Here is a 57,671-nt window from a genome sequence, read left to right on the forward strand (position 1 = left end):
TTAATATTGAACGGAAAGCCAGCATTAAGATAAAGAATGTCGACACAATGATAATGGACACTGCGATTAAGATTTTGCTGGCAATTTCATCGAAAATTTCTTGGTTGAATTTCGCTTGCCCACCGAGAGCAAAATCAACGCCTAAATCTTTGTTCATCCATGTTCTGGCAAATTCTTGTGCTTCTGTTGAAGAACCTGATGTATTCAATGTAATTGGAATAAATAACTGCTCATCCTTTGAAAAAGCTGCAAGAATGGGCTTTAGCTGCTCTGCTACTTGCGGAGTGGCGAGAGAAGCTGTTAAGTCCTCAGGTGATTTAATATCGGCAGCCGAATAAATAGTGGATACTTCGTCTACAAGTGGGTCATCTAGTAGCTGTTGTTGGAGGCCATAAATGAGCTTAAGTGCCTCATCATCCTCCCAACCATCTGGACGTTCCGCGAGCAAATATAAGGTCGATGTTTTACCAAGATCAAATGTTTCATCCAGTTTATCATATGCTGAACGTGCATCGTAATTGGTCGGGAGCGCATCAACCTCTGGAATTGTTAGCTGAATATCCTTAAGTGGAATCATGCCAACCCCAAGTAGTAATAATGCCGCAATGACAATCATTACGGGGTGTTTCATCACAAAGCCAGCAAAACCACGCCAACGATCGGCGCCACCTGGCTTCACACGCAGTATGCGCCACTTATTTAACCGATCACCAAGCAACATCATTGTAGCTGGGAGTAGGGTTAAACCGGCTAGTACTGCCAGTAATACGACGATCGTGCCGCCGAGTGCAATGTTGTGGAAAATCTCCACGTTAATGACAATCATTGCACCTAACCCAATCATTACACAAACAGCAGAAAAAATAATCGAACGACCTGCTGTTTGAATAGCTGTTTGAATAGCCTGTGCAATCGTAGTACGTCCACGCTCTTCACGGTAGCGATTAATGAGCAGAAGCGCAAAATCAATACTTAGCGCAAGTCCGAGCATGGGTACGATATTCAGTACAAAAATCGATAAATTAAACGTACTACTTAGCAATGTCATAATACCAAACGCTGAAACAACGGTGATTACACCAATTAAAATCGGTAATAGCGCTGCCACGACAGTGCCAAAAGCGAGCAGTAACACAACAAGCGCAATAGGAAGCCCAATTGCTTCTGCAGATGCTAGATCTTTTTGGCTTGCCGTATTTATATCCTCAGAAATAACTGGACCACCTGTAAGATGGACTCCATCATCCTCGATTAGTGAACGTATTTCTGAGACGATTTCAGGGAGATTATCGACGTCATTGCCGAAATGGAGCATTGCATACGCGATTCCATCCTTCTGCAAGTCTGGGTCTTCTAATGGTGACTGAATAGACTGAATGGCATCTACTGTCTTTAAAGTTTCTAACGTATTTTGGATTTTCGTAGTTTCCGCAGGATCAAAAACAACGAGAATTGTTTCAGCAGGCAAATCGAATGTTTCTGATAACTCATTAGTTACGTAAGTATGATCTCCTTCCACGAAAAAACCGTCACCTTGCAGTTTACTTGGAAGTTGTATGGCAAAGACAGTCATTGCGATAAAAACAATGACCCAAATAGCGACAATTGCTTTCGCATGTGCTGTGACAAATGCTGAGAAAGCTTTCATATGTAAATGCACTCCTTTTAAACTAAGTCTTTCTTAGTGTAAAGGATGTGGTTCATTTTGTCGTGTGACAATGTAAAGACTCCTGCTCATAGATGAGCAGGAGTCTTTATATTAGAAGAATAGCGATAGTACGAAATAAATGATAGAAGCCATTACAGCAGAGATTGGCATTGTAATGATCCATGTTGTCACGATTTTACGTGCCATGCCCCAGTTAACTCCACGTACACGTTGTGCTGAACCTACACCCATGATAGATGAAGAAATAACATGCGTTGTTGATACTGGTAAGTGAATTAATGTTGCACTGAAAATAACAGAAGCAGAAGCTAAATCAGCTGCAACTCCGTTTACAGGACGGATTTTCATAATCTTACCGCCGACGGTTTTGATGATTTTATAGCCCCCGATAGACGTACCAAGACCCATCGCTGCTGCGGCAGATGCTCGTACCCAGAATGGAATATCATCCCCTGTGTGTAACCCTGCAGCAATTAATGCCATTGTCATAATACCCATCGCTTTTTGTGCATCGTTCGTACCGTGCGTAAATGATTGGATAGCAGCCGTTAAAATTTGTACCTTACGGAAGCCTTTGTTCGTACGGTAAAGGTTTAAATCTTTGAACCAAATTTTAAACAGTGACATCATGAGAAAACCCGCACAAATTGCAAGTATTGGTGAAATTATTAAGGCCAAAATAATTTTTGTGAAGCCATCGTAGTTTAAAACGGCAAAGCCTGATGAAGCAATTGCTGCTCCGGCAATAGAACCGATTAAAGTATGAGAAGAACTCGATGGGATACCGAAATACCAAGTTAACAGATTCCATATGATTGCTGAGATTAACGCAGCTAAAATCACGACAGAACCAGTTGTATCTCCTTCAAAGGTATTTAATGAAAATGGATCTACAATGTCTTTTGTTAATGCTTTTGCTACACCTACAAATGTAATAGCTCCGACGAAGTTCATCGTAGCTGCCATTAAAATAGCAACACGTGGAGGCAATGCTCTAGTTGAAACCGACGTTGCGATAGCATTTGCAGTATCATGGAATCCATTGATAAAGTCAAATGTTAGGGCAAAGATGACTACCAATACGGTTAGGATAATAATTGTGTTCATTGTAAATGTACATCTCCTAATTAAGCGTTACGCATGATAATTGTTTCCATTGTGTTTGCAACGTTTTGACAATAATCAGCAATATCTTCTAGTTGTTCATAAATATCTTTGAACTTAATAATTCGGATTGGATCTTTTTCGTTTAGGAATAGTTGCTTGATAGACGTACGTTGCACCTCGTCACATTCGCGTTCATAGTCTTTAATTAAAATTGCGTGTGGACGCATTCCAATGAGGTTCTTTTTCTTTAACTCTTCTGTTGCCTTTACAATTTCATCTGCACTTTTTGAAATATAGCCTAAGAAAATACGCATTGACTCATCAACTTCTGTTAATGAAAACATTTCGAAGTGGGCGATACAATGTTCAGTACCATCTAAGACATCATCCATACGAATCGCTAGTTCTAAAATATCCTCGCGTTCGATAGGTGTCATAAACGATTTGTTTAGCATCACGATTAGTTCATGAATCAGTTTGTCACCTGCTGTTTCGTAGTTTTTCATCGTAATACTAATCTCTTTCAAGTCAGCGACACTTTGGATACGAAAATCATTTGCATAATGTACGGCCTCTCTCATATTTTCAGCAATTTTATGCAGTGCTACGAAGAAAGGGTCTTGTTTTTTTGAGCTAAGCATGCGAATCGAATCCTCCTGGATATATATGAATTAAATTAATTTATCTTTAAACTTTATTATCATAACAAACTCTTAAGGATTTCTATATAAATTTTATCTGCCGAACATAAATCTTTACATTCCTGTAACATAAAATCACTTGAAATTGTAAATTTTGTTGGTTATTTCATGAAAATAAATACTGAAGAGTACCTAATTGCTAATGTCATTGGGTAAAGAAGAGAGAAGATTTAGGAAATGTTCCCCAGATAAATGTGTCTCTTTCATGATTTCTTAAGAATATCTTCACTTTTATCCTCCAATATTATTAAGAATTTTTTTCTACAATGGGGTAAGTAATAGAAAGGGGCGTCAATAAACTAATGATTCAAGTCGATAATTTACAACATACATTTTTAATAGGTAAAAAAGGTAAGGAAAAACGTGTGCCTGTATTAAAGGGAGTTAATTTTGAGGTGAAACGAGGAGAAATTGTCGCGATTGTCGGCAAAAGTGGCTCAGGGAAGTCAACGCTACTCCAAATTTTGGCCGGTTTTATGAAGCCAGAACAAGGTTCCATCAAAATAAATAAACAAGAAACAGCTAAACTTAATGAAACGGAAAGTGCTGCATTTCGTCTGCGACAATTCGGTTTCATCTTTCAGAATTTCCAACTCATGCCGGGCTTAACTGCTTTTGAAAACATCGAATTACCGCTAAAACTACAAGGTATTAGTAAAGCTATACGTAAAGAAAAAGTGAAAAAACTAATGGATAAAGTAGGTTTAACAGCTGTAGCAGATCATTATCCAAACGAATTATCCGGAGGACAGCAACAACGAGTGAGTATTGCGAGAGCGTTAATCACAAATCCACCTATTTTGCTAGCTGATGAGCCGACAGGAAGTCTCGATTCTGAAACAGAGCAAGATATTTTAATGCTAATTCAAAGTTTAAATCGTGAGCTTGGCTTAACATTTGTCATTATTACACACGACGATGAGGTTGCAACTATTGCACACCGACGTTTCCGTATGTATGACGGTGATCTAGTAAAGGAGGAAGCTTAAGATGTTATTTAAAGATCAACTAGATTTTGTTGCACAGCATATTAAGAAAAATAAGATGCGTGTATTTATGACAGTACTCGCAGCGACAATGGGTTGCGCATTTTTGATTGTTCTTGCCTCAGTAGGATTTGGCTTACAAGATTCGATTCGCAACGATATACTTTCAAATGAAACAGTAACAAAAATTCAAGTATTTGGTGAATCAACGTTTACTGATGAGCAAGTAGATGAAATTAAAAAGATGGAGCATGTGGAAACCGTACTTGAAACGATTTCTGTGAATGCAGCTGCACAATCTTATTTTGAAGACAGAGAGACATCTTCGGAATTATTTGTAACGAATATGCAAGATTTTGAACAAGTTACGGGTAAGTTATTTGAAGGAAAGTATCCGACACAACCTACTGAAATAATCGTTGGCTATCACTTTGCACAAACATTGCTAAATGAAGCTGACCGTAATGCCATTGAAGAGAAAAATAAAAAGGCTGAGGCAGAAGGTACGTATTATGATGGGAATGAGGAAGGGTATAAGAAATCCTTAGTTGGTAAAGAGATTGAATTATCTTTAATGCCGTACACATCAAATGAAACAGAGTCCAAAAAAATGACGTATACAATTGTTGGTGTGACAAAGGAACCGTCGTATGATTGGATGATCGATAACAAGGTTTATATGAGTGTTGAGCAGAAGGATGCATTAGCATCGAACTTTGCAGCGATAAATGATGAAAGTATGGAAGACCAGCTTTTTTATTCGGAGTTTAACATTTTTGCAGACAGTATGGAAAATGTAAAACCAATTTTAGAGAAGTTGAAGGATAAAGGGTATAGTGTTTATTCGGTCACAGAGCAATTAGAGCAAATGGATGTATTTTTCTTAGTCTTGAAAATTGGTTTAATTTTTGTTGGTACAATTGCAGTTTTAATTGCATCGATTGGTATTTTTAACACGATGACCATGGCTGTTACAGAGCGCACACGTGAAATTGGAGTATTAAAAGCAATAGGTGCTAGCCCTAAGCTGATTCAGCGCTTATTTTTAATGGAAAGTACGTTTATTGGTATTTTAGGAACTGTTATTGCTGTAGCTATTTCGTATGCGATTAGTTTTACGGCGAATGCATTACTACCAGTTGTTTTAAAAGCAGCAACAGGAGAAGATGCTTTTGTTGCTACGGACATTACATTCTCGTTTATTCCGTGGCAACTAGTTGTCATTGCATCAGCGATTAGTATTGGTGTAGCAATGATTTCAGGTTATCGACCAGCGCGTAAAGCTACGAAAATAGATGTTATTCAAGCGTTAAGACAAGAATTGTAACGTTGTTCAATCAACGTTCAACTATAGAACGAAAAAGCCGAGGCTCATAGGATGCCTCGGCTTTTCATATTTTATAGATAAGCCTTCAATTCATTTGCTAAAAAAGGTTTTGCATTCAATAGCGTTATGAAAGCATCGTATTTGGCACGTTGTTCAATACTCGGCTTTTTACCTGTATGATATGCACGAATTAAAATGTTCTTTGGTGTATTTTCCATGTCGATAAATTCAAGTAGCTGAGCTTCATAACCGACGAGTGATAATATTTCTGCACGAATGGAATCTGTTGCAAGGGCCGCAAAGCGTTCACGTACGAGGCCGTGCTGAAGCATGATATCCAACGACGGCGTATTAAGTTGACGATTGAGTTCATGCTGACAGCAAGGAACACTTAAAATAACACGAGCGCCCCATTTTACTGCACGTGCTAACGCCATGTCGGTTGCTACGTCACATGCATGTAAAGTGACGACCATATCCACGGCAGATTCATCGTTGTAATCATTAATATCGCCAACTAAAAACTCAAGCTGATCATAGCCTAAATCCTCTGCGATACGAGAACAATCTTCAATTACTTCCTTTTTTAAATCTAAACCCGTAACACGAATATCTAAGCCCTTTTCTACTTTTAAATAATGATATAGGGCAAATGTTAAATACGATTTACCTGAACCAAAGTCTAAAATACGCACTTGGCGGTCTTTTGGTAAATAGGCAAGTGCATCGTCAATAAATTCGATGAAGCGGTTAATTTGCTTAAACTTATCATATTTTTGTTTTTTTACTTTACCATCCTCAGTTTGTACCCCGAGGCGAATTAAAAATGGATAAGGTGTCGCATCATCGAGTAAATAGTTTTTCTTTCTATTATGCGATAAGTTAATTTGTTTTGGAGCTGCCGTTTTGTCAGATTTCCATAATACTTTATTTTTCTTTGATAATTGAACTTGTACTTTTTCTTCTACAAAGTCGATATGTACTTGACGGAAGTCTTCAAAAAAAACTTCGAGCTTCTCTGGGAACTCCATTAATAGCACATTCTCATGTTTTAGTATGCGTTCATATTGGTATTCAATTTGGATATGGTAAGCGTCTTTTAGCATAAGTGGTTTTAATTTAATGCGTTTTACTTCATTCGATTTCATACGGGGCTGGCTAATTGTAGCAGCAACAAGTTGTTTGTTTAAAATCTGCTCTTGTAAACGAGCTTTCATTTCTTCAAATGTCATAGGTTTCGCCTTCTTTATTGAGTTATAGATGGCATTAGTGTAACACAATTCTTTCTATGGTCTACTTTTTTAGATTTCCATGTGAATTTGTGAAAATTCTTGGTAAAATGAATCGTTATTTACGGTATGATTGATGTAATGAGATCTTTAAGAGATTATTATTAAAAAGAATAGGGGGAAGATCATATGTCGGAAAACATGTTTCAATTATTGGCGATTATTATTTATATGGTCGTAATGCTTGGAATAGGTTGGTACTCATTTGTAAAAACTTCAAATTTAACAGACTACATGCTTGGAGGACGTTCATTGGGTCCGGCGGTAACGGCTCTTAGTGCAGGAGCCGCAGATATGTCTGGATGGCTGTTAATGGGTTTGCCGGGAGCAATTTATGCTTCGGGACTTGTTGAAATGTGGATTGCGATTGGGTTAACAGTGGGAGCATATTTGAACTGGTTATTTGTGGCGCCGAGATTACGGGTTTACACGCAAGTTTCAAATGATTCTATTACAATCCCAAGTTATTTAGATAATCGTTTGCGTGACAATACGAAGTTAATAAGAATTGCTTCTGGCATCATTATTTTAGTTTTCTTCACGTTTTACGTATCTTCAGGTATGGTAGCAGGTGGAAAGTTTTTTGATAGCTCATTCGGCTATGACTATCATACAGGGTTGCTAATCGTATCAGGTGTTGTCGTAGCTTATACGTTATTTGGAGGTTTTTTAGCAGTAAGTTATACTGACTTTATCCAAGGTTTAATTATGTTTTTGGCGCTTGTGACAGTACCAATAGTCGGTCTGTTTTTAACAGGTGGCATTGGCGATACAGTTGCATCCATCAAGGCTGTAAATCCTGAGCATTTTAGCTTGTTACCAGCTTCAGCAACTGCAGCTGCAGTTATTTCGTCTGTTGCATGGGGGTTAGGTTATTTCGGACAGCCACATATTATCGTGCGTTTTATGGCGATTAGCTCTGTCAAAGAAACGAAGCAAGCACGTCGTATCGGTATTGGTTGGATGATATTAAGTCTTGTTGGTGCTATGGGGACAGCGTTAGTCGGTGTGGCATATTACCAACAAAATGGCGGTGAAATAAAGGACGCAGAAACAGTTTTCATTGTGTTAGGTCAAATTTTATTCCATCCATTTATAGCGGGCATTATGTTAGCGGCTATTTTAGCTGCAATTATGAGTACGATTGCTTCACAGTTAATCGTAACATCCTCAGCACTGGTAGAAGATATTTACAAGGCGCTATTCAATAAAACAGCCGATGATAAGCACTATGTTTTTGTTGGTCGTATGGCGGTATTACTGGTGTCAATTATTGCAGGGATTTTAGCTTGGAATCCAGGAAGCTCTATTTTAAGCTTAGTAGGATTTGCATGGGCAGGATTCGGTGCAGCATTTGGACCAATTATTTTATTATCATTATATTGGAAGAAACTAACTAATTACGGAGCCCTTCTAGGAATGGTGACAGGAGCGGCAACTGCGTTTGTTTGGGGAAAAGTTCCAACACTCGCAGATACGTTATATGAAATTGTGCCAGGCTTCTTAGTGTGTTTAATCGTCGCTATCTTTGTAAGTATGATGACATACAAGCAAAATGACGAAATCGAAGAGGAATTTAATCGTACATTAGCATTATTAGAAAAAGAAAAATAACATTAAAAGCCCATGATACTTTGTCATGGGCTTTATTCATAGCATAGTAATCGCTGAATTGGGAAAATATATGTTAAGATGGAGAAAATTTTGCACAGTAACACCAAGGATATTGGTGGGAGGTATGATGATGGATAAAATTAAAGAAGTAGATGTTTTGCTGGAAAAAGCAATTCTTGTAGGTGTGAATTTACGTCATGATACTCATTTTGACTATTCAATGGAAGAACTAGAAAATTTAGCGGAAGCTTTGAACGTTGAGGTAGTAGGAACAGTGACGCAAAACTTAGATCGTGTTACGTCTTCACATTATGTTGGAACGGGCAAAATCCTAGAAATTAAAAACTTTTATGATGAAGCTCAGGCAAATCTCGTGATTTTCAACGATGAATTGTCACCTTCACAAATTCGTAACTTAGAGCGAGACCTTGAAACAAAGGTAATTGATCGAACAATGCTCATTTTAGATATATTTGGTCGTCGTGCAAAAACGCGTGAGGCACAGCTACAGGTAGAGCTTGCACAGCTTCAATATATGTTGCCACGTTTAGTGGGCTTACATGCATCACTAAGTCGACAAGGTGGTGGCACGGGTGGTGGGTTTAAAAACCGTGGTGCTGGAGAGACGAAGTTAGAGCTTGACCGTCGGAAAATTGAGGATCAAATTTCAAAAATCAAAAAAGATCTAGAGCAAGTGAAGGAGCAACGCGAGACACAGCGTAAGCAACGTCGTAAAAACGCTTTACCAGTCGTATCGATTGTCGGTTATACGAATGCAGGAAAGTCGACGATCATGAATCAGTTGTTGACGAGAATTGGACAAGAGGAACATAAACAAGTTTTTGAAAAAGATATGCTTTTTGCCACACTAGAAACTTCTGTGCGTCAGATTGAATTACCGGACAAAAAATCATTCTTATTAACAGATACCGTCGGCTTTGTTAGTAAGTTACCCCATCATTTAGTAAAAGCATTCCGCTCGACATTGGAGGAAGCGCGTGATGCTGACTTATTGCTACATGTTGTAGATGTATCGAATCCAGAATATCGTTTTATGATGGACGTAACAAATGAAACGTTAAAAGCGGTTGAGGTAGAAGGCATTCCAACGATTTACGTTTATAACAAAGCAGATTTAGCAAACGTTCCTTATCCAGTTAATAGTGGTGATAATATTTGGATTTCAGCGAAGCAGGGTGTTGGTCTAACGGAGTTAATACAAATAATTCGCCAATACATTTTTTCGGATTATGTAACTTGTAAAATGCTAATACCATACGAGCAAGGAAATATAGTCTCCTATTTAAATGAAAATGCTTCTATTCATACTACAGAATACGAAGAAGGGGGTACACTACTTGCTCTTGAAGTCAAAGAAGCGGATTATACAAAGTACCAAAAATATGTAATCAAATAGAGAATATGAAAAATCAATGGCTAAAATGGCTGTTGATTTTTTTTATTTATTTAAAAGAGTGAATAAATATTTTTAAAAAATTAAAAAGATATGCTAAAATAATTTATCTAAAGAACTCAGTTAGTCATACGTAGAAGTGTGTGAATAATTAGTTATATTACGTATTTTTGTGAAAAAAAGCTGGAATAAATAATTTTTTTATAAAAATACCTAATATATAACATTTTAAAAGTGTCTTCCTAAAATATTTCAAACAATTCTGTATGATGAACTGTAGTTTTTATTCTTCGTAATGGGGAATAATATTTTTGTCATAATAGTAAAAATGAAAGAGGGTATTGATATGTTAAGCAAAGATGAAATTGTAAAATCCGTCCCTCAAAAAGGATTTGTGGGACAGCCAAAAGGGCTTTTTACATTATTCTTCACTGAATTTTGGGAACGTTTCTCATATTACGGTATGCGCGCGATTCTTATTTTCTTCATGTATTATGAATTGAATGAAGGTGGCCTAGGTTTAGATCGTGGTACTGCGAACTCCATTATGGCCATGTATGGTTCGCTTGTGTATATGTCTGGTATTATTGGTGGATGGATTGCTGACCGACTTTTAGGAACACGTAAAACCATCTTTTATGGTGGTATTTTAATTATGATTGGTCACGTGGTGCTCGCACTTCCAGGTGGCGTGACAATGTTATTTGCTTCGATGGCATTTATCGTTATTGGTACAGGTTTATTAAAACCGAACGTATCAAGTCTTGTTGGTGATATTTATGCAGAAACAGATAACCGCCGTGATGCAGGTTTCTCTATTTTCTACATGGGCATCAATATGGGTGCTTTTCTTGCTCCATTTATTGTTGGAACTATTGGACAAGAATATAGCTTCCACCTAGGATTTGGTCTAGCGGCGGTAGGTATGTTAGTTGGTTTAATCGTGTACAAGCTAACGGAGAAAAAGTATTTAGGTTTAGCAGGTTTACAAGTCAATAACCCACTAAAACCTGAAGAACGTAAAAAAATATTTACTCGTTTTGGTATTGCTGCTTTAATTATTATCATTGCAAGTGCTGTCGGCATTATAACAGGCACACTAACAATGAACGTCTTTAGTCTAATTATTACAACTCTAGGTATTTTGATTCCTACATTATTCTTTATCTATATGTATCGTAGTGAAAAAACAACAAAAGACGAGAAATCTCGTTTGCTTGCGTATATTCCACTGTTTATATCAGCTGTTATGTTCTGGGCAATCCAAGAACAAGGGGCTACGATTTTAGCAACGTATGCAGATGAAAAAACACGTTTAAATATTGGTGGTTTAGAACTTAAGTCGTCTTGGTTCCAATCGTTGAATCCATTATTCATCATTACAATGGCACCATTATTTGCGATGCTGTGGTCAAAATGGGGCAATAAGCAGCCCTCAACACCACGTAAGTTTTCGTATTCATTGTTTTTTGCAGGCCTATCATTCTTAGTCATGATGATTCCTGCACATCTTTCTGGTGGAGAAGCATTGGTAAGCCCTTGGTGGTTAGTGCTATCTTTCTTTTTAGTAGTAATTGGTGAGTTATTGCTATCACCAGTTGGTCTCTCTGCGACAACAAAATTAGCGCCGCAAGCTTTCGCAGCGCAAACAATGTCGCTTTGGTTCTTAACGAGTGCAGCTGCTCAAGCCATCAATGCGCAACTTGTTAAATTATATGAAGTGGTGAGTGAAGTCACATACTTCGGCTTCATAGGTACATTATCAGTTGTCATTGGTATTATCATATTGGTCATTTCGCCAATTATTTCAAAGGCGATGCGTGGTATAAAGTAATTGTTCATTCGTATAAAAACCTGCGTAGATATTGCATCTATTCAGGTTTTTATACATTATGTAGCTTATTTTCTATAGGGAAAAATAAGTTTTTGTATAGAAAAAGAATATTTTTCGTTATAATATTCTTAATATTATGTTAACGGAGGCATAATGAAAACAACATTGGATAAGTTGAAGCCAAGAAGGTTGGGATTTTTCTTAGTTAGTAGTATTTCAAGAAGTACGTAGGTGTGTAGTAGAGGTGGAGATTACGCATTATTCATATGGGCCTGTGGTTTTCCGTATGTATGAGTAACTGTTCCTTATGAAGGTTTATATAAAGCTAAGTGAATGGCATTAATTAAAGATAGTTAAGAGGAGGCGTCGGTATTATGTTGGAACAAGTGCGTATAAAGAAATTGACGACATCAAGTGAACTTGGTGAAGTGCAACGTTTAAATGCAGAAATTTGGGGAAGTCAGGCAATACCTTCGCATCAATTACTTGCTACTGTGCATAATGGTGGTCTTATACTGGGGGCGTATTTAGAAGAGCGCCTTATTGGCTTTAATTATTGCTTTGTTGGTTTTAATGAAGGACAAATACACCTACATTCCCATTTGATTGGCGTTGAAAAATCATATCGTGAACGAGGAATTGGTGAACTACTAAAGCATGCACAACAGGAGTATGCGAAAGAAAACAATTTCAAACTTATTCGATGGTTATTCGATCCATTAGAGTCGCGTATGGCAAATTTATCTTTTTCCAAGCTGAATACAATCAGTCATCACTATGAAAATGACTATTATGGGCCATTAGAGGATGATTTCAACGAGGGGTTACCATCTGATCGTATAGTTGTGGAGTGGTGGATTGAACGTAATCATGTAGATGACTGTTTAGATGAGTTAGAGGAAGATGCGGAAGAAGTTGTACCGTGGTCTTTAACAGTTGCGGGATTACCAGTGCTTGATACGGAAGGGACATTTAAAACAAATCAGGCTTTTTATAAAGATGCCTATTTACTTGCTATTCCTCAACATTTACAAAAAATGAAGGTGGAGAGTCCAAAACTAGCAGAAGACTGGCGCTATAAAATCCGCACGATTTTAACGACATTATTTGAACAAGGATATGCAATAGCACGTGTAAAAAAACATGATGAATATGTTCATTTTTATCTGTTAGTCAGACGCTCTTTATTAGCCTTATAATAGGTGTGAGGAGTGAACGGTGTGAGGATAGAGGAAATTACGATAAGACATTTGAAAATGGCGATGAAAGCCCCATTTAAAACAAGCTTTGGCACAATCCACGAGAAAGAATTATTACTTTTAGAAGTTAAGGATGTAGCTGGTACGATTGGGTGGGGTGAAACGGTTGCTTTTGTGGCACCGTGGTATACTGAGGAGACGCTAAAAACATCCTGGCATATGCTAGAGGACTTTTTAATGCCAACCTTGTTACATAAAGAGATAGCACATCCTGATGAGGTCAGTAAGCTATTTGCCCCTATTCGTCGAAACTGTATGGCCAAAGCTTCGATTGAAGGAGCCGTGTGGGATATTTATGCGCAACAAACGAATCAGTCTCTTGCTCAAGCATTAGGGGGAAATAAAAACCTAATTGAGGTAGGAGTTAGTGTGGGTATTCAACCTTCAGTCGGAAAATTAATAGAATTAATAAAAAGTTATGTACAAATGGGCTATAAACGTGTAAAAGTGAAAATAAAACCAGGTTATGACATTGAAGTAATTCGAGCGATTCGGACTGAATTTCGAGATTTACCGTTAATGGCGGATGCGAACTCAGCATATACATTAGGGGATATCGATATTTTACAGCAGCTGGATGCATTTGACTTACTAATGATTGAACAGCCACTTGCAGCAGATGATATAGTCGATCATGCAAAGTTGCAAAAACAACTTAAAACACCTATATGCTTAGACGAAAGCATCACCTCTCTAGAAGATGCACGAAAAGCAATCGAGCTTGGTAGTTGTGGTGTCATCAATGTGAAAATCGGACGTGTAGGGGGCTTAACCGAAGCTAGAAACATTCATGATTATTGTAGAGAAAAAGGAATTCCTGTCTGGTGCGGAGGTATGTTAGAGGCAGGGATTGGACGAGCACATAATGTAGCGTTAACTTCACTCGCTAATTTCGTATTACCAGGAGACACAGCAGGTTCCGACCATTATTGGTATGAGGACATTATTCAACCAGAAGTCATCGTGGAAGATGGTTTTATCCGCGTTCCACAGGCTATTGGCATTGGTTATACGCCTAATATAGACGTAATCGAAAAATTGACAATCACCAAGAAGGTCTATAAATAAGCGGGGAGAGAAGAAATTGAAGAAGAGTTTACAAATCGGTGGTGCTTTTGTCGGCATTATCGTCGGTGCGGGATTTGCGTCAGGGCAGGAAATCATACAGTATTTTACTAGCTATGGCTATATGGGAATTGTCGGTGCACTCATTGCAACATTAGGATTTGCTTTTGTTGGAATGTGTATTGCGCAAATTAGCTCGAGGCTTGGGACAACATCACATAAAGATTTGATTTATCAAATTTCTGGTAAATATATTGGCTTTGTTGTGGATTATTTACTATCATTCTTCTTATTTGGTGTTGCGGTTATTATGTTTGCGGGAGCGGGTTCAACGTTTAAGCAGATGTTTGGCCTACCAGTATGGGTAGGTAGTTTGTTTATGATTATCCTGACAATATTAACAGTGATGATGAACGTTAAAAGTATCATCAACTTAATTGCAATGGTTACCCCGTACTTACTAGCCATTGTCATGGTCATAGCAGTATATTCAATAGCAACCATGGACTTATCGTTTGCTGAACAAGTAGTTATTGCTGAGCAGCAATCTCAAGTTGCATCGAACTGGTGGGTTGCAGCATTGTTGTATGTATCATTTAATATCGGAGTCTGTTTCTCCATGCTAACAGTTGTGAGTGGATCAATTCGTAACGAAAAAGTTGCAGGGATGGGCGGTATTATAGGAGGACTTTTACTAGGGGTATTGATGCTACTTATTAATCTATCAATGCTTGCAAAAATGGATACGATCGCAGGTTTAGATATTCCTATGCTGCAACTAGCAAATGAAATCAATCCGGTAGTCGGTATTTTAATGTCCATTGCGTTACTTGGTATGATTTATAATACGGCTGTAGGGATGTTTTATTCGTTCACAGTGCGTTTCTTTAAACCATCCAAACCGAGTTTTAAAGTGGCTGTTATATTCATTGGAATCTTAGGTTTTGTTGCAAGTTTAGTAGGCTTTACGGAACTTGTTTCGAAAGTATATGCTGCGATGGGATATATCGGCTTTATTTTAGTCGCATCCATTGTCTTTGCGTGGTTCCGAGGAATTCGTAAGCCAGTATAATTGAAAAGGTGATTGAGAAGAGGGGGAACCTAATTCTCAATTACCTTTTTATTTTTATGAAAAATGAATAAAACTAGTGAAAAGTTTATGCATTAAAAATCGTCGTAAATGTAAATATATCGTTAATTAATCTGAAATTTCAATTATTGTTAAATAAATCGAGAATAATTCTCAATTGGAGGTTGACTGATAATGCAAACATGCTTATAATGAGAATCGTGAGTAATGATAATCATTTTCACTAGAAAATCACTTACGAACAAAAATGAATCTACCGGGGATTACAATGAAAATAAGATATCTTTTAACAGCAACTGTTGTGTTGTCTATTGTGTCACTGTTTATCGGTGTAGTAGATATTAAACCGAGTGACCTATTAGACTTCGAATCAGAGGAAACTAGATTATTTTTAATTAGTCGTATACCGAGACTTGTGGCAATTTTGTTAGCAGGAGCAGGTATGAGTATAGCTGGTCTAATTATGCAAAGCTTAAGTAGGAATAAGTTCGTGTCACCAACAACAGCAGGAACTTTAGACGCAACGAAATTAGGAGTATTAATTTCGATGATGTTTTTCACAAATGTCACGTATGTCCAAAAAATTTCCTTCGCTTTCATATTTGCTTTAGCCGGCACATTTGTATTTATGCAAATATTAAATCGAATAAAGTTTAAAGATGCGATTTTTATACCGCTTATTGGCTTAATGTTCGGGAATATTTTATCGTCGATTACGACATTCTTTGCCTATAAGGCAGATATTATTCAAAACATTTCTGCATGGTTACAAGGAGATTTTTCATTATTGATGAAAGGTCGTTACGAGCTTTTATACATAAGTGTACCCGTGCTGATAATAGCTTACATTTATGCGAACCGCTTCACAGTTGCCGGAATGGGTGAGGATTTTGCAAAAAATCTTGGACTTTCTTATAAGTTTGTTGTGAATTTAGGTTTAGTATTAGTAGCACTTGTGTCAACGACAGTGGTGTTAACAGTTGGAGTGATTCCATTCCTTGGTTTAATCATTCCGAATATTGTTTCGTTGTTCAAAGGCGACAATCTAGCGAAGACATTGCCGCATACTGCATTACTGGGCATGTCATTCCTATTATTCTGTGATATTTTGGGCAGGGTGCTGATTTTCCCTTATGAAATTCCGATTAGCATGACCGTTGGTGTCATCGGAAGTGCGATCTTCCTATTTATGTTGTTTAGGGGGAAAGCATATGCGTAATCGTACGAAAATGTTAATTTTAGTGGGACTTGCCATAGTGTTTGTATTACTTTATGTGTTTTATGAGTTAAATGGCAACTATCATTACGCGTTCCCGCGCCGCCTTATAAAGGTAGCTGCGATGGCATTAACGGGTATGGCAATTGCTTACTCGACGGTTGTTTTCCAAACGATTACACATAACCGTATATTAACGCCAAGTGTAATGGGTCTCGATGCTTTATATATGATGGTTCAAACAATTATCTATTTCTTCTTTGGATCAATGTCGATTTTTGTCATTAATGCACATTTCAATTTCTTATTAGCTGTTACAGCAATGATTGTCTTCGCATTAGTGTTCTACCAAGTATTATTCAAAGAAGGTAAACGTCCGATTTACTTCCTACTGCTAGTAGGTATGATTGTCGGAACATTCTTAGGAAGTGTTACAACGTTCTTCCAGGTGTTGATTGATCCGAATGAGTTTTTAAGTTTACAAAGTAAAATGTTTGCAAGCTTCAACAATGTAAATTCAGATTTAGTGTGGCTAGCAGGTATTGTGATTTTGATTGTCTTTGTTTATGGTTGGCGTCACCTTAGCCAATTAGACGTTATGTCTCTTGGTCGTGATACTGCAATTAACCTAGGCGTTCCTTATGATAAACTTGTTAAGCGCATGCTTGTATTATCTTCGGTATTAATTGCCGTTTCTACAGCGCTAGTTGGGCCGATTACGTTCTTCGGTTTAATCGTTGCGAATTTGTCGTATCAGTTTTTCAAAACGTACAAGCACTCAGTTTTAATCGCAGGTTCTTGTGTGATGAGTATTGTTGCTTTAATCGGTGGTCAGTGGATGGTCGAACGGGTATTTAACTTCGACACAACACTCAGCGTTATTATAAACTTTGTAGGTGGCGTATACTTCATCTACTTATTACTGAAGGAAAGTAGGTCAGCGGGATGATCCAAGTAAAAGAAATTTCTAAGTTTTTTGGGAAAAAGCCGGTGATTCAAGATGTTAGTGTCGAAGTAGCGACAGGGAAAATTACGTCCTTTATCGGACCGAATGGCGCTGGTAAATCAACACTTCTTTCAATGGTAAGTCGTTTACTTAACGCAGACACTGGGGAAGTATTACTCGATAAAGCGGATGTGCGTCGTTGGAAATCAGACGATTTTGCAAAGCGCGTCTCGATTTTAAAGCAGTCGAACTATATGAATGTGCGCCTAACAATACGCGAACTTGTATCGTTTGGTCGTTTCCCTTATTCAAAAGGGAATTTAAAGCCAGAGGATGAGGTAAAGGTAGACGAGGCACTTCAATATATGAATTTAGATGATCTTCAACATAATTATCTAGATGAATTATCAGGCGGTCAGCGTCAACGTGCCTTTATCGCAATGGTAATCGCGCAAGACACAGACTATATCCTACTCGATGAGCCACTCAACAATTTAGACATGAAGCACTCAGTGCAAATCATGAAAATTTTGCGCAAGTTGGTGGATGAGCTAGGGAAAACGGTAATCATTGTATTACATGACATTAACTTTGCGTCTGTATACTCTGATAACATTGTTGCACTGAAAAATGGACGTGTTGTCAAAGACGGTCCAACGAATGACATCATTAACTCTGATGCGCTTAAGGAAATCTATGATATGGATATCCCTGTTCAAGAACAGAATGGTTGCCGCATCTGCGTATATTTTAATTCATAAAAAGAGGAGCAATAAAACAATGAAAAATTGGAAATTACTTACGGTTTTAATGGCGATGATGCTATTAGTATTAGCAGCTTGTAGTTCAAAGGACGAAGCAGAAACTGACAAAGGTGATTCAGCTGAAAACAAACCAGCAGAAGAATCAACAGGGGATGCAACAGCTTATCCACTTACAATTCCAGGTAGCACATCTGGTGAAAATACATTTGCTGATGTAACGTTAGAAAAACAACCAGAAAATGTTGTTGTATTTGACTATGGTTTCCTTGATACGTTAGACGCTCTTGGGGTTGAAGTTGCAGGTGTAGCACAAAAATCAGTTCCTGAATATTTAAGCAAATACACTGACACAACTTACATGAACGTTGGGTCTTTAAAAGAGCCAGATTTTGAAGCATTATCTTCTATGAACCCAGACATTATCTTCATCTCTGGTCGTCAAGCATCTGCTTATGAAGAATTATCAAAAATTGCACCAACTGTTTTCGTAGGTGTAGATAACACTAACTTTATTGAATCGTTCAAAGTAAATACAGAGTTAGCTGGTAAAATTTTCGGTAAAGAAAAAGAGGCTGCTGATGCATTTGCTGCATACGAAGCAAAAGTAGAAGAAATTAAAGCAAAAACAGCTACTTCTGAAGAAAAAGCTTTAATCGTTTTAGGCAATGAAGGATCATTATCTGCTTACGGTCCTGGTTCACGTTTCGGTGTAATCCATGATGTATTTGGTGTAAAACCTGCAGACGAGAACATTGAAGCTTCTACACATGGTGCAAATGCATCATTTGAATATGTACGTGATACAAACCCTGATATTTTATTTGTAGTTGACCGCGATGCTGCTGTAAATTCTGAAGGTGAATCAGGTACAAAAGCTGCAATTGAAAATGAAATCGTAGGCGCTACTAATGCTGCGAAAAACGGTAAAATTTTCTACCTAGATCCACAATATTGGTACCTATCAGGTGGTGGTATTACATCTGAAACTGCAAAAGCTGATGATGTTTTAAAAGCTTTTAACTAATATGTTTGTACAAATTAAACGCATGGTCGTAACAGAAGGTAATTCGGACATAATCGTTGAGCGCTTTGGTGCGAAAAAGGATGGTCCATCATTACTGGAGCAACAACCAGGCTACATTGATAAGCAAATATTAGTCAAAAAAGTACGTCGTGGTGACGAAGAAGTGCTTATTATGGTTCGTTGGGAATCAGAAGAAGCATGGAAAAACTGGGAGAAGAGCCCCGAGCATATCGCTGGTCACAAGGCAAATGCCGGTAAGCCAAAGCCAGATTTTATCGTAGAATCAGGACAAGATGTATATTATGTAAAAGCATAAGAAAAGGCTGTTTCGTAAGTAGAGAAATCTACTTATGAGACAGCCTTATTTTAATGGTTAAATTTAGCCGTTATTTTTCAGAAATGTATAATTTGGATTTACGACATATTTATAAATAAGTTCAAAAAAAACAGCAAAATTTTGTTTTATGCCTATAGTGACGCATCTTTAAATATTTGTCGTATGTAGTTTTAAGGATTTTGAAGATGGCATTAATAAGGGATTTTAGAATTACCTAAAAATTATCTTATATTCAAAAATGTGGATATGTTACACTTGGTGTGGGAATAAAAGGTAGTATTCTAAGTGTAGATATATTTATAGAAAGATGAGGGGGATAACTTGAAAACTAAATCTTTATTAGTAAAAATCATGTTCTTTATACTGTCTGTAACGTTGTTAACAACCGCTTCAATGGGATGGTTAAATTACAAAACATCTAAAGATATCATTATTAACTCATTACAAGATAATGCTGAAAGTCAAGTGACTATACATGCCTCACAGCTAGGAACTTGGCTTCAAACAAGAAAATCTGAGATAGAGGTAATGGCAAACATCGATTTAGTTCGTTTTGGGCAGCAGGAAGATATTTTACCGTATTTTGCTGAAGAAAGAGAACGAATGGATGGTACATATTCTTCAATTAGTTTAGGGGATACTGAAGGTAATCTAACATTTGATTCTGGGATAGCCATTCAGATTGGCAGTGAAACTACGTTCTCAGATGTTATGGCGGGAACATCAATTATTTCGAATCCTTTCCCAGACAAAGCAGACTTAAAAAATTTGATTATTTCATTCGAAGTACCTGTATATGATGAAAATAAAAAAGTTAAAGGGCTAGTTAGTGGAGCTTCTCCTATTAATAAAGTGTTTGCGGAAACAACAGATTTTAAAGTAGGAGAAACAGATACAGTGTATGTTATTCAAGGTGATGGATTAATCATTCACCATCCAGATGAAACAAAGGTTTTACAAGAAAACTTACTTGAATCGAACAGTCAAAAAATGAAAAAACTTGCATCAGAAATGATTGAAAAAGGACAAGGTTTTTCGGAAATCGAGATCAATGGCGAAGATCGAATGCTCTTTTATTCAACTGTACCAAATACAAATTGGATTATGGCTGTGGATGTTCCTTTAAAAGAATTTACTTCAAAGCTAACGCCTTTATTAATTATCACTATTATATCTGGAATTGCAGCGCTTCTTCTTAACGGAATCATTCTATTTTTACTTTTAAGAAGAATGACGAATCGAATTCGTAAAGCAGCTACTATGGCGGAAGAGATTGCAGAAGGTCAATTATCGTTTGAAAAGATTGAAGATTCCAACAACGATGAAATAAGTCATTTAGCCAGAGCAGTAAATCAAATGGCTAACAATTTAAGAGATTTACTCATGCACGTCAATCAAGTAACCGAACAAGTAACATTAGCTTCTTCTCATTTCATCGAAGGTGCTTGGCGTGCTTCAGAAACTTCAGGAGCAATTACAAGTTCAGCCCAGGAAGTATCATCTGCAACAGCACTCCAATTACAAGCAATTCAGCAAAGTACGGAAGCTATAGACCAAATGGCAATCGGGATACAGCGTGTTGCATCATCTTCTTTTGATGTCTTTGAGGCATCCACAAGGACTGAACAAGAAGCAGTTCAAGGAAATCAAAGCATTTCGACAGTTGTTAAACAAATGGATAGTATTTACCAATCTGTTCAAAAATCAAGTAATGTCGTTCAATTATTAGCAAACCGTTCAAAAGAAATAGGGGAGATTTCAGGCATGATTACAAGTATCTCAGATCAAACCAATTTGTTAGCATTAAACGCAGCGATTGAATCCGCTAGAGCTGGAGAACACGGAAAGGGATTTGCAGTGGTTGCAGAAGAAGTACGCAAGCTAGCAGAGCAATCCAAAAACTCTGCTGACAAAATCTCACATTTAATTGATGAGATACAAATAAATACAGAAGAAGCTGTCCAAGTGATGTCTGCCGGCGCCCAAGATGTCCAAGACGGAACGGAACTCGTCAATCATGCTGGAGAAATGTTTAATAACATTCTTATAGCCATCAAACAAGTTTCCAATCAAATTCAAGAGGTGTCATCATCATCAGAACAACTATCAGCCTCAACAGAAGAAATAAATGCGTCATCGGTAGAAATGCTTGAGATCGCTCATAAGTCCACATATAACGCAAATACAGTTACTACACAAGCTAGTTCCCAACTAGCTGTGATTGAGGACATGAAGAGCTCTACAGAGGCTTTAAATAATATGGTTGTTGAATTACAGAAAGCTATGAGAAAATTTACTTTTTAACAGTATGCGATATTCAATTTTCCTAATATAGAATTAAGCGAATAAAGTAGTGAAAAAGGATAACGGGTCTAGAAGTTGTTTAGAGAAATCGTCTTGAATTGTATTTTCAAAACGGTTTTTCTTTTTTTATGGCTCTATACCATAATCTGTTCATGCAAAACATTCGCATGAATTTTGAGCAGGTCCAAATCGTGAAGTCGTAGTTGTTTTTCACGTGCGAATACTGAACAATGAATTTTCTATAGAATATTTTTCAAACGTTTAAAAGCTCATTTGCCGAAATTGATATACGACTTAAATATAAATATGTGACAAATAGGAGCTAAAGTCCTGAAATGGCGCTTATTTAAAAATATGTCGTGTACCGAAATTGAGCGTTTGAATAAATTCGAGTTTGTTGAAGTCATCAGTAGAATTTCCCGTGTTAAAACGAAAATAAATTCTATACACTTTAGTGGAATGATTATCAAAGAACGTTTGCTGTTTTAAAATCCTATACATAATTGTATAGCTTCTCTAATTCTTTAAAAGTTGTTTTGGCCTTCGTATAGAATTACATAAAAGTTTTGTGGTATAAGCGTTTTAAAGTGTTTTCAAAAATTCCTTCACACTTTTTTAGAGGTGTTTACATTTATTTTATCTACTGCTTTACTCAAAAAATAAGAAAGACTTGAAGACATTCTTTAAGAAAGTAGATGTTAGGTCAATCATGTTGTGAGAACAATATGATAAGATCCAGATGCGTTCAAATAATCCGTTCGGAAGCAAAACGTAATTAAAATTGCATTTTACAAAGCGAGTTCACCATTTTATATCCTGTTTTACCAGCAAAAAAACAGGTCTATTGTCCTGTTCGTTTTATTTTGCAGCGTAATCAGAGGAGCGAAAATGACTCTATTTTGAGTTGTTTTTGTACTTTTTCAGCTGTTTTTCGGTTGTTTTTGTCAGGATAAATGGCAATTTTTTTTGCCCCTGACTTATGAATGAAGGTGGACAATGGATTTTAGTAGGTGCTTCAAGGTTTTTAAAAGGAGGCAAGCCTTTGTCTTTGTGGAGAGGTGAAAAATCCTTTTGAAAATAATCAAAAAGATTTTTTAAATTCTGATATAATAACTAACTATTCTTCAGAAGCTAATACACGAAGTTCTCCATTGGTAAATTCAAAAGATTTTCCGTTGATGTAGAAGGGTTTACTCAAGTCTAAACCAATACCTGCTGCAAATTGAGGGAAGTTCTGAGCGAATTCAGCGTCATTAACATTTTCTGTTGAGAAAGAACCATCTGCTATAAGAACTAAATCCATAAAAATACCGACTAGTTTATTCGCTTCTTGACGCTCCTCTATAGAATGTGATTGATGTATTCTAAGTGATTGTAGTTGCTCAGGAGTCAAGGGTGTACCAGCTGAACCAGGTGGACAGTACAACATCAAACTAAAGTTAGAATTAAAACCGCCACCTGTTAAAGGAGTCCCATTTAGCGGCTTTCCATTTACTTTACCTAATGAATAGTGTACGCCGTTTTCAATTGTCATAGAGTTTGTTTGTGTATCCACTAATTGTGTCGGGGTTGTTCCTTGCAAAATAGCATTGCTGGACTGTATAAATTCTGCATGTTTTTTTCTCGAGAGCTCAATATCTGCTTGTTTAGAATCTACTACTGGTTCCTCAATCTTAAATGTACTATCATTACTTTTTGCTTTAGCAATAGCTACTGTACCTAAATTTATATAAGGATTAAACGTCACCTGCATGTATCATTTCTCCTCTCTGTTTAGTTTTTCTATCGGTGGAAGTTTATCTTTTTCAACAACCTTCACTTCTTTTTAAACTGATTTTATCTGCTATAGCAAATTCACTTACCCTCGAGTTGATTTAACCTATTGTCACCAACACCGATATTACAAAGACAATTTCCCTTTATATGTGCTTCAAGATGTTGTTAACATTTTTATGGAAGAAGTCTATTATTTATTACCAATTATTAGTATTATGGTAAGTAATATAACTTATGGAGGTGAGGACTATTGCTTGACTTACACAATCGCATTAATGAGTCATTAGATACACTGATTGAAAAAGAGGCGCTTATTGGATCCGAATTGCGTGGCATGCTGAAAGGCTTTAAGGAAGAGAAAACAGACGTAGGCTATTCCTTTGGGAAGCTATGTATTATTCACTATGAAGCATTTTCGGAACACTGTAATGAGGACATTTATAAAGTAGCAGCAGCCATTGAGCTCCTCATTTTGTCTTTCGATATCATCGATGATCTACAGGATCAGGATGCTGAATATAGTTGGAGTAGAACGCCTGATTTATCGTTGAATACTGCAGTGGCCATGCTTGTTATGGCGTCGAAGATTATACGTGAAAGTAATTTTGAACATAAAGGTTTAGCTGTGCAGTTATTAGAGAAGTATGCACTGCTCAGCATTAATGGTCAGCAGCTAGATTTGTTAAATTACTGTCGTGATGAGCAATCTTATTTACGAATGATTGAACAGAAATCGGGTTCACTGACAGCGATGAGTTGTTTGATAGGAGAAACCCTTGCTAAAGGGGAAGTCTCTACACAAGTTGAAGAGTATTCAAAGTACATAGGTATCATACAACAGATTAAGAATGATATTCAGGATTTAAAAAAATGGGACAGGAAAAATGACTTATTGAACAAAAAGTACACATTACCCATAATTTTCTTACTTTTGACAGAAAATAGTGTTTCAAAATCTGTAAAAGACTATTACAATGAAGATATAGTTACATTTATGGATAATTTTGTTATAGAAAGAGAGTTAACAAGTAGTGGCGCTATACGTTATGCATTGGCTTTGAAAAATTTGTATAAACATAAAGCACTACAGTTTCTTGAAGATGTGACTATGGATAATGGGAGTAAGGATTTTATAAAAAAACTAATGAAATGAGGAGATTGTATGATTAAAGCGATTCAGTATTTAGAGCAAAATCCAATGTTAGTAGAGTTATTAAGAGAGAAAAAAGTTTCATTAATCGGTGTTAATGATTTAGAGGTTCAGGCAATCGTAGAAGCATTTGATGATGAATTACGTTTAGAAAATCCACTTTGGAATTAAATTCAATAAAAAGAAACAGATTTTTTCTTGCTATAGCTGTCTATCTAACAGTAGGTCTGTATTTATTTTATATTGTATATAGCACACCTCTTTTAGGCATTTATTTAAAGGAAGATAAAGGGCAGTGGCAAATAACAGATCCGTACTATAAAGATTGGGCAGCTAAGCACCAAATAGCAGCTGGAGATATCGTTTTAACAATAGATGGTATTCAGACAGAGCTTGTTCCTAATATAATGTATGATTTTGTGATTCGTGCAGCTAATGATTTAACAATAAAAAAGCCAGATGGACAAATCCTTGATGTACAAATAAATCCTCTAGACATCCCACAGCAATTTTACTCAGTGTTGGTAGTTCCTTTTTGTTACTATTTGCTGACACTGCTGATTGTTTTATATTTATATTTAACACAAAAAAATACAACACTTTTAAATATACTCATTCTTTTTATGCTAACCGTCTCGTTAGCATATATTAGTATAGGTTCATCTGGTAGATTGAATAGTGTTGGCATTATAGTAAATCGAAGTAGTATGTTACTTTGTCTCGTACTATTACTCCGTTTTTTGAAGAGTTATTTTTCGTTTTTAAATATAAATTGGTTATTCTTTAACAATATAAAAGTACTTTATATAATGCCACTATTGGCGTTTTTTCTAAGCGTTCTCGGTATCGTGTATCCATCAACTCATAACCTATATTCAAATATTATCTTGGGGTTATTTTTGTTTCTGCTTATGATGATTCTTATCATTTTAATAGTTAGCTATTTTAAGTATAGAGCACCACAAATAAAGGTTTTATTGATTAGCATAATCATTCCATTCTTACCTTTTTTATTCCTCTATGCGTTACCAGAAATATTATTCCATAGATTTATACTTTCTGCCGATTTATGTTCATTATTTTTAATGTTAATCCCATATAGTTTTATCTTTACACAGTTAACAGAAAGAATGTTTGATATGGAATACTTGATAACACGTCTACGCTATTATATTAGCTTCGCATTTGTTTTTTCAGTTTGGTTATTAGTAGGTCTCTATTGGCTTGCAAATCACATATTAACTGTAGTAGAAATGGTTGAGATATTTTTTTTCGCTTTTATCTCATTGACTGTGCTTTTTTTCATAAAGGAAAAACTCGATTATCGACAACGAAAAGTTCTTTTTTCGACAAAGGGAGACTATATCCATCAACTTTACACGACAATAGATAAAATAGGAAAAGCCTTCAAAATAGAGGATTTACTAGAGAAGTTCTCACGTGAGGTTGCTCTCCATCTTGAACTTAACCACGTAGATGTTTTAACTTATGACTATCAAAGCCAACAACTCATATCTAAAAACGAGTCAATCGATTCACTACATAATCATGTAGACTCAGCAATTGTTGAGTTATTACAGCTAGGTGAAATAAAGAAAATAGATACTTGCTATCTGGCTTTTATCCATCAAGACGCTCATTATAAAAGAATTTTAGTGTTAGGTCATAACAATTCCATTAATTTAAAAGAAGAAGAACTATTATGGCTTGAATTATTACTTTTATATTTAAATAACTTTATTGATAACACAAAAATGATTGAAGGACTCATAGAAGAATTAAAGCAAATGAAACAATCAGATGGAAATCAGCTACCTTGGCTCAATAAATTATTATGGCTACGTTTTGAAGAAGAAAAATATCAATTGGCTCAAGAGCTCCATGATACAAATTTACAAGAACAGCTGCATATAGCAAGAGAAGTAGATGTCTTGATTCATACTAAGGATTCTACTGATATTCAATCGAAGCTTGTAAAGGTCCATGAACAAATGATTGCATCCATGCATGATTTAAGGTCTTATTGTGAGAATTTAAAACCGCCTCTATTAGATACATTGGGGCTTAACGCTGCTCTTGAAAAGCTTTTACAAAAAGTGATCAGTAGGGCTGATTTCGTATTAAATCATTCAATTGATCGCTTATATTTAGAAGACGAACGCTTGAATCTAATGATTTATCGATTGTTTCAGGAGTTATTAAACAATGCACTAAAGCATTCTTACGCTACTTCTGTAGAAATTCATCTAATAGAAAGGATGGATGGGTTTGAAATTACTTACTCTGATAATGGTGTAGGGTGCGATTTGAATGACATTATGCAATCTGATTCAATGGGCATAAAAGGTATACAAGAGCGGGTTAAGGCCTTTAATGGACAATTTCACATTAATTCTTGTATTCATCAAGGGATGTCCATTCAAATTACAGTAAGTGAAGGAAGTGACACACTTGATTACGATGCTCATAGTGGATGATCATCCTATCGTTTTAGAAGGAACAAAAAATCTGTTTCAAGAAATTGCTGATATGGTAGTTGATACAGAAAGCGATGCTACATGTGTGTTGCAAAAAGTGAAGAAAACACCTTTTGATATCTATTTGATTGATATTAACATGCCGTTACAAAATGGGATTGTTTTAGCTAGAAATATTAAAGTACTACAGTCAAATGCTGCAATCATTCTTTATACAGGAGATGACATCGTAGATTATTACCCACTCATTTTAGAGAGGAAAATCCAAGGCATTCTAGCTAAAACGGCATCTAAGGAGCAAATCATTCGAACAATTCGTTCCATTAGCCACGGTGAACTTGTTCTTCCAATTAACTTCCTTGATTTCTTGGAGAGTAAATGTTATCCCCAAGAATTACAAAAAAAACTTAAGCTAAATGCTAAAGAAAAACAGATTTTAAGCTTAATTGCAGATGGTGATACTAATCATGCAATAGCAGTAAAACTCAATGTGACACAACGTACAGTTGAACGCTATTTAACACAGTTGTTTACACTATTAAATGTGGAATCTCGCACTGAAGCCGTTAATTTCGCAAAAGAAAGGCACTTACTTTAGGTTCATAAACGTTAACTTTATGTTGGAGTGAATATTTCTAGGCGACAACTATCATTCATGAAGATTGTCGCCTAAGCGTTTTAATGAGACTATTTCATGTAGTCTTTATCTACACAATACAAAAAACTTCTCTTCATCCGGCCATTAAAGGATAATGGAATTATATCCCTTCTTAAATAAAAATTGATGACACACTATTAATTTTTCATATGAATCCTTCAAAAAATAATCACTACGCCAAAATATATGAAGCCCCCCATATAGAACCTTCTCAAAATAAACTCTCGTTGATTCAGTAGCAACTTCAAGGCACACCGACAAGGAAAATGTCGGACACCGACAGGGAAAATGTCGGACACCGACAGGGAAAATGTCGGTATACCGACAGAAAAAATGTCAGAAAGTCGCCGTTGAAATGACGGTGTCGATACTGTTAGGCTTAAAGTAACTCGTGAATAAGAAAATTAGCAATAGTGGGCAAGGGTGTAAGAGTTTTATGTATTATAAAAACTATAAAAGAACTTAAATTCTTTTACATATTTTCAATTAGTAGAATGACACAAGGTGACCTATTATCAATGAACTGAGAGTACAATTTTAAATTTGTTCAAGAAGAATTGCCACTAGCCAAATACCTTCCTTCACGATAAAACTTTGCATAAAGGTGGGCGTATATTTTGAAAGTAGAGCTTGAGAATTTATTCTCTACGGATGAAGCCATTCAAGATAAAGTCATTAAGGTATTTAAGCGCTATGGTATTTTTTTATGTGAACCTGTAATAAGAGAAAGTTCATTAAAGGCTTCTTTCAATCCGATTGTTACATTAAATGAAGATGTGACGTATGAACAGATGGCATCATTATATAAATCATTGAAAAGTGAGTTGGGTATTGTTTCTATTGGAGAGCGGTTTTACTTTACTTTTTCTGATAGTGATTATGAACAAGCGCCTTTATTTACTCTAAATTCTACTGGGAATTCAACAGATATGTTTCTGGACGATAGAGGAACACTCTTTTCAAAAAGTACATATTGCGATCATTGTGGTCTGATAGAAAAAGAGCAACTTTCACCGTTAGTGGTTGATACATCAAAATTTAAAGATCGTTATTTATTGCATGCGAGTGGTTATTGGGTAGCCTCAGAGAAATTGGTGACAATAATGGAGCAAGGGAATATTGAAGGTTATGAGCTATTAGAAGTTATACATCAAGGCGAAGAAGACTGGAAGCAACCGGCTTATCAATTGATACCAAAACAAGTATTACCAGCATGTAGTGCAGATAGGGTAAAGTTGCATTTTGCGACAGAAGGATCGCCATGTCGCTGTGGGTTAGGGGGTATTATCAACGGTCCTAATCTCTATGAAAAAAACAATTTAGCTGATCTGACAGGTGATGTATTCCAAGCGGCTGAATGGAGTCATAATGGAAAATATCTTTATAAGAAAACGTTATTCAGTAGAAAATTTAGAGACTTAATTATAGAGAATAATATTTCCCTAGAAGTAAAAGGCGAAAAGGATGCGAATTTTGGTCCGAAAGATTGGTTATTTGATCCCATATTATTAAGATAATAATCATTTATAGATGTAACCCTTGATTCTCCATTCTATAATGATGAATCAAGGGTTACTCTTAGATTTCCTAATGTCCTTAATTTCCGAAAAGTGAAATGACTAAAAAACTTTGATATGGTAGGGAATCTTTTTCATTACCTTATAAGTCAAAAGAGTAAGGAAGTGTTTGATATGTGGAAAAAACTACTACCTATAATTGTGATTTTATTTATTATTGCTTTGGCAATATCGAATTATTTTAATGAATCAGAGTCAGAAAATACTATAATAGCACAACAGATACATTACATATTTTTCGTGTGAATTTTAGTACATAATAATCGTGACTGAAGTCCAGTAACGTTTTTTATCCTTCTTTTGCTGCTAGCCATTATTAATCTTCTCCAAAAATCTTATGAGATGAGCCCCGTTCGCCAAATCCAAATTAAACTTACCCAATTATCCCAAACTAAATCGACAGGAATCAATTGAAGAGTGTCGTATTGAAATTACATACAAGTTGATATTCCAATTTGAAATACATTTAGGCAAGAACTTAAGAAGTAATTATCTTCATCATGAAATTGTATAACAAGGGGGAACCTATCACTGAGATCTCTCTTTATAGAAATAAGTAAGTCCGCTATAAATTTATTTATTATATTGTAGTTGTAAAAAAATCAGTGGCCTCTTGCATTCATATGCATATTCGCTTCAAAGCAATCGTAATTATGTTATGATGTGATGTGAAAAATATAGCGTGAATTCGTATAGAGGAGAAATAAAGTATGAATAAATGGGCATATCCATTGGCAATTTTAACACTGATTGCTTTTTTAGTTTTGCGCGTGACGTATCAAACGGAAGCGGTTCAGAAATTTGATAGTCAAATAGCAGAATGGTTATTTGGTAATAAATTTATAGATATTTTTCATTATATTGGGGAACCTAAATTTGTTGTTTGTGTTGCGATTTTTTTAATAGTGTATTTAGCGTGGAGAGTAAAAAACTACCGTGGTATGGTATTGGTCTTGTTAACGTTTGCGGGTGGTACTTTGTTAAATCATCTGTTAAAAATATGGGTGCAACGTCCACGTCCAGAAATTGTAGATCAGCTAACATCCTTTAGTTTTCCATCAGGGCATTCGATGTCTGGCTTACTGTATTTGTTTACGGTTGCGTATATTTTGTCTGAAAACAATACGAAAGTTCGTAAAAAACAGCTATGGAGTGGTGCAGTCGTGTTAACCGCACTAATCGGTATGTCCCGTGTAGCAGGGGCACGTCACTTTGCATCAGATGTACTAGCTGGGTGGAGTATAGGTTTTACATGGTTTGTCATTTGCGTTATCTGGTATGAGGGACGTAAACGGATGTTTGAAGATATTAATGAAAAACGTAAATAAGACTGTGGTAGTACTTTATTCGAAGGAATAGGGTGCTGCTTTTTTTGTATATGTAAGAAAAGAATGGAGTTTTCGTTAATGCATAATATATAGCCTGTCTAAAAAAAGTTGCTCATAGGAAACTTTTACGTTAAGATGAGTACAATAAGAAAAAAGAGAAGGAAGATGCGTATGGAAGGAAATGTGTTAATGGCATTAGGGCTAACCCTATTTGCCGGACTCGCAACAGGTGTAGGGAGTTTAATAGGTTTCTTTACTACAAGAACAAATACGAAGTTTTTATCGGTAGCTCTTGGGTTTTCCGCGGGGGTTATGATTTATGTATCGCTTGTTGAAATTTTTGTGAAGGCGAAAGATGCACTCACAAATGCGTTAGGACCAACAGAAGGTTATTGGGTAACAATTGCAGGCTTCTTTGGTGGGGTGTTGTTTATTGCAATAATCGATAAATTTATTCCGAAGGCAAATAATCCACATGAAGTGAAGCTTGTCGAGGATATTGATGCAGTCAAACCACAAATCAATCAAGATCATTTAATGAAAATGGGCGTGTTTACAGCATTAGCGATTGCAATTCACAACTTTCCAGAAGGTATCGCTACATTTATGGCTGCGATGAACGATCCTAATATCGGGATTGCGATTGCGATTGCCGTAGCAATTCATAATATTCCAGAGGGAATTGCGGTTTCGGTACCGATTTACTTTGCGACAGGTAGTCGAAAAAAAGCGTTTAAATTATCATTTTTATCAGGTTTAGCTGAGCCAGTTGGTGCGGTTGTTGCATATTTACTGTTAATGCCGTTTTTAAATGATGTAATGTTCGGTATCGTGTTTGCAGGGGTCGCGGGGATAATGGTGTTTATCTCGCTGGATGAATTACTACCCGCTGCACAAAAATACGATGAAACGCATTTATCTATGTATGGCTTAATAGCAGGTATGGCTGTCATGGCGATTAGTTTAGTATTACTAACTCCATAAAGAAAAAGGAATCTAGCCATACGTTTAGCTAGATTCCTTTTTATCTTCATTCAGCCGAAAATTACTACCTCTATAGGTGGTAAGATGAATGAAGATAAAGCCCCTGGCGGATGTCACAAATTTTGAATTATGCAAGCACAATTCAAAATCTAGACGCAATCACACCGAGGCGTGATTGATTTATTCTTCGATGAGTTCTTTAACAGCATCTAGGCAGTCGTAGAACGTTTCGAAAGGTTTATAAGGGATTTGAAGATTCTCGCAACGATCTATTAAATGATCACGGGCAAGTACTAAATCCGCTTGTTTGGCTGCTTCAAAATCAGAAATTGAGTCACCGATAACGATCTTGAAGTGGTCGTCCTGAGCAACTGAGCGCATAACAGATGGCTTGCAGCAACCGCAGCCTTGTACTTCATATTTTGCACATTCTTCGTCACAAGGGTTTGGATACAATAGCTCGATTTGTGAACCTGAAAAGTCAGCACTATTACAATAAACGCCTGTAAATGGTCCGAATTTTTCAAGCATCGGCTCGATAAAGAAATCGACACCACCGCTAACGACGTAAAACGGAATATCATTGGTATGTGCAAATTGCACAAATTCACCGAAGCCCTCACGTATGACGGCGGTATTTAGTAAGTACTGAATAACTTCATCTTTTTGACGAGTAGATAGCAGTTCGAACATTGCTGTGACACCATCTTTGAAGGTAATTGTTTGTGCTAGCATAGCTTGTGCAATTTTCTCAGATTCCTCTGGTACGAATTGAGTCATGAGTGAAACAATATTGTCAGTTGCTGTAATGGTGCCATCAAAATCGCAGAAAATAATTGGTTTCATCGTGCTTCCTCCTTCAACATGATTCAGTGGAAATCCCCTACTTCCATTAGTCGGGGAATGTATGCAAGTTTAACATTCGATTCAGTGGGTGTCCAAACGTCGACTGAATCCTGTTTAAGCTTCCGGCGGATGTCACCGATTTTGAAAGGTTAAGAAGGATGTTAGCCTAAGTACGTAGCATCCATGCGACAACGGCTAGCTGAACTGCATCATGCAGCCCTAAGCACAATTCAAAATTTGGACGCAATTACGCCAGGACGTAATTGATTATAATAAAAACGCCTACTTTAGAGTAGGCGTTTTGATCTATTACGCAAATGCTACTTGTACCCCTTTTTCATCAGCTTTCGTTAAGATAATGTGATGCTCAGGGAACTGGGCCTTCATTGTTACGACAAAATCATCAGCAATAGCAGAAGGAATAATCGAAATAAGAGTTGGGCCAGCACCGCTTAATGCTGTACCGTATGCACCTGAAGCTTTAGCAGCAGCATGGATTTCTTTATATTGCGGAATCAGTTTGGAGCGGTAGGGCTCATGAAATAGATCCACCTCCATATAGTGACCAGCACGTTCGAAGTCTCTTGCCATGAGAGAAGCGGCAAGCATATTAGCGTTAGCAGATGCACGTACTGCATAGGCACGGTCGAACACCTCTGGTAATACAGAGCGTGCTTCACTCGTTTTTAGCTCTACATCAGGCACGTAAACAACGAATAATGCTTCAATATCATTAATATGTAGAGTATCAACAATTCCGTTTTCGTCCATTGAAGAAATTGTTAAGCCGCCTAAAACGGAAGCAGTCGCATTATCTGGATGACCTTCAATTTGTGAAGATAAATTCAGTTTATCCTGAACAGTAAGCTCAAGATTACAAACTTGGTTTGCTAGTTCGATGCCTGCTACTATGGCTGCAGCACTACTGCCTAACCCGCGTGCGAGTGGAAGTTCACTAGCCATTTCAACGCGGCAAGCAGGAAGCTCTTCACCATACTGATCTGCAATTCTTTTAGCGATAACATATAGTAAATGGTCTTCTATCTCAAACTCGCTAGGACCATTATCATCGAGATGAATGATTTCCCAGGTATCCTGTAAAGAAACCTCTAGCTTTAAATAAAGAGACAAGCCAAGTCCAATTGAGTCAAAGCCAGGGCCTAAATTGGCTGTGCTCCCAGGAACTGAGATTTGCCACTTTTTACTCATAGCACGCCCTCGATATACTTTCGAATTTCTTCTTCATTGTTTTTAAGAGAGACAAGGTCAACTGTAGATACACTCATCGCTGTATCAGGATCTTTTAAGCCATTACCAGTGAATACTGTCACGACTTTAGAACCTTTAGCAATTTTTCCGCTTTCTACTGATTTGATAACACCTGCTAAAGATGCTGCTGAACCTGGCTCAACAAAAATACCTTCAGTACCTGCGATTAATTTGTAAGCAGCTAAAATTTCTTCGTCTGTTACAGAGTCAATGATACCGCCAGACTCGTCACGAGCCGCTTCAGCAAAACTCCAACTTGCAGGGTTACCGATTCGGATTGCTGTTGCAACTGTTTCAGGGTTTGCAATTGGTTCGCCTTTAACAATTGCTGATGCACCTTCTGCTTCGAAGCCATACATTTTTGGAAGACCAGAGCCTTTTACTTCGTTATATTCTTTGAAACCTTTCCAATAAGCTGTAATGTTGCCTGCGTTACCAACAGGGATACATAGGTAGTCTGGAGCTGCGCCTAAAGCATCCACAATTTCGAATGAAGCCGTTTTTTGCCCTTCGATACGATAAGGGTTTACTGAGTTAACAAGTGCAACGGGTGTTGTTTCGCTCACTTGACGTACGATATTTAAGGCGTCGTCAAAGTTACCATCGATTTCAATAATTTTCGCACCGTACATTGTTGCTTGTGCTAATTTACCGAGCGCTACTTTACCTTTTGGGATTACGACGATGGATTGGATACCTGCGCGTGCTGCATATGCTGCTGCAGCTGCTGAAGTGTTACCAGTAGATGCGCAAATTACGCATTTACTTCCGTCTTCAATTGCTTTTGCAACAGCAAATACCATTCCACGGTCTTTGAACGAACCAGTTGGATTTGCACCTTCAATTTTACCGTATAGTTCGATACCAAGTTTTTTAGATAGGTTTACCAAATGTATAAGAGGCGTATTGCCTTCGTTTAATGTTAGAGCGGGTGTATTTTCTGTTACGGGTAAAAATTGTTTATATTCTTCGATAAGGCCTTTCCACATAACGTAACAATCTCCTTTTGTTCTTGTAGGAAGAACAGTTGTTTTTGTATAAGAGACATTTTAACGCAAATTGCCCTATCTTTTCAATAGCTATTCGTAAATTGTCTGAACAATTCTGTATTTTGAAATTTTCCTTGTCACTTTATTGAAACAACTGTATAGTAGAACCGTAGTGTAAAGTCATGTGTAAAGACAGGTGGTTAAATGACAACAAACAAATCAACACAGCCCATATCCCGAAATAAACTTTTACGTGTAGCGGGTGTTGGCTGGCTCTTCGATGCAATGGACGTGGGAATTTTATCATTCGTCATAGCAGCACTAGCAATCGATTGGGATTTATCGAAAACAGAAATGGGCTGGATTGGGAGCGTAAACTCGATCGGTATGGCGGTAGGTGCACTCTTATTCGGTGTTTTAGCTGATAAAGTGGGACGGAAGCAAATTTTCATGTGGACTCTCGTCTTGTTTTCAGTGGCAAGTGGCTTGTCCGCATTTACGACAACATTAGTAGCATTTATGGCGCTACGCTTTTTAGTAGGAATGGGACTTGGGGGAGAGTTACCGGTAGCCTCAACACTTGTTTCTGAAAGTGTTGAAGCGAAAGAACGAGGGAGAGTAGTTGTATTACTGGAGAGCTTTTGGGCAGTAGGGTGGTTAGTGGCTGCACTAATTTCTTATTTTGTAATTCCTGCATTCAGTCAATCAATGGGCTGGAGAGTAGCTTTATTGTTAACGGCCTTACCAGCATTGTATGCAATTTATTTACGTTGGCATTTACCGGACTCTCCACAGTTTACGGTAAAGGTAGAATCGAAAAAGCGTAGTATCTTCCAAAATATTCGTGATGTTTGGTCAAAAAAGTATGCACGTTCTACGTTGATGCTGTGGTTACTATGGTTTACAGTTGTATTTTCATATTACGGTATGTTTTTATGGCTACCGAGTGTCATGGTTGGCAAAGGATTTGACATGATTACAAGTTTTAAATATGTGCTAATTATGACGCTTGCTCAGCTACCGGGTTACTTTACAGCGGCATGGTTCATTGAAAAATTTGGACGTAAATTTGTACTTGTTTCCTATCTAATTGGAACAGCTGTAAGTGCTTTCATTTTTGGGAATGCAGAAACAATGGAAATACTATTAATTTCGGGTATGTTTTTATCATTCTTTAATTTAGGGGCATGGGGTGCATTGTATGCCTATACGCCAGAGCAGTATCCTGCGAGTATTCGTGGTACTGGAGCCGGGATGGCAGCAGCAGTTGGTCGAGTAGGTGGTATATTCGGTCCATTATTAGTGGGATCGTTGTTAACAGCCGGCTATGATATTGGCTTTATCTTTACAATTTTCTGCGGGGCTATTATTATCGGTGTAATTGGCGTAATTTTCTTAGGGAGAGAAACGAAGCAAATCGAATTAGAATAAAGAATTAATGCCTAGGTAGCACGAGTGTTCCAAGGCATTTTTTTTCGTATTTTAGCTATAATAATACATAAAAATAAGTATTTATTAATTAATATACATATTTATCTAAAGTTTGTTAAAATGGATTCTTCACTGAAAGCAGGGGATGACATTAAGTTAAAGAGCTACCTCAAGTTATGGTGATGAGCCTTAAAATGACTAAATACTAAGTGAACTGCTGTTATGAAATATGATAATCAAGAAGCAATAATTAACAGGAAATATAGAGAATTTATGTCATTCAACACAGACTATTGCGTTAGTGATTTAAAGCGCTAAAGATTTTTCAGAAAAGTCATTGTATTCAGATTGTAATCGTGATACTGTATTTTTAACCGGATTTAGAGTCAGTTATAAATAATCTCCATTCGTGATAATTACTCTTGGAAGAAAGGTTGTTAGGAATGAGTATTAATGAAGATATAAAAAGAAAATTTGTAAGACTTTCGAAAGGCCAACGTAAGGTTGCACAATTTGTAATTGATAACCCGACAGCTGTTATTGCAAATGGCGCTGCTGAAGTTGGTAGACAGGCTAATGTCAGTGAATCTACGGTCATTCGTTTTTGCTATGCAATGGATTTATCGGGTTATGTAGAACTTCAAGAGGAAATACGAAGCTATTTAATGACCAAAAATGAAGGAGCACATGTGCATTCAACCTACTCAGCGGGACAACAAAATGTGCTAAATTACGGTAAGATTATGCAGAGAGATATACAAAACATACAAGACACAATACGCCTTATTAATGACAACACACTTCAAAAAAGTGCTAAGTGGATGCATGAGGCAGATACAATTTACATATTAGGTGCTCGTCAAGCCGCTTCTGTGGCAAGTTGGTTATCCTATACAATGAAAACACTACGTCCAAATGTGAAGCAAATACGCACGGATTCGGATGATTTTGTTCAACAAATTAATAGCATGGGTGAACGCACAACTTTAATCGTATTTTCATTCGACAAGCATACGAATGATATGAAGACAATTGTAGAAATTGCCAGAATGAAAAAAGTGAAGATCATAGCAATTACTGATTCAGCTTTATCTCCATTAAGAGAGTATACAAGTGCACTATTTGCACTTAGAATGAAAAATCAGTCTTCACTAGATGTGATCCCTGTCCTCTTCTCATTTATGCATGCGCTGGTTGAAGAAATGATAAGCCACAATAAAGTGGAATATGATAAGTATTTACAATCTTTTGAACAAGTAGAGAATAATCTACTATTCCTAGATGTCGCTAGGGAAAAGCAAGTTTTGCGTTAATCATAAAATGGAACACGTTGATACGCTTGTAGTGCTTGTTTACGTGTTTTTTTATTGTGAAAAAAGACCATAAAAAGTTATGGTCTGTAAGAGTAGTTTATAAAATTTTACCCAAAGTATATTCATCAATAAATGTGTCATTTAGCATAATTGATTGTAATCGCTTGCCTTCATGTTGAAATCCTATTTTCTCAAAAAGTTGTAATGCACTAACATTATGCGCCATCACGGATAACTCTAATTTAGTAATTGCTCTTTCTTTTGACCAACTTTCAACTTCGTCCATCAGAGTTTGTCCGATACCTTGACGGTGGTGTTCTATTTTGACTGCTAAGTGGACAGATGCAACATGTTTGACTCTTGAATGTTTGTATCCATGAATAAAGGCATATCCAGCAAATGTGCCTTCTAAAATGCAAAGTAATATTGTGCGATTTTTTAACTTTTTCCAGCTAGATAAATCTTTACGAAGTTGTTGTACTGTTAGATCTAATTCACTAGGAGCATTGTACATAAATTCTGTTTCATGAAAGATTTCTTCTTGTAAATTAATAAACGCTTTAGCATCAGATGCCTCAATTGTTCGAATTATGTATGCAGAAGAGTTTTCATTATTTTCAGGAACTTGATTAGTAGAGGCCCTTGTATGGTTACGACAGAAAGTGACACTAGCGCCAAGTTTGACATCAACTACATAGAAACCTGAATTTGTCCAAGATAAGTAGTGAGATAGAGGTGGTTTCGTTTTTTTCCACCAACTCATATTTAAATAGGCGGCGTTTGGTAAGGATTGCCCAATTATATTTTCTAGTGCGCTGAAGGATAGAGTTATTTCATTTTGAGTAGTAACTTGAAAGAAAGTCGCTAATGGAATATACTTCTTTTCCATATTTTTTGTCATTATAATCCTCATTTCTCTTATTTCCTAAAAATATAGACAAAATGATAATATCATAAAATTATGTATTCTTGAATGATTAAACGCAACTAAATATCTATCGGTAGAAGAATTATGTTTTCAAATTGTCAGGATTAGAGAAAATTCATGGCGATTTAATGTTAAAAATATGATAAAAATGTAAAAATATTGAATATATAATACCTGAATTGATTATTGTTTTAACAATATATTGTGTCATGTTGTTTCATAAGGTGTGGTAAAATAAAAGCGAAAATGTAATCGCCATTTAGGAGGAATAATACCAATGAATAAAGTATTAGTTTTCGGACATAAAAACCCAGATACAGATACAATTACATCTGCAATTGTTTACGCGTATTTAAAACAACAAATCGGTATAGAAGCAGAAGCAGTGCGTCTTGGCGAGGTGAATAATGAAACGAAATTTGCATTAGAGAAATTCGGTTTTGAAGCACCACGTCTAATCAGTTCTGTAGTTGGGGAAGCAGCACAAGTTATTCTTGTGGACCATAACGAATTCCAACAATCGGCTGACGGTATCGAAGAAGTACAAATTACAGAAGTAATCGACCATCACCGTGTAGCGAACTTCCAAACTTCAGATCCTTTATACTACCGTGCTGAACCAGTGGGCTGTACAGCAACAATTATAAATAAAATCTTCAAAGAAAACGGTGTCGCAGTACCAGCTAATATTGCAGGTTTAATGCTTTCTGCGATTGTTTCAGATACATTATTATTTAAATCACCAACTTGCACAGAACAAGACGTAAAAGCTGGTGAAGAATTAGCGAAAATCGCTGAAGTAGATGTTGCAGAATATGGTTTAGCCATGCTTAAAGCAGGTGCTGACCTTTCCGATAAATCACTAGAAGATCTTTTGTCTTTAGATGCGAAAGAATTCCAATTCGGTGAATATAAATCAGTGGTTGCACAAGTAAATGCCGTAGACGTTAACGACGTACTTGGCCGCCAAGAAGAATTAGAAAGTCTTTTAAACAAAAACGTTGCTGAAAACGGCTTAGATTTATTCTTCTTTGTTGTCACAGATATTTTAAATAACGATTCAACAGCAGTAGCAATTGGACAAGTAGCTGATGCATCTGCAAAAGCATTTGGCGCTGAAATTGTAAATGGTCGTATTCAATTACCGGGTGTTGTATCTCGTAAAAAACAAATCGTACCCGTATTAACGGACGCTTTAAAATAATAAAAAAACCGAAGTTTCTTAGGAGACTTCGGTTTTTTATATTAGTTCGTCGAGTAGCTGAGGAATACGATAAGGTAAGACTTCTAAGCTTATGAGTCTTCGAGTTTTAATGGATACACAGCAGGGCCTTCAATGACCTCTCCTTTTGCATTAAAACGTGAACCGTGACAAGGGCAGTCCCATGTCTCATCCGCATTATTCCATTTTGTTTTGCATCCTAAATGCGTACATTTTGGTGCGTTTTTATGTTTCAAATAGCCAGTTACTAATTCTTTCGATACAAAGCCCCCAACCTTTAGCATTTGCATAAATGCGGCGCCAAACTTTGTGCGTGAAGGTGAATAAAGCGCCTCTGCTCCGGCCTCAATTTTTTCTCCTGTAATAAGTGAACAGAGTAAATCCCCAGCAACAAATGAATTCGAAATACCCCATTTCCTATAGCCAGTTGCCATAAAGACGTTTGGAATAGATTTTGAAATATTTCCGACGTAAGGGAGCATGTCTGGCGTTTCGACATCTTGAGCCGACCATTCGTAGAGCGGTGGGTGTTGGTCGAAATGCTCTTTTAGATCTTTTTGCAATGCATCATAAAAAGGGATTGTGTCCGTTAATTGTCCAGCAATGTGATTGGCTCCGGCTACTAGTAAATAATGTTCATCTTTAATTGTACTTGTTCGAACAGATCTAGTGGGGAAATCGACTGATAAATATTGCGCACGTAATGTATCTGAAATTTTACTGGCGACAATATAAGATCTGCTATTTGAGAGTTTTAATAGTTGCAATCCTTTAATTGCTTCGATTGGGTAATGTGTACATAAAATGAGTTGCTTGTATTGAACAGTCATATCGTTTTGCGTTTGCACTTCATTTTTTTTAAGTGAGAGTTTTTGCACACGCGTGTTTGTATATAACTTCGCACCGGCTGCTTGTGCTTTTTTTGTGAGTATATTTGCAACTTCAACGGGGTTAATTTGGGCTTGATGTGGCATAAGTAGCGCTTTTTTTATAGAGAATGGAAGCTCAATTTCTGTAGTTAGTTTTCCGTCGATTTTCAGAGCTTTATAGGAACTCCATTCGTCTAGCAAGTCTGAATTACCTAACTCAGTTTGGCTATAAAGCACAGAATCTACTTTTCGTACTGCTGTTGGTGGAAATAGGTGCAATGCTTTGTCAATTGCATGTTGATTGAGTTGGTAATAAAGCTGAACATCGCTGAGTGGTTGTTTTTCCATTAGTTTAGAGTAGATGACGCCGTGCTGAGCAGTCAATTTTCCGGTAGAGTGACCGGTAGTACCGTGGCTAACATGTGAATTTGCCTCGAGCAATACTACATCCACCCCGGCAGTAGCAAGTGTGTAAGCTGTATATAATCCTGATAACCCACCTCCAATAATACAAACATCACATTTTATAGATGTAGTAAGCGTCGGTAAAGAAATTGATTCGGTTGTTGCTAGCCAAAGAGATTGTGTCATACATATGCCTCCACAAGTTTTTACTTTTCAGTATGGTAGACAGTATGAAAAATTATGCAGATAAGCATAAAAATTGCCTTATAATGAAGGAGGTCGATACAATGGGGAAAAGGGAGTGTGTTAATAGATGAAAATTGAAATTTGGTCAGATTACGTTTGTCCTTTTTGTTACATTGGTAAAAAACAATTAGAAAAAGCAATACAAGATACAGGTTTTACAGGTCAAGTTGAGCTTGTTTATAAAAGTTATCAGCTAGATCCAAATACGCCTACGGATTCAAATAAGTATATGTATGAAGCATTAGCAGGAAAGTATGGTATGTCTATAGAGAAGGCTAAGGAGATGACACAGGGCGTAGCAGCACGTGCTAAAGAAGTGGGACTCAACTATAATTTAGATGACTCAATGGTGGAAAATACATTAAAAGCACATCGTCTTGTTAAATGGGCAGAACAGCAAGGCGATGCATCGCCACTAGTAGAAGCATTATTACACAGCTACTTCATCGAAGCAAAACGAATAGGGCAAGATGAAGTATTACTAACAATTGTTGAGCAGCTTGGCTTTAATCGAGAAGAAGCAGCGAAAGTATTAGCTAGCGATGTCTTTGCAGAAGAAGTCGAGGCGGATATTCAAGAAGGCTTACAACTTGGTGTCCGTGGCGTACCATTCTTCGTCTTAAACCAAAAGTATGGTATTTCTGGTGCACAACCTCAAGAAGTGTTCGAAGATACATTACGTCAAGTAGCAGAAGAAGAAGGCTTACAACCTGGATTGAAAATGCAAGGGTCAGCTACTACTAGCTATTGTACAGATGATCATTGTGAATTTTAAAATTTCTAAGGCTCCGAATCTACACTAAGATTTGGAGTCTTTTTATTGTGCAAAAGTATTTACATATCATAATTCGGTCAAAAGACTGAGAGCACTTGCATTGACTTTTGGTTGAATTTTTTCTAAGATAGCATTATATCTTGAATTCGAGATAATAAAAATTAGTTAAACTAAGGGAGAATATATAAAATGAACGTATTAGTAGTAAAAGCAAACAACCGCCCAGATGGTGTCTCAACAAAAATGTATGAAACTTTCATGGAAAACTTACAAGGCGTAGACGTAACAACTTTCGACGTATTCGCTGAAGATATGCCTTACTTCGGTCAAGATCTTTTCAACGCTTTCGGTAAATTACAAAACGGTGAAGAGCTATCTGAAATCGAATCTCGTATCTTAGCTGCAAAACAAAAAGCAACTGACGCATTATCAGCTGCAGATGTAGTAGTATTTGCTTTCCCACTATGGAACTTAACAATTCCAGCTACATTACAAACTTTCATTGACTACACTTATGCTGCTGGCTATTCATTCAAATATGATGAAAACGGCAACTTAGTAAGCTTAATGACTGACAAAAAATACATTGTACTTTCTGCACGTGGTGGTATTTACTCAACTCCAGAAGCAGCACCAATGGAAATGTGCGTAAATTACATCAACACTGTAATCGGTGGCGTTTATGGTATGCAAAAACTTGATGAAGTTATCATCGAAGGTCACAACGCTGCTCCAGATAAAGCACAAGAAATTATCGCTGCTGGTTTAGAAAACGTGAAAAAGGTTGCACAATCTTTACAAACTGTAACTGCATAAGAATATTGTTATAACGAAAGGATTTCTCAAATTCGAGGACCTTTCATTATAAAAAAGGAGAGGGCGAATTTATTCGCTACTCTCCTTTTTGTGTCGTTCAAACGTATGGAAACGTGTTCCTTGGAATGTTAATAGACCAAAATCGTCATCAGCTAATTGTCCGTACTCTCGACCATTTAATCGTAATTCTATACGATCACCGCTTTGAACCTCAAATGTTGCATAGTAGGTAGTACTAGCGGAAGAATCTCCAGCTCCTCCACTTGTACGAGTTCTTTTCGTAACTACCTTAGCTGGCACAGTCAGTACAGGAGAGGAATTATTCTTTGACCATTCTTTAAGATTGCTGAAAATGATGAAAATAAATATTGCCCCAAATAGAATAAAGAAGAACGGCATAAAAGAAAAAGTATCGAAATAAAACAAAAGCATATTACACCTCCTAAAAATAAGATTATTTCTTTATTTACGAATCAACGGATTAAAAGTTACAAAAGGAGTATCTAAAAGTTCTTTACGATATCTTAATAATCTGCGGAATTGCAAAGAAAGCTAACTGTCATAAGCAGTTAGCTTCGAATTTAAATAGGGTTTATTTCCAGTTCGATGTTTATGTCGATTTCATCACTTATCAATACTCCACCGGTTTCGAGCAGTGTATTGTAAACTAATTTGAATGCACGTCGATCAATTTGTGTTTCAGCATGGAATCCATGTACTTCTTGCCCCCACGAGTTAATGACGTTACCAGTGTAAGTAGTATTGAATACAACAGGATTCGTTATATCTTTAATCGTTAAATCTCCATGCAGCGCGAATAATTTATCTTTAATTTTTTCAACCTTGGTTGAGATGAACGTGATTTTAGGATAAAGATCGGCATCAAAAAAATTTTGTGATACAAGATGTACATCGCGATCAAAGTTTTTCGTAGAGATACTGGCCACGGCAATAGAAAACGAAATTTGTGCATCTAACATGTCCTCTATATCAGTTACAGCTAGTGTAGCGCTATATGATTCGAATGTCCCGTGTATTCGTGATACCATCATATGTCGTACAGAAAAACCAATCGTTGAGTGACTAAAATCAATCGCATATTTCTTCATCGAATCCCTCCTAAAACACTTTCTTACACGAATCATAAATTAAATAATTCACTGATTCAATGAATCATTAGTGAAAAAGTAAATATTATGTAAATAATAGTTTATTTTGTGAATTTTAGTGATGAGTATTAAATTAGGTATGCTTGGAAATGATTTTATCTTTATTGAAAACTTTTAGTAATGAAGCGACTGTTTTCAAATGTAGATAGGGTTTCAACCAAACTGTTGTCTGTTATGTAAAAACGGATGTTTCGATATTACGCCATATATTAACGTAGATACTATGGTGAAAACCTTCAGCAAATATGAATAATGTATTACCAGAGAAGTTTGTCATAATAGTAAAGCCAAACGCATCTATATAGAAGTATGTGGGCATTATTGAAAAGTATATATGGTTTAACATTAAACATTATGGGGAATACATACTTCGTTGTTGACGATCGTATAAATCCGTAATTTCCCTGATATTTATAGACTCCAGCCCTTTAATAAGTTCACCTTTATCGACGCTTAAGTTTTCATATGTAAGTGCAAAATGGAATATTTAGGGAGTGTATAGTAGACGAATAGGCACTTGTTTTACTGTCAATAATATAAAATAGGTTTTGAATTTATTCCCATGGCAAATCAACTTGTGTTTAGGGATTAGTGAGCACTTGTATGTGCCTAAGTTTTAACTTTGAGTCAATTATGAAAGAAATTTGAAACCCCTCTTAAAATACAATTACTTTTTATAATTAGGTATAAAAAAGTAAATAAGTTACTATAAATTTACTTTTGCTATATTAATCGTTACAATAGAATACATAAGAGGTGAGATATATGAATGAGACAGGTTTATGTCCTCGTCTAGCAAAAGCAATGGATTTAATCGGTAAACGTTGGACTGGGTTAATTTTGTATCAATTATTAGATGGACCACAGCGTTTTAATGAAATAGAGTCAGCTCTCCCTATAAGTGGTCGTTTATTATCGGAACGTTTAAAAGAGCTTGAAAAAGAAGGACTTGTTGTACGCAAAGTATATACAGAGGTACCAGTACGTGTGGAGTATTCATTAACTGAAAAAGGGCAAGCGTTGGAAGGTGCTATTCGCAATATTGAATCTTGGGCAACTGGTTGGCTATAAAAACACTTCATTTTACTTGTCAAAACGATGTTCTAAATCCATACTAGTGTATAGTAAAAAGGATGTTAGAAAGGAATTAGCTCTATGACAAAAGAACAATGGGCTGTAGATTTAGCGAGATGCATTAATCCAGCCAACATTAAGTTAAATGAATCATTACACACATATACAATGACAAAATTAGGTGGTAAGGCCGATTTATTTATCTTACCTGAAACAGAACAAGAAGCGGCAGCGGTTATCCGCTACGCACATACAAATAATATCCCATTATTAATGTTAGGTAATGGTTCCAATATGGTTGTGCGTGATGGCGGTCTACGAGGGATCGTAGTAACGTTTGCGCATTTAGATGAAATTCGTATAAACGGAGATCACGTTTATGCCCAAAGTGGCGCACTAATTAAGGATGTATCAAAATTGGCAGCTGCAGCATCTCTTACTGGCTTTGAATTTGCATGTGGCATTCCGGGTTCAATTGGTGGTGCAATGGCGATGAATGCTGGCGCATACGGTGGGGAAATTAAGGATGTTATCATTTCTTCTAAAGTATTAACTAAAGAAGGCGAATTCTTAACGTTAACTAAAGAAGAGCTTGAGCTTGGCTACCGCCATAGCATTATTGCTGAAAAAGGTTATTACGTATTATCTTCAGAATTCCAATTAGCAAAAGGAGTTCAAGAGGAAATTGATGCGAAAATTGCTGATTTAACGTATCAACGTGAGTCAAAGCAACCGCTTGAATATCCATCAGCAGGCAGTGTATTTAAACGTCCACCAGGTTATTTTGCTGGAAAGCTTATTCAAGACAGTGGCTTACAAGGTAAAGGTGTTGGCGGTGCAGAGGTATCAACGAAGCATGCAGGATTTATTGTTAATAAAGGGAATGCCACTGCGACTGACTATATTGAAACAATTCGTATGGTGCAACGTGTAGTAAAAGAAAAATTCGGTGTCGATTTAGAAACTGAAGTGAAAATTGTCGGTGACGAAATAAACGAATAAAGAATTTTAAGCGCTCTTCGCTAGCTGCGAGGGGCGCTTTTTTAGGAGTGTAGCGTTATGAAATTTATCTCATGGAATGTAAATGGTATTCGGGCTTGTTTAAAGAAAGGGTTTTTAGATTTCTTTCATGAAATGGATGCAGATTTTTTCTGTATTCAGGAGTCTAAATGCCAGGCTGGACAAGTTGAACTGGAGCTAGAGGGTTACGAGCAGTATTGGAATTATGCCGAGAAAAAGGGGTATTCAGGGACAGCGATTTTTACCAAGCATTCACCACTTTCTGTACACTACGGCGTAGGTGAAGATGAATCGCAAGAAGAGGGGCGTATTATTACGCTTGAATATGCGGATTTTTATTTAGTAAATGTTTACACGCCAAATTCACAGCGCGATTTAGCAAGGTTGCCGCTAAGGTTAGTTTGGGAAGATCGCTTAGCTTTGTATTTAAAGGAGCTGGATGCTAAAAAGCCTGTAGTGTACTGCGGTGATTTGAACGTTGCACATATGGAAATAGATTTGAAAAATGCGAAATCGAATATTGGCAACTCAGGCTTTACATATGAAGAAAGGGCTAAAATGACTGAATTGTTAGAAAGTGGCTTTGTGGATACCTTCCGCTATAAGCATCCGAATGAGACAGACCATTTCACATGGTGGTCGTATATGAATAAAGTGCGTGAGCGCAATATTGGTTGGCGTATTGATTATTTCATCGTATCGGAGCGTATTAAGGAGCAAATTACTACGGCTACGATCCACCCACATATAATGGGTAGCGATCATTGTCCGATAGAATTACAGCTTAAGTAACAGGCACTCAATATGCCTATTATGAAAAATAGCGATTCTTAGACGAGTATTGCTCGTATAAGAATCGCAATATAAAAAGTTATAGTGCCTCTCGAATGACTTTTTTATAATATAATACGGACAACACACCGAAAATAGAGTAAAAGCATGTATAAACAGTCATGACGATAAGCATTGGTGTCCAAATCTCAGTACCAAAAAAGAACCAACCAGACTGAACTGCAAAATAACTATGGGATAGGCCTATGATAAGTGGAATACCAAAATTGAAAAGTTGCTTAATCTTGATTCCTTGTAGTAAATCACTTTGTGTGTAGCCAAGCTTCCTTAAAATTGTATAGCTATCTTTCTCATCTTCACATTCATCCATTTGCTTAAAGTATAGAATACAACCAGACGCGATAAGGAACGCTAGGCCTAAAAATCCGACGATAAACATCGCTAATCCCATCGTTGATTTTTGGTTCATGATCGAGACGAGTTGAGAATCTGACAACCGATTTTCATGTAAACCAAGTTGAATGAAAACATCGTTCGCTTGCTCCAATTGTTTTTTGTTAGTTACATCTATGCCGATGTAAGTAGACAACTCCTGTGAAATAGATGGGTCGAGGTCTTTTTTGAGTGCTTCAAAAACGCTGTCTTTAACAATGGCTGTTGGGATGCCACCATAAGTAAATTGCCATGAAAGAATCGATTTCTTCTCTAATCCGATCAAGTATTGTTCATATTTGAGTGTCGAACCTAATAATTCAATTTTTCCTGAATCTTTCATCGGCATAACTTTTTGAATTATATCACTGGTACCCGTAAATAAGACCTCACCATCAGAAAGATTCGTGCCGTCCACATCTTTCTCACTCACAATAGGCAGGATTGCATTTTCTGAATCAACATTGTCTAGGAAGGCGTCATCCTCAAAAATGTTAGTGATATTAGCTTCTATTTGAATGACATCAATATTTTTTTGACTATAGGTAATATCCTTTTCCGTCAACGCCTTTGTAAACGTTTCTGCTTCTTGTACATTAGCAAAGGTGAAATGATTTGGTACGGTGCTCTCCGCCATTTTTTCAGCAGAGTAGTAAGAAATGTAGCTCAGTGACAGTAACCCAATCGCGAGTGCTGACACCGTTGTAATAATCGTCAATAATAGGGCATTTGACTTCATACGGAACATAATCGACGATAGTGATAATACTTCTTTAATGTTTAAGTAGCCGCCCTTTTTCTTGCGAATTATATTCGCGACGAAGCGTACAGACCCTTTGTAAAATAAGTATGTACCAATGATGACTGCCCCAAGGATAAAGATCATAGCCCCAAGTAATTCGTTCATTGTGAGAAAATCACCACTAAATAATTGTTGCGAGACATAATATCCGGATACAATTAATGTGATGCCTAATACCCCAATAAGTACTTCTGAAATCGAGATTTTTTTCATTCTTCCTTCCGTTTTTGAAACGGCTTTAAATAACGAAAGAATGCTTTGGCTTTTAATGAAAATATAATTCGTCAGCAAAATAAGTACATAGATTGCACTAAATACAATGAGTGTCTGGATCAATGCCTCCGAAGAAAAATGAAGCTTCGAAATGCCTTCAACACCCGTTACCTTAAATAATATCATTAAGAAAAATTTTGAAACGGCAAAGCCTACAAACGTTCCAATGAATAAAGAGCTGAAGTAAAGAATAAAGTTTTCCACGCTCAAAATGCGTAAGATTTGATTTTTCGTCATTCCAATCAACTGGAACAAACCAATTTCCTTACTACGACGTTTTATGAATATTTTATTCGCGAATAGAAGGAAAATTCCTACAATCGCAACAAGTAGGACAGAGGCTGCTTTAAACGCAGCGGCACCCTTAACAGACCCTTTTGCTGCATCCATCGATGGATCATATTGTAATGTTACAAAAGCAAAGTACAGCGCGGCACTAAATACTAACGCAAAAACGTACAAATAGTAATTTTTAATATTCTTTTTCAGATTTCTGAAGATGAGTTGATTAATGCTCATGATGCACCCCGCTCAAAACTCCTTGCGTTTTCATGATGTCTTGGAAGAAAGTCCGTCGATCTTCTTGCCCTTTGTTCATCTGCGTGTAAATTTGTCCGTCTTTAATGAAAATAACGCGACTACAGTAACTCGCTGCTACTGGATCATGTGTGACCATGACAATTGTAGATTCTCGACGTGCGTTTAGATCACCGAGCTTATTTAATAAATCTGAAGCGGCTTTCGAATCGAGTGCTCCAGTAGGCTCATCCGCAAAAATTATACTAGGCTCATGAATGAATGCTCTTGCAGCGGAAGTACGCTGCTTTTGCCCCCCTGAGATTTCATTTGGGTATTTGTCCTTTAATTCATAAATACCTAGCTCTTTCGCTAAAGTTTGAAACTTTTGATTAGCCTCTTGTTTTGAAACTTTTTGGATTGATAGCGGCAATAAAATATTTTCTTTCACTGTTAAGGTGTCCAGTAAATTATAATCTTGGAAGATGAATCCTAATTGCTGTTTCCGAAATGTAGCTAGCTGTTTTTCCTTCATATTCGTCATTTCAGACTCATTAATATGAATAGTACCCATGCTGACTTTATCAATAGTAGAAAGCACATTGAGTAAAGTCGTTTTGCCTGAACCTGATGCTCCCATGATGCCAACAAATTCTCCTTTCTCAATGCTTAAATCGATACCTTTTAACACCTCTTGCTTATTGAATTTGTTGCCAAAGCTTTTATGGATTTTGGTTGCTTTTAAAATCGACATTTCAATCACTCCTTTATATTTGAAAACGCTAATAAATTTTGAATTCTAGTTCATTATAAAAGGGTTTGGTGTAATTTTCCTTCGATTCAGCGAACAAAAACGTGAAGTCATGTGACATTCGTGTCACTCCCTGAATGCATAATAAAACGCTGAACGTCAAAGTTCAGCGTTTTATCTTCATTCATCTCCCACTTTAAAATATGTAATCAATTACACCGGGCGTAATTAATTATAAATTCTCCTGTCCCAATGTGACGCTCAGATTAACAAAATCATTTCGTTTGGGGAAGGCGAGTGTAAAGGTGGTTCCTTTTCCTAACTGTGATTGGACTTCAATATGAATGAGTAAAGCCTGTGCTACATTTTTTGTTAAATAGAGACCCATTCCAGTAGCGGCATTGTCGTGATGCGCGGTCGTGGAAGTAAATCCTTTGTCAAAAATACGTGGTAAGTCCTTGGCGTCAATTCCACGCCCTGAATCCTCTATGACAAGGATAACTTGTTCATCCTGCTTCTCGCTTCGAATATATATATCAGATGCATCGCTATATTTCACTGCATTGGTTAGCAGCTGGCGTAAGATAAAGGCGACCCATTTTGCATCACTCATCACAGTTGCAACAGTTAAATCGATATCAAAGCCAATCCCTTTGTGAATGCACCACGATTGCAGTGTTTTAATTTCCTGAAAAAGAATGTCTTCTAAATCCACCTCATCCACATATAAATCATTCTCTATGAATGGAATCCGTCTTTGATGGAGCTGTTGATCGAGAAGTAGGTATATACGTAGCCATTCATAAGTCATAAGTGCTTTCAGTTCCTCATCGTTCATTCGCTCGAGCATTAAATGCATAGTAGTCAACGGCGTTTTCACCTCATGAATCCAAGCTAACATATCATCTTTTTCCTGCTCTAGCATAAGGCGATTGTAAGTGGCCTGCTGCTTCAATTTCTCTGTTTGTGTGATCATGCTTTGCTCCACAATGTGCTCAAACGGGCTATCAGGTATCGCCAAACTCTTCAAATCCAAGTCGTTGCTGCGTTCCTCTAAGCTTCTATAAAATTTCGTCTCCTTGCTGTAGCGAACAGTCAAAAAAACCACAAAAATGAGCAGTGACAAAAACACAATATAGAACATCGACTCCAACGGGATGGTCGTGTCGACAAAAGAGATAGAAAGAACAAGTAATTGAAGAAACAAAAATAATAGGATCCAGCTAATCCGTTCTATTAAGAATTTTCTAACCATCCCTTTAATCCTCATCCATTGCTAGATAGCCCTGGCCGACCTTCGTGACGATGAAGTGTCCCAACTCAAGTTCATCTAATTTTTTGCGTAAACGATTCACATTGACCGTCAACGTATTATCACTCACAAATCGTTGGTCGTCCCATAAGCTGTTGATGAGTTCATCTCGAATGACAATTTTATTCTTTTGCTCCAACAAGCACTTTAAGATAAAAATCTCATTCTTCGTCAGTTCAATCGACCCAGCTTCATTGGTTACAGTATTTCGTTCAAAATCTACGGTCGCGCCATTCCATCGGTTCAGCGCTATAGGCTCTGCGCTGTAATTATAAACACGTCGCAGTACCGCCTGGATTTTCGCAATCAACACATCAAAATGGAACGGCTTTTGTACATAATCATCCGCACCCAACTGCATCGACATCACCATGTCCGTTGGATGATCACGCGACGACAAAAATAGAATCGGTACCTTCGACTGCGATCGAATGACACGACACCAATGGAACCCATCAAACTTAGGTAGCTGAATATCAATGAGTACTAAATCAGGCTGTATCGCCGTAAACTCCTCTTGCACCTCACTGAAATTCGAAATTCCATACACATCGTAAGACCATTGGCTCAACCTTTCCTTAATTTCCTTAAATAAATTAGCATCATCCTCTATTAACAGAACCTTGAACAATCCAAACACCACTCTTTTTTGTATTTTTCTACCTTAAATTGTAACGAAAAAAGACTACGTGCGCTAGGAAGGGTACTGAAAAGTCCATTTATCTTCATTTAGAAATTGTTTTCATGTATTGAAAGCCTTGTGACAGGTACCTATGTTTCTTATACATGACAGTATAAAAATAGATCGGTGAAGAAAAATTGTGGTTCAAACACATCGATAAATGATTATGTTCGATTTGAAGCAAAGAAAGCCTTGGGAGTATCTGGTCAATATTAAACGCCTTATGATTTAAGCATTACGATGCCTCAAGAAATGATGTTAGAAATGAAGTTGAATTGGGAGAACGTCAAAGCAAATCGTCTCCGTCATGATGTAAATGTAGATTTTGAAAAGTCGGATTTTTCTCAATTTTAATTGATTTATAGATCGGAAATAGCGTATTTTTAATCTAGTAACCTTTTATTTTAAAAAGACTACTTACAGATTTTGGAAATTTAGTGGGAAGTATACGGGGGGACACGTAATGAAGAAGGGGAAATGGAAAAAGTGGCTCGTTGGTGTTGTTGGCTTTTTAGCGATTGCACTAATTATTGTCTTTATCGGTTTTACATGGTTTATGAATAAGTCGAAGCCTGTTATTGAGGGTGAGCTTGCAGTGAATGTGCTTGAGCAAGATGTGACGGTGACGAGGGATGATAAGGGTGTGCCGCATATATTTGCTGAGACGGATGCTGATTTGTATCGTGCGCAAGGATATGTGCAGGCACAGGATCGTCTGTTTCAAATGGATTTAGCACGTAGACAGGCAAGTGGTCGATTATCGGAGGTCATCGGCGAGGCAACGATAAATACGGATAAACATTTCCGGACATTTAGCCTACGTGATGCAGCCGAGAAATCGTTGTCAGCCTATGATGCAGATAGTAGACAAGTACTTGAATGGTATGCAGAGGGAGTTAATGCTTTTATTGCACAGGCTAAGGCAGATAATAAGCTGAGCTATGAATTTACGTTACTAGGATACGAGCCGGAGGAATGGACTGTCGTTGACTCATTAACAATCGGTAAATACATGGCGTATGATTTGGGTGGCAACTGGGATAAACTCGCTTTCCGTCACTGGGCTTTGCAAAATTTTGATGAGGACAAGGCAAAGGAATTATTTATAACGTATCCTGAAAATGCACCATCCATCATCGAGGCGAATATAGAAAATCCAGTAGCAGTAGCAGGACAATTTGATGCGGATTTATTGCCAAACGAATTTAATGGTAGTAATAACTGGGTCGTATCAGGTGATAAAACAAAGTCAGGTGCGCCAATTTTAGCAGATGACCCTCATCTAGGGTTAGATACACCGTCTATTTGGTATCAAATGCATCTACAATCGCCAGAGCAAAACGTTAGTGGTGTTATTTTTGCAGGAATTCCAGGCATTATTTTAGGACATAACGATGAGATCGCTTGGGGTGTAACCAACGTTGGTCCCGATGTTCAGGATTTATATATTGAAATTCCGAACCCAGATAATCCAACGCAATTCCGCTATGATGGAGAGTGGGAGCAAGCAGAGGTACGTGATGAGTCCATCAAGGTAAAGGACGGAGAAACAGTAGACTTTGAAGTGGTTGTGACACGTCATGGTCCAATTATGACGGATCTAGCGTTTAAGGAAACAGAACCTTCAGCACAATTTTCGATGCAGTGGACAGCACTGCAATCTACAGCGGAACTACGTGCAATACTTGGCTTTAATAAAGCAAAATCATGGGATGACTTTGAGTTGGCATTAGAAGATTTTAAAGCGCCTGCGCAAAATTTTGTCTTTGCATCAACGGATGGCACGATTGCCTATAAAGCGAACGGTCAAATTCCAATTCGTAAGCAAGGTGACGGTCAATTACCTGTGCCTGGTGATTCAAGTGATTATGGTTGGGAAGGATTTATTCCGTGGGATGAACTACCAACAGTAGTGAATCCAGAGGAAGGCTTTATAGCGACGGCGAACAATGAAGTGATTGGTGAGGAATATCCATACCATATTACAAATTCCTGGGCACAGCCTTATCGATATGAACGTATTAAAGAAGTGTTAGAAGCCAACGATTCGCTTACTGTAGAAGATATGATGAACTTACAAATGGATCAGCACAATTTATATGCTCGTGAGTTTTTACCGGATTTACTATCATCGATGAAGGCAAAAGATAGTGATGGTAAGTATAAAGAAATTATTACTTTATTAGAAGATTGGGACATGGTAGACGCAAAAGAATCAGGTGCGCCGCTTGTGTTCCATATGGTAATGGAGCAATTACAAGATGTGTTATTTAAAGATGCAATGCCTGAAGATATGTATAAGTTCATGTCAGGCAAATACAATATTACAGATCAGCTTTTGCGAAAAGCATATTCTGGTGAGAAAAGTGCTTGGATAGAGGAGCAGGGTGGCGTGGATGCAGCAGTTTATGAGGCGTTAGAACGTTCTGTAACACTTATTGAGGAGCGCTTTGGTAAGAAAGTGTCGAAGTGGCAGTGGGGAGAATTCCATCAACTTACATTCGATCATACGCTAGGTAATGCATCGCCAATTTTAGCAGCATACTTTAATGCGGATAAAGTACCTATCGGTGGCTCCAAGGTGACGGTACAGGCAGCTGATGACGATATGGATGGCAATGTTGATCACGGAGCATCGTGGCGCTTTGTTGCTGATGTCGGCGATTTAAGTTCGGCATACCATATTGTCGGTCCAGGTCAAAGTGGACATGTGAAATCGGATTGGTATCAAGACCAAGTGAAGGACTGGGCAAATGGAGATTTCCATGAAACCTTTGTGGAAAAAGAGGCTATTAAAGGTGATACGTTACTTTTGAAGGCACAATAACGTAAAGAGCCAGCATGAAAATTGAATTGCACCCAATTGTTAGAGATGGTCTAACAATTGGTGGTGCATTTTTTTATGCAGAAAGGCTATATAAATAGAAAATTTAGAATTTTTTTAGATAAATTAGCCGTAACATTCAAATGTTTGTTTGAATATAGTAAAGTACTATGCTATATTGAAAACAATCAAACAAACATTTGAATGAGGTGAGGGAATGAAAAAGGGATTATGTGAAGTTTCGCATGTAAATGAGGTAGCGGTCACAAAGATACAACAGCAAATGCCGGATTTATCTGGCGTAGCAAAGTTCTTAAAAGCATTGTCGGATGAAACGAGATTGAAAATTGCCTATGCTTTAACGGTAGAGGATGAATTATGTGTGTGTGACGTTGCAACGATTATCGGTTCGTCTGTTGCGACGGCATCGCATCATTTACGATATTTAAAAGAAAACAATCTAGCGAAATCGCATCGACAAGGAAAGCAAATGTATTACTCCTTAGCGGATGCGCATGTCTATCAAATTGTAACAATTGCTTATGAACATGCGAAGGAAGGGATTGTAAATGACGACACCATCTAAACAAGAATACCGATTGCAAAATTTATCATGTGCTAGTTGTGCGGCGAAATTTGAGAAAAATGTAAAGGCTATTCCAGAAGTTAAAGACGCACAAGTGAATTTTGGTGCATCTAAACTAACAGTTGTTGGTGATATTAGCGTTAATCAAATTGAAGAAGCAGGTGCATTTGATGGTATTAAAGTATCGCAATCACCGAAAAGAACGATAGAAAAATCTACACCATTTTATAAAAAAACAGAAAATATTTTAGCAAGTATTTCACTGGTTTTTGTTGTGCTTGGGTATGTATTATCCTCCGTACGAGGTGAGGTAGACACTCTAGTTATAGCGATGTTTATCATCGCTATAGTTGTCGGTGGGATGGAAATATTTAAAACTGGTTTCCGTAACTTAGCCCATTTCGAATTTGATATGAAAACATTGATGACCATTGCCGTCATTGGTGCTGCCATTATTGGTGAGTGGGAAGAAGCGGCAGTTGTCGTATTTTTATTCGCAGTGAGTGAGGCACTTGAAGCGTATTCAATGGATAAAGCACGTCAATCAATTCGTCAATTGATGGATATTGCGCCACCAACGGCATTGATTAAACGCGCACACGGAGAGCATTTTCATGAGATGGAACTACCGACTGAACAAATCGAAATTGGCGATATTTTAATTGTAAAACCAGGACAAAAAATCGCGATGGACGGTGTTGTGTTAAGTGGACGATCTGCGGTGAATCAAGCTGCCATTACTGGTGAATCGATCCCAGTCAACAAAATCACAGGCGATGAAGTATTTGCCGGTACTTTGAATGAGGAAGGTGCTCTTGAAGTACATGTCACGAAGCGTGTAGAAGATACAACGATTGCCAAAATTATTCACTTGGTAGAAGAGGCTCAGGCTGAAAAGGCACCATCTCAACAATTCGTTGACCGTTTTGCAAAATACTATACACCTGCGATTATGATTGTGGCTTTACTTGTTGCGGTACTTCCACCGTTATTTATGGGGGACTGGCAACACTGGATTTACCAAGGTTTAGCGGTACTCGTGGTTGGTTGTCCTTGTGCACTTGTTGTATCAACGCCAGTTGCAATTGTGACAGCTATTGGTAATGCAGCAAGGCAAGGGGTGCTTATTAAAGGCGGTATCCACTTAGAACAGCTTGGTCATATTGAAGCGGTTGCTTTCGATAAAACAGGCACGTTAACAAAAGGAAAACCAGAAGTAACAGATATTTTCACACATAATAATATGACTGAAGAAACTGTACTACAGCTTGTAGCAGCGGTTGAAAAACAATCCCAGCATCCGCTAGCAAAAGCGATTTTAACAACACTACATGAAAAAGGCTTAACGGAGCTTGTGCCAACCGATTTCCAATCGATTACAGGGAAAGGCGCTTATGCAACGGTTGACGGGCAAAAGGTTTCTGTCGGTAGTTTGAAATGGATTGCCACTTTAACGACTGTGGATGAAATGACAAAAGAACGAGTAAACCAACTGCAAGCGCAAGGTAAGACGGTTGTAGCGGCTGTTAGTGACGATCAGTTAATCGGCATTATCGGAATTGCCGACCAGTTACGTGAGGAAAGTAAACATGTATTGCAAAAGCTACATGCATTAAAAGTGAAACATACTGTTATGTTAACTGGCGATGCGAAACCAACGGCAGAAGCCATTGCATCTTCTCTAGGTATGAGTGATGTAAGGGCAGGGTTACTACCAGCTGAAAAATTAACAGCAATCAAAGAACTACGCGCCAAGTATGGAGCTGTAGCGATGGTCGGGGATGGTGTGAATGATGCACCAGCCTTAGCATCTGCCAATGTAGGTATTGCCATGGGTGGTGCGGGCACAGATGCAGCATTAGAAACCGCTGATATTGCTTTAATGGGTGATGATTTAACGAAGTTGCCATATACAATCGGTCTTAGTCGAAAAACATTACGTATCATTAAAGAGAACATTATTTTTGCACTTGCATTAAAATTGATTGCCTTATTACTTGTGATTCCGGGTTGGTTAACACTATGGATTGCGATATTTGCAGATATGGGTGCTACGTTATTAGTGGTATTTAACTCATTACGATTGATTCGAGTACGTAACAAATGAAAAATTGTATATGGAAAAGGACGACTGACTACGGATTGTAGTGGGTCGTCTTTTTTGTAAGCAGGTGTCGCTTGCAATTCTTGATAAAAACGCTATTTAGGGCTATTATGTATAAGGAACAATGTAACGAAAATTATAAACGAGGCGAAATTTATATATGTCAGAACCTATTTTTGTAAACGTTACAGAAGAAATTGTACGTGGTTTAGTAAGCTTTCTATTAAGAGGTCCAGAATATCAAACATTTTGCAAATGCCAAACTTGTGAATTTGACACAGTCGCACTTACATTAAATGCTTTGCCGAGCAAGTATGTGACGTCTATGG

The 57,671-nt window shown here is 37.2% G+C and carries 49 protein-coding genes (2 of these 49 running past the window's edge); 33 read left to right on the forward strand and 16 right to left on the reverse strand.

Features of this window, described 5'->3' with window-relative positions:
- The 3 genes from AEA09_RS15740 to AEA09_RS15750 form a co-directional block, all read right to left on the reverse strand.
- On the reverse strand, window positions 1-1,648 hold the 5' portion of the coding sequence (locus AEA09_RS15740; RefSeq protein ID WP_053584911.1) for an MMPL family transporter. It extends 461 nt beyond the left edge of the window; the window shows 1,648 of its 2,109 coding nt (coding positions 1-1,648); the start codon lies at window positions 1,646-1,648; the stop codon falls past the left edge of the window.
- A 111-nt stretch (window positions 1,649-1,759) separates the two neighbouring features.
- On the reverse strand, window positions 1,760-2,776 hold the full coding sequence (locus tag AEA09_RS15745; protein WP_053584912.1) for an inorganic phosphate transporter: 1,017 nt from the start codon (window positions 2,774-2,776) through the stop codon (window positions 1,760-1,762).
- Between the two features lie 20 nt (window positions 2,777-2,796).
- A complete protein-coding gene (locus AEA09_RS15750; RefSeq protein WP_053584913.1) occupies window positions 2,797-3,417 on the reverse strand; it encodes a DUF47 domain-containing protein in 621 nt (206 codons plus the stop codon).
- A gap of 362 nt (window positions 3,418-3,779) precedes the next feature.
- On the opposite strand from AEA09_RS15750, the gene AEA09_RS15755 reads away from it, so the two are divergent.
- Window positions 3,780-4,466, forward strand: coding sequence for an ABC transporter ATP-binding protein (locus AEA09_RS15755; RefSeq protein WP_053584914.1), 687 nt, complete (start codon window positions 3,780-3,782; stop codon window positions 4,464-4,466).
- Between the two features lies 1 nt (window position 4,467).
- Window positions 4,468-5,790: an ABC transporter permease gene (locus tag AEA09_RS15760; protein WP_053584915.1), complete on the forward strand. Its 1,323-nt coding sequence runs from the start codon at window positions 4,468-4,470 to the stop codon at window positions 5,788-5,790.
- Window positions 5,791-5,861: 71 nt separating this feature from the next.
- Here the strand turns inward: AEA09_RS15760 and AEA09_RS15765 are convergent, their stop codons facing one another.
- Entirely contained in the window at window positions 5,862-7,022 is a 1,161-nt protein-coding gene (locus AEA09_RS15765) for a class I SAM-dependent methyltransferase (protein ID WP_053584916.1), read from the reverse strand.
- A gap of 186 nt (window positions 7,023-7,208) precedes the next feature.
- Between AEA09_RS15765 and putP the strand changes: the two genes are divergently transcribed.
- From putP to AEA09_RS15825, 12 genes are all read left to right on the forward strand, one after another.
- Entirely contained in the window at window positions 7,209-8,693 is a 1,485-nt protein-coding gene (gene putP, locus AEA09_RS15770; RefSeq protein ID WP_053584917.1) for a sodium/proline symporter PutP, read from the forward strand.
- A gap of 130 nt (window positions 8,694-8,823) precedes the next feature.
- Window positions 8,824-10,110, forward strand: a complete 1,287-nt coding sequence (gene hflX / locus AEA09_RS15775) for a GTPase HflX (protein WP_053584918.1) — start codon at window positions 8,824-8,826, stop codon at window positions 10,108-10,110.
- Between the two features lie 343 nt (window positions 10,111-10,453).
- Window positions 10,454-11,941 carry a peptide MFS transporter gene (locus AEA09_RS15780; protein ID WP_053584919.1) on the forward strand — a complete coding sequence of 496 codons (1,488 nt, stop codon included), beginning with the start codon at window positions 10,454-10,456 and terminating at the stop codon, window positions 11,939-11,941.
- 374 nt (window positions 11,942-12,315) lie between these two features.
- Window positions 12,316-13,140 carry a GNAT family N-acetyltransferase gene (locus tag AEA09_RS15785; protein ID WP_053584920.1) on the forward strand — a complete coding sequence of 275 codons (825 nt, stop codon included), beginning with the start codon at window positions 12,316-12,318 and terminating at the stop codon, window positions 13,138-13,140.
- Window positions 13,141-13,161: 21 nt separating this feature from the next.
- Window positions 13,162-14,268: an o-succinylbenzoate synthase gene (menC, locus tag AEA09_RS15790; RefSeq protein WP_053584921.1), complete on the forward strand. Its 1,107-nt coding sequence runs from the start codon at window positions 13,162-13,164 to the stop codon at window positions 14,266-14,268.
- 16 nt (window positions 14,269-14,284) lie between these two features.
- Entirely contained in the window at window positions 14,285-15,337 is a 1,053-nt protein-coding gene (locus AEA09_RS15795; protein ID WP_053584922.1) for a YkvI family membrane protein, read from the forward strand.
- 286 nt (window positions 15,338-15,623) lie between these two features.
- Window positions 15,624-16,574, forward strand: a complete 951-nt coding sequence (locus AEA09_RS15800) for an ABC transporter permease (protein ID WP_053584923.1) — start codon at window positions 15,624-15,626, stop codon at window positions 16,572-16,574.
- Complete coding sequence (locus AEA09_RS15805) at window positions 16,567-17,520, forward strand: iron chelate uptake ABC transporter family permease subunit (RefSeq protein ID WP_053584924.1); 954 nt, start codon at window positions 16,567-16,569, stop codon at window positions 17,518-17,520. The genes AEA09_RS15800 and AEA09_RS15805 overlap by 8 nt, the downstream gene beginning before the upstream one ends.
- A complete protein-coding gene (locus tag AEA09_RS15810; protein WP_053584925.1) occupies window positions 17,517-18,278 on the forward strand; it encodes an iron ABC transporter ATP-binding protein in 762 nt (253 codons plus the stop codon). The genes AEA09_RS15805 and AEA09_RS15810 overlap by 4 nt, the downstream gene beginning before the upstream one ends.
- A gap of 19 nt (window positions 18,279-18,297) precedes the next feature.
- Window positions 18,298-19,305, forward strand: a complete 1,008-nt coding sequence (locus AEA09_RS15815) for a siderophore ABC transporter substrate-binding protein (protein ID WP_053584926.1) — start codon at window positions 18,298-18,300, stop codon at window positions 19,303-19,305.
- Between the two features lies 1 nt (window position 19,306).
- Window positions 19,307-19,621 (forward strand): antibiotic biosynthesis monooxygenase family protein, encoded by a 315-nt coding sequence (locus AEA09_RS15820; protein ID WP_053584927.1) that lies wholly within the window; start codon window positions 19,307-19,309, stop codon window positions 19,619-19,621.
- Window positions 19,622-19,963: 342 nt separating this feature from the next.
- Window positions 19,964-21,946: a methyl-accepting chemotaxis protein gene (locus AEA09_RS15825; RefSeq protein ID WP_053584928.1), complete on the forward strand. Its 1,983-nt coding sequence runs from the start codon at window positions 19,964-19,966 to the stop codon at window positions 21,944-21,946.
- Between the two features lie 1,117 nt (window positions 21,947-23,063).
- Here the strand turns inward: AEA09_RS15825 and AEA09_RS15830 are convergent.
- Window positions 23,064-23,699, reverse strand: coding sequence for a hypothetical protein (locus tag AEA09_RS15830; protein ID WP_053584929.1), 636 nt, complete (start codon window positions 23,697-23,699; stop codon window positions 23,064-23,066).
- A gap of 273 nt (window positions 23,700-23,972) precedes the next feature.
- Here AEA09_RS15830 and AEA09_RS15835 point away from each other — a divergent pair, with 273 nt between their 5' ends.
- From AEA09_RS15835 to zupT, 7 genes are all read left to right on the forward strand, one after another.
- Window positions 23,973-24,875 carry a polyprenyl synthetase family protein gene (locus tag AEA09_RS15835; RefSeq protein WP_053584930.1) on the forward strand — a complete coding sequence of 301 codons (903 nt, stop codon included), beginning with the start codon at window positions 23,973-23,975 and terminating at the stop codon, window positions 24,873-24,875.
- Between the two features lie 9 nt (window positions 24,876-24,884).
- On the forward strand, window positions 24,885-25,043 hold the full coding sequence (gene comX, locus AEA09_RS15840) for a competence pheromone ComX (RefSeq protein ID WP_053584931.1): 159 nt from the start codon (window positions 24,885-24,887) through the stop codon (window positions 25,041-25,043).
- Complete coding sequence (locus AEA09_RS15845) at window positions 25,034-27,349, forward strand: ATP-binding protein (RefSeq protein ID WP_245622887.1); 2,316 nt, start codon at window positions 25,034-25,036, stop codon at window positions 27,347-27,349. Before comX ends, AEA09_RS15845 begins: the two co-directional genes overlap by 10 nt.
- On the forward strand, window positions 27,333-27,947 hold the full coding sequence (locus AEA09_RS15850; RefSeq protein WP_245622891.1) for a response regulator transcription factor: 615 nt from the start codon (window positions 27,333-27,335) through the stop codon (window positions 27,945-27,947). Before AEA09_RS15845 ends, AEA09_RS15850 begins: the two co-directional genes overlap by 17 nt.
- A gap of 677 nt (window positions 27,948-28,624) precedes the next feature.
- On the forward strand, window positions 28,625-29,524 hold the full coding sequence (locus AEA09_RS15855) for a hypothetical protein (RefSeq protein WP_053584933.1): 900 nt from the start codon (window positions 28,625-28,627) through the stop codon (window positions 29,522-29,524).
- 770 nt (window positions 29,525-30,294) lie between these two features.
- A complete protein-coding gene (locus AEA09_RS15860) occupies window positions 30,295-30,912 on the forward strand; it encodes a phosphatase PAP2 family protein (RefSeq protein ID WP_053584934.1) in 618 nt (205 codons plus the stop codon).
- 171 nt (window positions 30,913-31,083) lie between these two features.
- Window positions 31,084-31,896, forward strand: coding sequence for a zinc transporter ZupT (gene zupT, locus AEA09_RS15865; RefSeq protein WP_053584935.1), 813 nt, complete (start codon window positions 31,084-31,086; stop codon window positions 31,894-31,896).
- 180 nt (window positions 31,897-32,076) lie between these two features.
- On the opposite strand, the gene AEA09_RS15870 is transcribed toward zupT, so the two are convergent.
- The 3 genes from AEA09_RS15870 to thrC all read right to left on the reverse strand — a co-directional run bounded on the left by AEA09_RS15870 (window position 32,077) and on the right by thrC (window position 35,000).
- A complete protein-coding gene (locus tag AEA09_RS15870; protein WP_053584936.1) occupies window positions 32,077-32,742 on the reverse strand; it encodes a 2-hydroxy-3-keto-5-methylthiopentenyl-1-phosphate phosphatase in 666 nt (221 codons plus the stop codon).
- 309 nt (window positions 32,743-33,051) lie between these two features.
- On the reverse strand, window positions 33,052-33,951 hold the full coding sequence (gene thrB / locus AEA09_RS15875) for a homoserine kinase (RefSeq protein ID WP_053584937.1): 900 nt from the start codon (window positions 33,949-33,951) through the stop codon (window positions 33,052-33,054).
- A complete protein-coding gene (gene thrC, locus AEA09_RS15880; protein WP_053584938.1) occupies window positions 33,948-35,000 on the reverse strand; it encodes a threonine synthase in 1,053 nt (350 codons plus the stop codon). Before thrC ends, thrB begins: the two co-directional genes overlap by 4 nt.
- Window positions 35,001-35,204: 204 nt before the next feature.
- On the opposite strand from thrC, the gene AEA09_RS15885 reads away from it, so the two are divergent.
- Window positions 35,205-36,431 (forward strand): MFS transporter, encoded by a 1,227-nt coding sequence (locus tag AEA09_RS15885; protein ID WP_053584939.1) that lies wholly within the window; start codon window positions 35,205-35,207, stop codon window positions 36,429-36,431.
- Window positions 36,432-36,874: 443 nt separating this feature from the next.
- Entirely contained in the window at window positions 36,875-37,744 is an 870-nt protein-coding gene (locus AEA09_RS15890; RefSeq protein ID WP_053585003.1) for a MurR/RpiR family transcriptional regulator, read from the forward strand.
- A 97-nt stretch (window positions 37,745-37,841) separates the two neighbouring features.
- Here the strand turns inward: AEA09_RS15890 and AEA09_RS15895 are convergent, their stop codons facing one another.
- Window positions 37,842-38,645, reverse strand: coding sequence for a GNAT family N-acetyltransferase (locus AEA09_RS15895; RefSeq protein WP_245622888.1), 804 nt, complete (start codon window positions 38,643-38,645; stop codon window positions 37,842-37,844).
- Between the two features lie 304 nt (window positions 38,646-38,949).
- Here AEA09_RS15895 and AEA09_RS15900 point away from each other — a divergent pair, with 304 nt between their 5' ends.
- Window positions 38,950-39,876, forward strand: coding sequence for a manganese-dependent inorganic pyrophosphatase (locus AEA09_RS15900; RefSeq protein ID WP_053584941.1), 927 nt, complete (start codon window positions 38,950-38,952; stop codon window positions 39,874-39,876).
- Window positions 39,877-39,965: 89 nt separating this feature from the next.
- Here AEA09_RS15900 and AEA09_RS15905 read toward each other — a convergent pair whose 3' ends face one another.
- A complete protein-coding gene (locus AEA09_RS15905) occupies window positions 39,966-41,354 on the reverse strand; it encodes an FAD-dependent oxidoreductase (RefSeq protein ID WP_053584942.1) in 1,389 nt (462 codons plus the stop codon).
- A 127-nt stretch (window positions 41,355-41,481) separates the two neighbouring features.
- Between AEA09_RS15905 and AEA09_RS15910 the strand changes: the two genes are divergently transcribed.
- Both AEA09_RS15910 and AEA09_RS15915 read left to right on the forward strand, forming a co-directional pair.
- A complete protein-coding gene (locus AEA09_RS15910; protein WP_053584943.1) occupies window positions 41,482-42,189 on the forward strand; it encodes a DsbA family oxidoreductase in 708 nt (235 codons plus the stop codon).
- Between the two features lie 189 nt (window positions 42,190-42,378).
- Complete coding sequence (locus AEA09_RS15915; protein ID WP_053584944.1) at window positions 42,379-43,005, forward strand: FMN-dependent NADH-azoreductase; 627 nt, start codon at window positions 42,379-42,381, stop codon at window positions 43,003-43,005.
- Window positions 43,006-43,074: 69 nt separating this feature from the next.
- Here the strand turns inward: AEA09_RS15915 and AEA09_RS15920 are convergent, their stop codons facing one another.
- Together AEA09_RS15920 and AEA09_RS15925 are read right to left on the reverse strand one after the other, a co-directional pair.
- Window positions 43,075-43,437, reverse strand: coding sequence for a DUF2500 domain-containing protein (locus AEA09_RS15920; protein WP_053584945.1), 363 nt, complete (start codon window positions 43,435-43,437; stop codon window positions 43,075-43,077).
- 149 nt (window positions 43,438-43,586) lie between these two features.
- Window positions 43,587-44,114, reverse strand: coding sequence for a YceI family protein (locus tag AEA09_RS15925; protein ID WP_053584946.1), 528 nt, complete (start codon window positions 44,112-44,114; stop codon window positions 43,587-43,589).
- A gap of 825 nt (window positions 44,115-44,939) precedes the next feature.
- Between AEA09_RS15925 and AEA09_RS15930 the strand changes: the two genes are divergently transcribed.
- The 3 genes from AEA09_RS15930 to AEA09_RS15940 all read left to right on the forward strand — a co-directional run bounded on the left by AEA09_RS15930 (window position 44,940) and on the right by AEA09_RS15940 (window position 47,060).
- Complete coding sequence (locus tag AEA09_RS15930; protein WP_053584947.1) at window positions 44,940-45,245, forward strand: winged helix-turn-helix transcriptional regulator; 306 nt, start codon at window positions 44,940-44,942, stop codon at window positions 45,243-45,245.
- Between the two features lie 84 nt (window positions 45,246-45,329).
- A complete protein-coding gene (gene murB / locus AEA09_RS15935) occupies window positions 45,330-46,250 on the forward strand; it encodes a UDP-N-acetylmuramate dehydrogenase (protein ID WP_053584948.1) in 921 nt (306 codons plus the stop codon).
- Window positions 46,251-46,307: 57 nt separating this feature from the next.
- Complete coding sequence (locus tag AEA09_RS15940; protein WP_053584949.1) at window positions 46,308-47,060, forward strand: exodeoxyribonuclease III; 753 nt, start codon at window positions 46,308-46,310, stop codon at window positions 47,058-47,060.
- A 79-nt stretch (window positions 47,061-47,139) separates the two neighbouring features.
- On the opposite strand, the gene AEA09_RS15945 is transcribed toward AEA09_RS15940, so the two are convergent.
- From AEA09_RS15945 to AEA09_RS15960, 4 genes are all read right to left on the reverse strand, one after another.
- Window positions 47,140-49,086 (reverse strand): ABC transporter permease, encoded by a 1,947-nt coding sequence (locus AEA09_RS15945; RefSeq protein WP_053584950.1) that lies wholly within the window; start codon window positions 49,084-49,086, stop codon window positions 47,140-47,142.
- Window positions 49,076-49,837 carry an ABC transporter ATP-binding protein gene (locus AEA09_RS15950; protein ID WP_053584951.1) on the reverse strand — a complete coding sequence of 254 codons (762 nt, stop codon included), beginning with the start codon at window positions 49,835-49,837 and terminating at the stop codon, window positions 49,076-49,078. The genes AEA09_RS15945 and AEA09_RS15950 overlap by 11 nt, the downstream gene beginning before the upstream one ends.
- 229 nt (window positions 49,838-50,066) lie before the next feature.
- A complete protein-coding gene (locus AEA09_RS15955; RefSeq protein ID WP_053584952.1) occupies window positions 50,067-51,089 on the reverse strand; it encodes a sensor histidine kinase in 1,023 nt (340 codons plus the stop codon).
- Window positions 51,090-51,093: 4 nt separating this feature from the next.
- The gene (locus tag AEA09_RS15960) at window positions 51,094-51,777 is read right to left on the reverse strand and encodes a response regulator transcription factor (protein WP_053584953.1); all 684 of its coding nucleotides are present in this window, start codon (window positions 51,775-51,777) and stop codon (window positions 51,094-51,096) included.
- A gap of 514 nt (window positions 51,778-52,291) precedes the next feature.
- Between AEA09_RS15960 and AEA09_RS15965 the strand changes: the two genes are divergently transcribed.
- The 4 genes from AEA09_RS15965 to AEA09_RS15980 all read left to right on the forward strand — a co-directional run.
- Window positions 52,292-54,655 (forward strand): penicillin acylase family protein, encoded by a 2,364-nt coding sequence (locus tag AEA09_RS15965; RefSeq protein ID WP_053584954.1) that lies wholly within the window; start codon window positions 52,292-52,294, stop codon window positions 54,653-54,655.
- A gap of 214 nt (window positions 54,656-54,869) precedes the next feature.
- Entirely contained in the window at window positions 54,870-55,238 is a 369-nt protein-coding gene (locus AEA09_RS15970) for an ArsR/SmtB family transcription factor (protein ID WP_053584955.1), read from the forward strand.
- Window positions 55,222-57,345 (forward strand): heavy metal translocating P-type ATPase, encoded by a 2,124-nt coding sequence (locus AEA09_RS15975; RefSeq protein WP_053584956.1) that lies wholly within the window; start codon window positions 55,222-55,224, stop codon window positions 57,343-57,345. The genes AEA09_RS15970 and AEA09_RS15975 overlap by 17 nt, the downstream gene beginning before the upstream one ends.
- A 157-nt stretch (window positions 57,346-57,502) precedes the next feature.
- On the forward strand, window positions 57,503-57,671 hold the 5' portion of the coding sequence (locus AEA09_RS15980; protein WP_053584957.1) for a late competence development ComFB family protein. It continues 131 nt past the right edge of the window; only the first 169 of its 300 coding nucleotides appear in the window; it begins with the start codon at window positions 57,503-57,505; its stop codon lies beyond the right edge, outside the window.

Source organism: Lysinibacillus contaminans (assembly GCF_001278945.1).
Taxonomy (GTDB): domain Bacteria; phylum Bacillota; class Bacilli; order Bacillales_A; family Planococcaceae; genus Lysinibacillus; species Lysinibacillus contaminans.

Excerpts from the sequence above, each read along its gene's own strand:
- AEA09_RS15745 (WP_053584912.1), bottom strand. The coding sequence starts at position 2,776 with ATGAACACAATTATTATCCTAACCGTATTGGTAGTCATCTTTGCCCTA.
- AEA09_RS15750 (WP_053584913.1), bottom strand. The coding sequence starts at position 3,417 with ATGCTTAGCTCAAAAAAACAAGACCCTTTCTTCGTAGCACTGCATAAA.
- AEA09_RS15755 (WP_053584914.1), top strand. The coding sequence starts at position 3,780 with ATGATTCAAGTCGATAATTTACAACATACATTTTTAATAGGTAAAAAA.
- AEA09_RS15760 (WP_053584915.1), top strand. The coding sequence starts at position 4,468 with ATGTTATTTAAAGATCAACTAGATTTTGTTGCACAGCATATTAAGAAA.
- AEA09_RS15765 (WP_053584916.1), bottom strand. The coding sequence starts at position 7,022 with ATGACATTTGAAGAAATGAAAGCTCGTTTACAAGAGCAGATTTTAAAC.
- putP (WP_053584917.1), top strand. The coding sequence starts at position 7,209 with ATGTCGGAAAACATGTTTCAATTATTGGCGATTATTATTTATATGGTC.
- hflX (WP_053584918.1), top strand. The coding sequence starts at position 8,824 with ATGGATAAAATTAAAGAAGTAGATGTTTTGCTGGAAAAAGCAATTCTT.
- AEA09_RS15780 (WP_053584919.1), top strand. The coding sequence starts at position 10,454 with ATGTTAAGCAAAGATGAAATTGTAAAATCCGTCCCTCAAAAAGGATTT.
- AEA09_RS15785 (WP_053584920.1), top strand. The coding sequence starts at position 12,316 with ATGTTGGAACAAGTGCGTATAAAGAAATTGACGACATCAAGTGAACTT.
- AEA09_RS15800 (WP_053584923.1), top strand. The coding sequence starts at position 15,624 with ATGAAAATAAGATATCTTTTAACAGCAACTGTTGTGTTGTCTATTGTG.
- AEA09_RS15805 (WP_053584924.1), top strand. The coding sequence starts at position 16,567 with ATGCGTAATCGTACGAAAATGTTAATTTTAGTGGGACTTGCCATAGTG.
- AEA09_RS15810 (WP_053584925.1), top strand. The coding sequence starts at position 17,517 with ATGATCCAAGTAAAAGAAATTTCTAAGTTTTTTGGGAAAAAGCCGGTG.
- AEA09_RS15815 (WP_053584926.1), top strand. The coding sequence starts at position 18,298 with ATGAAAAATTGGAAATTACTTACGGTTTTAATGGCGATGATGCTATTA.
- AEA09_RS15820 (WP_053584927.1), top strand. The coding sequence starts at position 19,307 with ATGTTTGTACAAATTAAACGCATGGTCGTAACAGAAGGTAATTCGGAC.
- AEA09_RS15830 (WP_053584929.1), bottom strand. The coding sequence starts at position 23,699 with ATGCAGGTGACGTTTAATCCTTATATAAATTTAGGTACAGTAGCTATT.
- comX (WP_053584931.1), top strand. The coding sequence starts at position 24,885 with ATGATTAAAGCGATTCAGTATTTAGAGCAAAATCCAATGTTAGTAGAG.
- AEA09_RS15850 (WP_245622891.1), top strand. The coding sequence starts at position 27,333 with ATGCTCATAGTGGATGATCATCCTATCGTTTTAGAAGGAACAAAAAAT.
- AEA09_RS15860 (WP_053584934.1), top strand. The coding sequence starts at position 30,295 with ATGAATAAATGGGCATATCCATTGGCAATTTTAACACTGATTGCTTTT.
- zupT (WP_053584935.1), top strand. The coding sequence starts at position 31,084 with ATGGAAGGAAATGTGTTAATGGCATTAGGGCTAACCCTATTTGCCGGA.
- AEA09_RS15870 (WP_053584936.1), bottom strand. The coding sequence starts at position 32,742 with ATGAAACCAATTATTTTCTGCGATTTTGATGGCACCATTACAGCAACT.
- thrB (WP_053584937.1), bottom strand. The coding sequence starts at position 33,951 with ATGAGTAAAAAGTGGCAAATCTCAGTTCCTGGGAGCACAGCCAATTTA.
- thrC (WP_053584938.1), bottom strand. The coding sequence starts at position 35,000 with ATGTGGAAAGGCCTTATCGAAGAATATAAACAATTTTTACCCGTAACA.
- AEA09_RS15885 (WP_053584939.1), top strand. The coding sequence starts at position 35,205 with ATGACAACAAACAAATCAACACAGCCCATATCCCGAAATAAACTTTTA.
- AEA09_RS15890 (WP_053585003.1), top strand. The coding sequence starts at position 36,875 with ATGAGTATTAATGAAGATATAAAAAGAAAATTTGTAAGACTTTCGAAA.
- AEA09_RS15895 (WP_245622888.1), bottom strand. The coding sequence starts at position 38,645 with ATGACAAAAAATATGGAAAAGAAGTATATTCCATTAGCGACTTTCTTT.
- AEA09_RS15900 (WP_053584941.1), top strand. The coding sequence starts at position 38,950 with ATGAATAAAGTATTAGTTTTCGGACATAAAAACCCAGATACAGATACA.
- AEA09_RS15905 (WP_053584942.1), bottom strand. The coding sequence starts at position 41,354 with ATGACACAATCTCTTTGGCTAGCAACAACCGAATCAATTTCTTTACCG.
- AEA09_RS15910 (WP_053584943.1), top strand. The coding sequence starts at position 41,482 with ATGAAAATTGAAATTTGGTCAGATTACGTTTGTCCTTTTTGTTACATT.
- AEA09_RS15915 (WP_053584944.1), top strand. The coding sequence starts at position 42,379 with ATGAACGTATTAGTAGTAAAAGCAAACAACCGCCCAGATGGTGTCTCA.
- AEA09_RS15920 (WP_053584945.1), bottom strand. The coding sequence starts at position 43,437 with ATGCTTTTGTTTTATTTCGATACTTTTTCTTTTATGCCGTTCTTCTTT.
- AEA09_RS15925 (WP_053584946.1), bottom strand. The coding sequence starts at position 44,114 with ATGAAGAAATATGCGATTGATTTTAGTCACTCAACGATTGGTTTTTCT.
- AEA09_RS15930 (WP_053584947.1), top strand. The coding sequence starts at position 44,940 with ATGAATGAGACAGGTTTATGTCCTCGTCTAGCAAAAGCAATGGATTTA.
- murB (WP_053584948.1), top strand. The coding sequence starts at position 45,330 with ATGACAAAAGAACAATGGGCTGTAGATTTAGCGAGATGCATTAATCCA.
- AEA09_RS15940 (WP_053584949.1), top strand. The coding sequence starts at position 46,308 with ATGAAATTTATCTCATGGAATGTAAATGGTATTCGGGCTTGTTTAAAG.
- AEA09_RS15945 (WP_053584950.1), bottom strand. The coding sequence starts at position 49,086 with ATGAGCATTAATCAACTCATCTTCAGAAATCTGAAAAAGAATATTAAA.
- AEA09_RS15950 (WP_053584951.1), bottom strand. The coding sequence starts at position 49,837 with ATGTCGATTTTAAAAGCAACCAAAATCCATAAAAGCTTTGGCAACAAA.
- AEA09_RS15955 (WP_053584952.1), bottom strand. The coding sequence starts at position 51,089 with ATGGTTAGAAAATTCTTAATAGAACGGATTAGCTGGATCCTATTATTT.
- AEA09_RS15965 (WP_053584954.1), top strand. The coding sequence starts at position 52,292 with ATGAAGAAGGGGAAATGGAAAAAGTGGCTCGTTGGTGTTGTTGGCTTT.
- AEA09_RS15970 (WP_053584955.1), top strand. The coding sequence starts at position 54,870 with ATGAAAAAGGGATTATGTGAAGTTTCGCATGTAAATGAGGTAGCGGTC.
- AEA09_RS15975 (WP_053584956.1), top strand. The coding sequence starts at position 55,222 with ATGACGACACCATCTAAACAAGAATACCGATTGCAAAATTTATCATGT.